Source organism: Mesorhizobium sp. M1027, from assembly GCF_040318745.1.
GTDB lineage: Bacteria > Pseudomonadota > Alphaproteobacteria > Rhizobiales > Rhizobiaceae > Mesorhizobium.
This window is the reverse complement of record NZ_JAMYMW010000017.1, coordinates 54,925-98,627: the sequence shown is the minus strand read 5'-3', so window position 1 is coordinate 98,627 and position 43,703 is coordinate 54,925. Positions and strand designations below refer to the sequence as shown.

Annotated in this window: 45 protein-coding genes and 3 tRNA genes (1 of these 48 running past the window's edge); 27 read left to right on the top strand and 21 right to left on the bottom strand. The window is 62.2% G+C overall.

Annotated elements, in window-relative coordinates; translation table 11 throughout:
- Positions 1 to 358: GTP-binding protein (locus NKH50_RS27195; RefSeq protein WP_236390070.1), on the bottom strand; the 358-nt coding region annotated here is incomplete at its 3' end.
- A 271-nt stretch (positions 359 to 629) separates the two neighbouring features.
- On the opposite strand from NKH50_RS27195, the gene NKH50_RS27190 reads away from it, so the two are divergent.
- From NKH50_RS27190 to NKH50_RS27180, 3 genes are all read left to right on the top strand, one after another.
- Entirely contained in the window at positions 630 to 1,517 is an 888-nt protein-coding gene (locus NKH50_RS27190) for a DMT family transporter (RefSeq protein WP_352882189.1), read from the top strand.
- A 43-nt stretch (positions 1,518 to 1,560) separates the two neighbouring features.
- Positions 1,561 to 2,016, top strand: a complete 456-nt coding sequence (locus NKH50_RS27185) for a GFA family protein (protein ID WP_352882187.1) — start codon at positions 1,561 to 1,563, stop codon at positions 2,014 to 2,016.
- Positions 2,017 to 2,157: 141 nt separating this feature from the next.
- Complete coding sequence (locus tag NKH50_RS27180) at positions 2,158 to 2,781, top strand: peptidoglycan recognition protein family protein (RefSeq protein ID WP_352882185.1); 624 nt, start codon at positions 2,158 to 2,160, stop codon at positions 2,779 to 2,781.
- Between the two features lie 45 nt (positions 2,782 to 2,826).
- On the opposite strand, the gene NKH50_RS27175 is transcribed toward NKH50_RS27180, so the two are convergent.
- Entirely contained in the window at positions 2,827 to 3,084 is a 258-nt protein-coding gene (locus NKH50_RS27175) for a GlsB/YeaQ/YmgE family stress response membrane protein (RefSeq protein WP_023680431.1), read from the bottom strand.
- Positions 3,085 to 3,243: 159 nt separating this feature from the next.
- Between NKH50_RS27175 and NKH50_RS27170 the strand changes: the two genes are divergently transcribed.
- Positions 3,244 to 3,711 carry a YidB family protein gene (locus tag NKH50_RS27170; protein ID WP_023680430.1) on the top strand — a complete coding sequence of 156 codons (468 nt, stop codon included), beginning with the start codon at positions 3,244 to 3,246 and terminating at the stop codon, positions 3,709 to 3,711.
- A 165-nt stretch (positions 3,712 to 3,876) separates the two neighbouring features.
- Here NKH50_RS27170 and NKH50_RS27165 read toward each other — a convergent pair.
- Together NKH50_RS27165 and NKH50_RS27160 are read right to left on the bottom strand one after the other, a co-directional pair.
- Positions 3,877 to 3,950: transfer RNA gene (locus tag NKH50_RS27165), tRNA-Gly, on the bottom strand.
- 67 nt (positions 3,951 to 4,017) lie between these two features.
- A tRNA-Tyr gene (locus tag NKH50_RS27160) sits at positions 4,018 to 4,102 on the bottom strand.
- A gap of 202 nt (positions 4,103 to 4,304) precedes the next feature.
- Between NKH50_RS27160 and NKH50_RS27155 the strand changes: the two genes are divergently transcribed.
- Positions 4,305 to 5,156, top strand: a complete 852-nt coding sequence (locus NKH50_RS27155) for a TrmH family RNA methyltransferase (protein ID WP_352882182.1) — start codon at positions 4,305 to 4,307, stop codon at positions 5,154 to 5,156.
- Positions 5,157 to 5,246: 90 nt separating this feature from the next.
- On the opposite strand, the gene NKH50_RS27150 is transcribed toward NKH50_RS27155, so the two are convergent.
- From NKH50_RS27150 to gcl, 3 genes are all read right to left on the bottom strand, one after another.
- The gene (locus NKH50_RS27150) at positions 5,247 to 6,134 is read right to left on the bottom strand and encodes a 2-hydroxy-3-oxopropionate reductase (RefSeq protein WP_352882180.1); all 888 of its coding nucleotides are present in this window, start codon (positions 6,132 to 6,134) and stop codon (positions 5,247 to 5,249) included.
- A gap of 249 nt (positions 6,135 to 6,383) precedes the next feature.
- Positions 6,384 to 7,181, bottom strand: coding sequence for a hydroxypyruvate isomerase (gene hyi / locus NKH50_RS27145; protein WP_352882178.1), 798 nt, complete (start codon positions 7,179 to 7,181; stop codon positions 6,384 to 6,386).
- 23 nt (positions 7,182 to 7,204) lie between these two features.
- The gene (gene gcl / locus NKH50_RS27140; RefSeq protein ID WP_352882176.1) at positions 7,205 to 8,986 is read right to left on the bottom strand and encodes a glyoxylate carboligase; all 1,782 of its coding nucleotides are present in this window, start codon (positions 8,984 to 8,986) and stop codon (positions 7,205 to 7,207) included.
- A gap of 202 nt (positions 8,987 to 9,188) precedes the next feature.
- On the opposite strand from gcl, the gene bhcR reads away from it, so the two are divergent.
- Positions 9,189 to 10,046 (top strand): HTH-type transcriptional regulator BhcR, encoded by an 858-nt coding sequence (gene bhcR, locus NKH50_RS27135; protein ID WP_352882174.1) that lies wholly within the window; start codon positions 9,189 to 9,191, stop codon positions 10,044 to 10,046.
- Positions 10,047 to 10,086: 40 nt separating this feature from the next.
- On the opposite strand, the gene NKH50_RS27130 is transcribed toward bhcR, so the two are convergent.
- Positions 10,087 to 10,443 carry a hypothetical protein gene (locus tag NKH50_RS27130; RefSeq protein ID WP_352882172.1) on the bottom strand — a complete coding sequence of 119 codons (357 nt, stop codon included), beginning with the start codon at positions 10,441 to 10,443 and terminating at the stop codon, positions 10,087 to 10,089.
- A gap of 437 nt (positions 10,444 to 10,880) precedes the next feature.
- The gene (locus tag NKH50_RS27125) at positions 10,881 to 11,048 is read right to left on the bottom strand and encodes a hypothetical protein (RefSeq protein ID WP_292661863.1); all 168 of its coding nucleotides are present in this window, start codon (positions 11,046 to 11,048) and stop codon (positions 10,881 to 10,883) included.
- 158 nt (positions 11,049 to 11,206) lie between these two features.
- Between NKH50_RS27125 and NKH50_RS27120 the strand changes: the two genes are divergently transcribed.
- The 6 genes from NKH50_RS27120 (at position 11,207) to NKH50_RS27095 (ending at position 13,629) form a co-directional block, all read left to right on the top strand.
- Positions 11,207 to 11,282 (top strand) — tRNA-Thr (locus NKH50_RS27120).
- 168 nt (positions 11,283 to 11,450) lie between these two features.
- Complete coding sequence (locus tag NKH50_RS27115; protein ID WP_352882171.1) at positions 11,451 to 11,690, top strand: hypothetical protein; 240 nt, start codon at positions 11,451 to 11,453, stop codon at positions 11,688 to 11,690.
- Positions 11,691 to 11,721: 31 nt separating this feature from the next.
- On the top strand, positions 11,722 to 11,847 hold the full coding sequence (locus tag NKH50_RS27110; RefSeq protein ID WP_352882170.1) for a hypothetical protein: 126 nt from the start codon (positions 11,722 to 11,724) through the stop codon (positions 11,845 to 11,847).
- Positions 11,848 to 11,902: 55 nt separating this feature from the next.
- Positions 11,903 to 12,394 (top strand): GFA family protein, encoded by a 492-nt coding sequence (locus NKH50_RS27105; protein WP_352882169.1) that lies wholly within the window; start codon positions 11,903 to 11,905, stop codon positions 12,392 to 12,394.
- Positions 12,395 to 12,659: 265 nt separating this feature from the next.
- A complete protein-coding gene (locus NKH50_RS27100; RefSeq protein WP_352649913.1) occupies positions 12,660 to 12,857 on the top strand; it encodes a hypothetical protein in 198 nt (65 codons plus the stop codon).
- Positions 12,858 to 12,990: 133 nt separating this feature from the next.
- On the top strand, positions 12,991 to 13,629 hold the full coding sequence (locus NKH50_RS27095) for a cupin domain-containing protein (RefSeq protein ID WP_352882166.1): 639 nt from the start codon (positions 12,991 to 12,993) through the stop codon (positions 13,627 to 13,629).
- Between the two features lie 64 nt (positions 13,630 to 13,693).
- On the opposite strand, the gene NKH50_RS27090 is transcribed toward NKH50_RS27095, so the two are convergent.
- Positions 13,694 to 14,260, bottom strand: a complete 567-nt coding sequence (locus tag NKH50_RS27090; RefSeq protein WP_352689930.1) for a DUF2569 family protein — start codon at positions 14,258 to 14,260, stop codon at positions 13,694 to 13,696.
- 135 nt (positions 14,261 to 14,395) lie between these two features.
- Between NKH50_RS27090 and NKH50_RS27085 the strand changes: the two genes are divergently transcribed.
- Complete coding sequence (locus NKH50_RS27085; protein ID WP_254817120.1) at positions 14,396 to 14,596, top strand: DUF2905 domain-containing protein; 201 nt, start codon at positions 14,396 to 14,398, stop codon at positions 14,594 to 14,596.
- A gap of 55 nt (positions 14,597 to 14,651) precedes the next feature.
- Here NKH50_RS27085 and NKH50_RS27080 read toward each other — a convergent pair whose 3' ends face one another.
- Positions 14,652 to 15,266, bottom strand: coding sequence for a TetR/AcrR family transcriptional regulator (locus tag NKH50_RS27080; RefSeq protein ID WP_352882162.1), 615 nt, complete (start codon positions 15,264 to 15,266; stop codon positions 14,652 to 14,654).
- A 91-nt stretch (positions 15,267 to 15,357) separates the two neighbouring features.
- Between NKH50_RS27080 and NKH50_RS27075 the strand changes: the two genes are divergently transcribed.
- The 7 genes from NKH50_RS27075 to NKH50_RS27045 all read left to right on the top strand — a co-directional run bounded on the left by NKH50_RS27075 (position 15,358) and on the right by NKH50_RS27045 (position 22,941).
- Entirely contained in the window at positions 15,358 to 16,458 is a 1,101-nt protein-coding gene (locus NKH50_RS27075; protein WP_352739753.1) for a polyamine ABC transporter substrate-binding protein, read from the top strand.
- Positions 16,459 to 16,471: 13 nt separating this feature from the next.
- Positions 16,472 to 17,314: an ABC transporter permease gene (locus tag NKH50_RS27070; protein ID WP_502896212.1), complete on the top strand. Its 843-nt coding sequence runs from the start codon at positions 16,472 to 16,474 to the stop codon at positions 17,312 to 17,314.
- A 2-nt stretch (positions 17,315 to 17,316) separates the two neighbouring features.
- The gene (locus tag NKH50_RS27065) at positions 17,317 to 18,099 is read left to right on the top strand and encodes an ABC transporter permease (protein ID WP_352882159.1); all 783 of its coding nucleotides are present in this window, start codon (positions 17,317 to 17,319) and stop codon (positions 18,097 to 18,099) included.
- Positions 18,096 to 19,160: an ABC transporter ATP-binding protein gene (locus NKH50_RS27060; RefSeq protein ID WP_352882156.1), complete on the top strand. Its 1,065-nt coding sequence runs from the start codon at positions 18,096 to 18,098 to the stop codon at positions 19,158 to 19,160. The genes NKH50_RS27065 and NKH50_RS27060 overlap by 4 nt, the downstream gene beginning before the upstream one ends.
- A 2-nt stretch (positions 19,161 to 19,162) precedes the next feature.
- Positions 19,163 to 19,921, top strand: coding sequence for an MBL fold metallo-hydrolase (locus tag NKH50_RS27055; RefSeq protein ID WP_352882153.1), 759 nt, complete (start codon positions 19,163 to 19,165; stop codon positions 19,919 to 19,921).
- Between the two features lie 460 nt (positions 19,922 to 20,381).
- Positions 20,382 to 21,155, top strand: a complete 774-nt coding sequence (locus NKH50_RS27050; RefSeq protein WP_254817113.1) for an NAD kinase — start codon at positions 20,382 to 20,384, stop codon at positions 21,153 to 21,155.
- Between the two features lie 190 nt (positions 21,156 to 21,345).
- Positions 21,346 to 22,941: a DEAD/DEAH box helicase gene (locus tag NKH50_RS27045; RefSeq protein WP_352477469.1), complete on the top strand. Its 1,596-nt coding sequence runs from the start codon at positions 21,346 to 21,348 to the stop codon at positions 22,939 to 22,941.
- A gap of 45 nt (positions 22,942 to 22,986) precedes the next feature.
- Here the strand turns inward: NKH50_RS27045 and NKH50_RS27040 are convergent, their stop codons facing one another.
- Entirely contained in the window at positions 22,987 to 24,999 is a 2,013-nt protein-coding gene (locus NKH50_RS27040) for a BTAD domain-containing putative transcriptional regulator (RefSeq protein ID WP_352882150.1), read from the bottom strand.
- Between the two features lie 175 nt (positions 25,000 to 25,174).
- Between NKH50_RS27040 and NKH50_RS27035 the strand changes: the two genes are divergently transcribed.
- On the top strand, positions 25,175 to 25,417 hold the full coding sequence (locus tag NKH50_RS27035; protein WP_352689927.1) for a YjiS-like domain-containing protein: 243 nt from the start codon (positions 25,175 to 25,177) through the stop codon (positions 25,415 to 25,417).
- Positions 25,418 to 25,442: 25 nt separating this feature from the next.
- Here the strand turns inward: NKH50_RS27035 and NKH50_RS27030 are convergent, their stop codons facing one another.
- Positions 25,443 to 26,336: a LysR family transcriptional regulator gene (locus NKH50_RS27030; RefSeq protein WP_352882147.1), complete on the bottom strand. Its 894-nt coding sequence runs from the start codon at positions 26,334 to 26,336 to the stop codon at positions 25,443 to 25,445.
- A gap of 120 nt (positions 26,337 to 26,456) precedes the next feature.
- On the opposite strand from NKH50_RS27030, the gene NKH50_RS27025 reads away from it, so the two are divergent.
- Entirely contained in the window at positions 26,457 to 27,341 is an 885-nt protein-coding gene (locus tag NKH50_RS27025) for an NmrA/HSCARG family protein (RefSeq protein WP_352508559.1), read from the top strand.
- A gap of 48 nt (positions 27,342 to 27,389) precedes the next feature.
- Positions 27,390 to 27,662, top strand: a complete 273-nt coding sequence (locus NKH50_RS27020) for a DUF2798 domain-containing protein (protein ID WP_352882144.1) — start codon at positions 27,390 to 27,392, stop codon at positions 27,660 to 27,662.
- Between the two features lie 90 nt (positions 27,663 to 27,752).
- Here the strand turns inward: NKH50_RS27020 and NKH50_RS27015 are convergent, their stop codons facing one another.
- The 6 genes from NKH50_RS27015 to NKH50_RS26990 all read right to left on the bottom strand — a co-directional run bounded on the left by NKH50_RS27015 (position 27,753) and on the right by NKH50_RS26990 (position 35,229).
- Positions 27,753 to 28,400 (bottom strand): YiaD family glycine zipper/OmpA-like lipoprotein, encoded by a 648-nt coding sequence (locus NKH50_RS27015; RefSeq protein WP_254817106.1) that lies wholly within the window; start codon positions 28,398 to 28,400, stop codon positions 27,753 to 27,755.
- A gap of 174 nt (positions 28,401 to 28,574) precedes the next feature.
- A complete protein-coding gene (locus NKH50_RS27010; RefSeq protein WP_254817105.1) occupies positions 28,575 to 28,943 on the bottom strand; it encodes a GFA family protein in 369 nt (122 codons plus the stop codon).
- Between the two features lie 195 nt (positions 28,944 to 29,138).
- A complete protein-coding gene (locus tag NKH50_RS27005) occupies positions 29,139 to 29,525 on the bottom strand; it encodes a hypothetical protein (RefSeq protein ID WP_352477462.1) in 387 nt (128 codons plus the stop codon).
- 471 nt (positions 29,526 to 29,996) lie between these two features.
- A protein-coding gene (prfB, locus tag NKH50_RS27000; RefSeq protein ID WP_352882141.1) for a peptide chain release factor 2 occupies positions 29,997 to 31,128 on the bottom strand; the annotation gives its coding sequence in 2 pieces (ribosomal slippage) (positions 29,997 to 31,061 and positions 31,063 to 31,128; 1,131 coding nt in all).
- A 167-nt stretch (positions 31,129 to 31,295) separates the two neighbouring features.
- Complete coding sequence (locus NKH50_RS26995; RefSeq protein ID WP_352508562.1) at positions 31,296 to 33,752, bottom strand: penicillin-binding protein 1A; 2,457 nt, start codon at positions 33,750 to 33,752, stop codon at positions 31,296 to 31,298.
- Positions 33,753 to 33,966: 214 nt separating this feature from the next.
- Complete coding sequence (locus NKH50_RS26990) at positions 33,967 to 35,229, bottom strand: N-acetylmuramoyl-L-alanine amidase (protein ID WP_352508563.1); 1,263 nt, start codon at positions 35,227 to 35,229, stop codon at positions 33,967 to 33,969.
- A gap of 668 nt (positions 35,230 to 35,897) precedes the next feature.
- Between NKH50_RS26990 and NKH50_RS26985 the strand changes: the two genes are divergently transcribed.
- Entirely contained in the window at positions 35,898 to 38,873 is a 2,976-nt protein-coding gene (locus tag NKH50_RS26985) for an Rne/Rng family ribonuclease (protein ID WP_352882139.1), read from the top strand.
- 97 nt (positions 38,874 to 38,970) lie between these two features.
- On the opposite strand, the gene NKH50_RS26980 is transcribed toward NKH50_RS26985, so the two are convergent.
- Positions 38,971 to 39,936 carry a glutaminase gene (locus NKH50_RS26980; protein WP_352882137.1) on the bottom strand — a complete coding sequence of 322 codons (966 nt, stop codon included), beginning with the start codon at positions 39,934 to 39,936 and terminating at the stop codon, positions 38,971 to 38,973.
- 11 nt (positions 39,937 to 39,947) lie between these two features.
- On the bottom strand, positions 39,948 to 41,096 hold the full coding sequence (locus NKH50_RS26975; protein WP_352882135.1) for a pyridoxal phosphate-dependent aminotransferase: 1,149 nt from the start codon (positions 41,094 to 41,096) through the stop codon (positions 39,948 to 39,950).
- Between the two features lie 144 nt (positions 41,097 to 41,240).
- On the opposite strand from NKH50_RS26975, the gene NKH50_RS26970 reads away from it, so the two are divergent.
- From NKH50_RS26970 to aroQ, 3 genes are all read left to right on the top strand, one after another.
- Complete coding sequence (locus NKH50_RS26970) at positions 41,241 to 42,635, top strand: M48 family metalloprotease (RefSeq protein WP_352882133.1); 1,395 nt, start codon at positions 41,241 to 41,243, stop codon at positions 42,633 to 42,635.
- A gap of 70 nt (positions 42,636 to 42,705) precedes the next feature.
- Positions 42,706 to 43,509 carry a DsbA family protein gene (locus NKH50_RS26965; RefSeq protein ID WP_023674825.1) on the top strand — a complete coding sequence of 268 codons (804 nt, stop codon included), beginning with the start codon at positions 42,706 to 42,708 and terminating at the stop codon, positions 43,507 to 43,509.
- Positions 43,510 to 43,673: 164 nt separating this feature from the next.
- Positions 43,674 to 43,703: the start of a type II 3-dehydroquinate dehydratase gene (aroQ, locus tag NKH50_RS26960; RefSeq protein WP_031211260.1), read on the top strand. 405 nt of this gene lie beyond the right edge of the window; the window shows 30 of its 435 coding nt (coding positions 1-30); it begins with the start codon at positions 43,674 to 43,676; its stop codon lies off the right edge, out of view.

The following is a 43,703-nucleotide window of genomic DNA, read 5'->3' as shown; positions in this document are numbered from 1 at the left end:
GGCGGGCCAAAAGGATGTGCTCGCGGGTCTGCGGCATCGGACCGTCGGCGGCCGACACCACCAGGATCGCGCCGTCCATCTGCGCCGCACCGGTGATCATGTTCTTCACATAGTCGGCGTGGCCGGGGCAGTCGACATGGGCATAGTGGCGGTTGGCGGTCTCGTATTCGACATGCGCCGTCGAAATGGTGATGCCGCGCGCCTTCTCTTCGGGCGCCGCATCGATCTGGTCGTAGCGCTTGTATTCGCCAAAATACTTGGTGATCGCCGCCGTCAGCGACGTCTTGCCATGGTCGACGTGACCAATCGTGCCAATGTTCACATGAGGCTTAGTGCGCTCGAATTTACCTTTTGCCATAGTCTCTTTCCTTGGACGGCCTGGGGACGGCCTGGACCTTCAGTTCAGTCGAATGCGGGGCGATTAGCGACTAAGGCCGAAAAACACAAGTGCCTTGTCGCCGAGCGCGCTCGCCCGCCCGAACGCGTGATCCGGTTTCGGAGAATGTGGCGCGGATATAGGAACGAACAGGGGCAAATGGAATGGCTACGGCGGCGGCTGACGGCTTTGACGGATTTACAGGCGGATCTGGCCCATTGCCGCTTTGGCGCCGGTCTGATTTCGTGGGCCGATGCATTTCATCCCGACTGCCATACGAGGCCCGCTGTTCATGGTCGTTTCGACCGGGTCCTACATCGTCAACGACACGATGATGAAGCTCGCAACCGCGGGACTGCCGCCCTATGAGGTGCTGTTCCTGCGCGGCGCTGCGGCAACATTGTGGGGCATTCCGCTGCTCTTCATGCTGGGCTATGGCAAGCACATCCCGCTGATCCTCGACGCCAAGGTTTTGCGCAGGAACCTGCTCGAACTGGGTGCGATCCTTTGCTACGTGGTTGCGCTCGCCAACATGCAGATCGCCGATTCGACCGCGCTCGGACAGATCACGCCCTTGCTGATGCTGGTCGGCTCCTCGATGCTGTTTGGCGAACGGATCGGCGGGGTACGCCTGGCGCTGATCGGGCTCGGCTTTGTCGGCGCGGTGATGGTGGCACAACCGACGATGCAGGGGATTTCGGTTTACGCCCTGCTGGCGCTCGGCAATGCAGCCCTGTCCGCGGCGCGCGATCTGGCCGGGCGCAAGGTCGCCGCCGACGTGCCGGGAATGGTCGTGGCTATTTCCGCGGTGATTGTGGTGCTCGCCGGCGCCGGCGTTGCGCATCTGGTTTCCGAGCAGTGGGTGGTGCCTGAAACCCGTCACCTGCTGCTGATGGGCGGCGCCGGACTGTTCCTGATCTTCGGCCACTTCTTCATTTTCATGGCCTATCGTGTCGGGCCGACCAGCGTGGTGGCGCCGTTCTACTATTGCTTTACCGTCTGGGCGGTGATTTCAGGCCTGGTGGTTTTCCGGCAGCTCCCGAATGCGCTGGCCATCTGCGGTATCCTGCTGGTGGTCGCCAGCGGGTTGACCATTGTCTCGCTCGACGAGCGCAAGCGCCGGTTAACCGTCGTCGCCTAGAGCTGGAGAGGGTGTAGGGACGATCGCCTGAGTGGAGAAGCGTATGGCAAGCCCGGAGAACGGAAACAACCAGAATGCAAGCAACCGCATGCTCGCCGGAAAGTGCCTGTGCGGCGCCGTTCAGTACGCGGTGGCGGACGCGTTCATCTATGCCGCGAACTGCCACTGCTCGAACTGTCGGCGCACCACCGGCTCGGCGTTCAAGCCATTCGCCGGCATCGAACGCGACAGGCTGAGCCTGACCAAGGGCGAGGACAATCTCATGATCTTCGGCGACGAAACCGGCCATGACGCGCACTGCCGGACTTGCGGCTCGTTGCTCTATTCCGTGGTCCGCGACGGTGCCTTCGTGCATGTCGCCATGGGAACCCTCGTCGACGAGCCGACCATCCGCCCGACGCAGCACATCTTCGTCGGCTCGAAGGCGAAGTGGTTCACGATCACCGACGATCTGCCGCAATACAGAGAACACGCGGTCGCCGGAGATGCCGGCGAATAGCTGACCGTTAGAAAACGCTCAACCAAATTATCGTTTCGTTTTCGCGTCGGCCGCCAACGAAACTATACTGTGCTCCGTCACTGAACTTATGTCGCGGGGATTTCTGTGGCGTTGCCGCCCGACTGATTGCCCAATGTTGCGATGAGGCGCGTCATTTGCCATTGGACGGCCGGCTCGCATTCGGCCGGCGATACCGACAGGGATGCGTATCACATACTGGTCGAGGGGAATGGCCGCCTGGTCAGGGGCCGGCCTTCGATCGCGCTCAATTCGAGCCGGGTAAAACCGGGATATGCCGCGCACACGCTCAACTGCAACGGCGGCTCGATCGGGGTTTCGCTCTGCTGCATGGCCGGGGCGGAGGAAAGGCCGTTCGATGCCGGCCGCTATCCGATGACCAGGGCGCAGTGGGACGCGATGACCACGGTTGTCGCCGAACTCTGCAAATATTACCGCATCAAGGCCACGCCCAAAACGGTGCTGTCGCACGCCGAGGTCGAAAGCAATCTCGGCATCGAGCAGCGCGGAAAATGGGATTTCACCCGGCTGCCCTTCGATCCGACGATCAGCGGCGCAAGCGCCTGCGGCGACCGGCTGCGCCGCGACGTGACGGCGGCAATGGGCGCGATGCCAAATCTGCCGGTGAGGAACGGGCGCGATGCCGCATGGCAGCGACTGCTCGAGGAATTATGGCCGATCATGGTGGGAGGGCTGGAAGCCGGCCTCAACACGCTGATCCGCGAAATCCTCAAAAGGATCAGATAGGCGGTCGGCATTCGGATGAATGCCGACGCAATTGCCGAGCGGCTTCTACAGAGCCCGCCTGCCGCTGAACTGGTGATAGGCCCACAGGACAACCACGGCACCGACCACGGCTACGATCAGGCTATAGATGTTGAGCCCGGTAACGCCCGACGCGCCAAAGGCGCTGAAGATGAGCCCGCCGACGATGGCACCGACAATCCCGAGCACGATGTCGAGCACAAGGCCTTGCCCGCTTTTATTGACGATCTTGCTGCCTATGAAGCCGGCGATGACGCCGAGAATAATCCAGCTTAATATTGACATTTTTCCTCTCCGTTCCCCGCACCCGATTACTTCCACATTATTAAGCAAAGCTCAAGCCAACTTGAAAATCATGATTACGGAAAGCTCAAACCGGCTTGAAATTCGCCATGGATGCGTCATTGTTGGAGACGGACGGGCAATTTGACATGGAGATCCACAATGGGACTGTTTGACAATGCCGTTCCCGGCGGCAACGTCGCCAAGCCGCTGATGATCGCGCTCGGCGCACTGTTGGTGGGAAAAATGCTGAGCGGTGGAAGTTCCGCCCAGCCGGAGGCAGCGCAGAGCCCTGCCCCCGTCCCGCCTGATACAACCGCATCCGCCGACGGCGGACTGCTTGGCGGTCTGGGCGGCCTGCTCGACAAACTGAAGGACGCCGGCCACGGCAACGTTGCCAATTCGTGGGTCGGTACCGGTCAGAACCAGCCGATCAACCCCAGCGATCTGGGCAGTGCTCTCGGGCCACAAATCATTCAGGAGATCGCGCAAAGGACGGGCCTGAACCAGCAGGATCTGCTCAAGCAATTGTCCGCGGCCTTGCCCGGGCTTGTCGACCAGCTGACGCCGAACGGGCAAGTGCCGCAGCAGAACCAGCTCGCGTCCATATTCAGCAAATTCGCGAGCTGACGCCTGTCGCCCAACGCCGCCTGCGGTTCGGGACAACGATAACACAGATTAAGATGCGCGTCCGTCTGGACGCGCAACGAATACTTTGAACTATCGGCAAAGCGCTTCGCTTGGGGCTGCCTGCTTCGGCATCGTGCGCGAGGTGCGCTGCGGCTGCGGGAAATCTGGAGCGGGTAGCGGGAATCGAACCCGCATATTCAGCTTGGAAGGCTGCTGCTCTACCACTGAGCTATACCCGCGCCTTTCAGTCAAGCATCGGATCCGCTCCGACGCTCGCTCTGCGTTTCAGGGCTTCCGGGCCGGCAGTGGTGGAGAGGGTTGGATTTGAACCAACGTAGGCATAGCCAACGGATTTACAGTCCGTCCCCTTTAACCACTCGGGCACCTCTCCAGTCTGCCGCCGGAGCCATGCAACGAGGCATCGACGCGTCGCGGCTGCCAAAGCAGCCCTTCCGCGAAGCGCCTTATGGCGGCAGCGCCCAAAACTGTCAACCGCAACAGCCCGGCAAAAAGCGCTGAATCTCACGCCTCGCCCGACAAGCAGCTTCTGCGGCTGTATCCATGACCGGACGACACGGCTATAGAAGCCGGCCATGAGCAACGATAACAAATCCAAGACCCCTAAAGACACCCACTACGCCAAGCTGCGCCGCGCGCATCGCGACGAGAAGAGCGGCGGCGCGCCAGCGTTCAGGCCGCGCCAGCCGGTGCCGCCCGGCGAGAACCCGGCGGATGGGCTGGTGCGGCTCTACGGGCTGCACACGGTGCGGGCCGCACTCGACAATCCGCGCCGCAAAATCAAGAAGATGCTGGTGACGCGCAACGCTGCCGAGCGACTGGCAATCGCCGATCTCGGCGCTTTGCCCTTCAAGGCGGAACTGGTCGAACCAAGGGACATCGACAAGGTCACCGGCTCCGATGCCGTGCACCAGGGCGTGCTGATCGAGGCCGAGCCGCTGAAACCGAAACGCCTCGATGCGCTCGGCGACACCAGGCTGGTGCTGGTGCTCGACCAGATCACCGATCCGCACAATGTCGGCGCGATCCTGCGCTCGGCGGTCGCCTTCGGCGCCGGCGCACTGATCACCACGGCGCGCCACAGCCCGCAGGAATCCGGCGTGCTGGCAAAGTCGGCTTCCGGCGCGCTCGAACACATCGATCAGATCGAGGTGAAGAACCTCGCCGATGCGCTGGAGCAGCTGCACGAGGCCGGATTCCAGACGATCGGCCTGGATTCAGACGGGCCGGCGGAGCTCGAAACGAGCTTTGCCGGAGAAAAGATCGCGTTGGTACTTGGCGCCGAGGGCAAAGGCCTGCGCCAGAAAACGCGCGAGACGGTGACGACGCTGGCCCGGCTCGACATGCCCGGCGCCATCCGCTCGCTCAACGTGTCGAACGCCGCGGCGGTGAGCCTTTATGCGGCAAGGAAATTTTTGAAAGAGTGAATGGTGAGACTGCACGTAGGTCGTGACCAACTCATTACCAACTCATTACCAACTACTCACTGCTATTTACTACTCACTATTCACTATTTACTATTCACCCACTTCACATCCCGCCATCCGCTCCAGCGCCCTGACCAGCGCCGAGTGATCTTCTTTGGCCCCGCCATTGGCCGTGCAGGAGTTGAACAATTGCTGCGTCGTTGAGGTGTTGGGCAGGGCGACGCCGAGCGCGTTGGCGCCTTCGAGAGCGAGATTCAGGTCCTTCTGGTGGAGTTCGATGCGGAAGCCGGGCGCGAAGCTGCGCTTGATCATGCGCTCGCCATGCACTTCCAGGATGCGCGAGTTTGCGAGCCCGCCCAGCAGCGCCTGCCTGACCTTGGCCGGGTCGGCGCCGGCTTTCGATGCAAAAACCAGCGCTTCGGCGACGGCCTCGATGGTCAGCGCGACGACGATCTGATTGGCGACCTTGGTGATCTGGCCGACGCCGTTGGGTCCGACCAAAGTGATGTTCTTGCCTATCTTCTCGAAGATAGGCCTGGCGCGTTCGAAGGCTGTTTCCTCGCCGCCGACCATGATGGTCAGCGACGCCGCCTTGGCGCCGACCTCGCCGCCCGACACCGGCGCATCGAGATAGTCGCAGCCGACATCGTTGATCTTTTTTGCGAATTCCTTGGTCTCGATCGGCGAGATCGAGCTCATGTCGATGATCAGCTTGCCTCTTGTCAGCCCGGACGCGACGCCGTTTTCGCCGAACAGCACGTCGGCGACCTGCGGCGTATCCGGAACCATGGTGATGACGATGTCGGCCGCGCGGGCAACGGCATCATGGCCGGTGACGGTCTTTAATCCCCTGGCGACGAGATCGGCCGGCGGCTTCGAGCGGTGGTCGCTGGCGACGACCTGATAACCGGCGTCTAGCAGATGCCCCGCCATCGGCGTGCCCATAATGCCGAGGCCGATGAAGCCGATGATTTCCATTTTAGTTCTCCGTCGTGTTTCCTTGTTAAGGCCGAGTTCTTTCGCGCCCCCCTCTGGCCTGCCGGCCATCTCCCCCACGGGTGGGGAGATCGGCAATTTCGGCGTCGGCTTGTAACTTTCTAAACCTCGAAAATTGGCGAAAGCGGCGGTGACATCCGATCTCCCTCCTTGTGGGGGAGATGCCAAGTTTTGGCAAAGAGGGCAGGCCAGAGGGGGGCGCGCAGGAACGCGACGTGCGATACGTAGCGTCTACGCCGCCGCGCTGCCCTGCCCGGCCAGGTCCCGAAACCACCCAAGCCCGGCTTCCGTTCCGCCCTTCGGCTTGTACTCCGCCCCGACCCAGCCGGAGTACCCGATGCGGTCGATGTGGTTGTACAGAAAAGGAAAATTGATCTCGCCCGTCCCCGGCTCATGACGGCCGGGATTGTCCGCAAGCTGGATATGCGCGATGCGGTTGAGGTTTGCCTCTATGGTACGGGCGAGATCCCCCTCCATGATCTGCATGTGATAGATGTCGTATTGCAGGAACAGGTTCTTCGATCCGACGCGGTCGATCAGGGCCAGAGCCTGGTCCGAGTAATTCAGGAAGAAGCCCGGAATGTCGCGGGTGTTGATCGGCTCGATCAGCAGCCTGATGCCGGCCTGCTCCAGCTTTTCGGCCGCGAAAGCCAGATTTTCGGCGAAGACGTCTTCCAGCACGGAGCGATCGACGCCTTGCGGCGCGATGCCGGCGAGGCAGTTGACCTGCTCGCAGCCGAGCGCATGGGCATAGGTGACGACCTTGGCAATGCCCTGCCGGAACTCCGGCACGCGGTCGGGCAGGATCGCGATGCCGCGCTCGCCCTTGGCCCAGTCGCCGGCAGGCAGGTTGAACAGGACCTGCGTCAGCCCGTTCTTCTTCAACCTGGCCGCGACGACATCCGGCGCATGGTCATAGGGGCCGATATACTCGACGCCCTTGAAGCCCGCGCGGGCGGCGGCATCGAAGCGGTCGAGGAAGTCACGCTCGCCAAAGAGCATCGAAAGATTGGCTGAAAACCGTGGCATGGCAGTAGTTCCTCATATGCGGCTTAGTCGAGCATGACGATCGCCGTGGGGGCATCTTCGTGATGTTCGGCAAGCTCCTCGAATTCGGTGATCTTGTCGATTTCGGTACCCATCGAAACGTTGGTGACGCGCTCGAGGATGAATTCGAGCACCACCGGAACCTGGTGCTCGTCCATCAGGCGCTTTGCCTCTTCGAAGGCACCGGCGAATTCCTCCGGCCGGCGCACCCGGACCGCCTTGCAGCCCATCGCCTCGGCAACGGCGACGTGGTCGACGCCGTAGCCCGCCTCAGGCTCGTCTTTCCGGTTGACGTTCTCGAAGGCCAGGCTGACTTCGAAATCCATCGAAAAGCCGCGCTGCGCCTGGCGAATCAGCCCGAGATAGGCATTGTTCACGACGACATGGATGTAGGGCAATTTGTGCTGTGCGCCGGCCGCCAGTTCCTCGATCATGAACTGGAAATCATAGTCGCCGGACAATGCCACAATTGTGCGGTCCGGATCGGCGGCGCGAACACCGAGGGCTGCCGGCAATGTCCAGCCGAGCGGGCCGGCCTGGCCGCAATTGATCCAGTTGCGTGGCTTGTAGACATGCAGGAACTGCGCCCCGGCGATCTGGGACAGGCCGATCGTGGTGACATAGGTGGTGTCGCGGCCGAACGCCTTGTTCATCTCCTCGTAGACGCGCTGCGGCTTCAGCGGCACCTGGTCGAAATGCGTCTTGCGCTTCATTGTCTTCTTGCGCTGCCGGCATTCGCCGGCCCAGCCCGACCAGTCGCGCAATTTCCCGGCCATCCTCCACTCGGTGGCGACGTCGAGCAGCATCTTAAGCGCCGCACCGGCATGCGAGACGACGCCGAGGTCCGGTGCGAAGACGCGGCCGATCTGCGTCGGCTCGATATCGACGTGGATGAATTTCTTACCCTTGGTGTAGACGTCGACCGAACCGGTGTGGCGGTTGGCCCAGCGGTTGCCGATGCCGAAAACGAAATCGGCTTCGAGCATCGTGGCATTGCCATAGCGGTGCGAGGTCTGCAGCCCGCACATGCCAGCCATCAGGCGGTGATCGTCGGGGATCGCGCCCCAGCCCATCAGCGTCGGAATGACAGGCACGCCGGTGACCTCGGCGAACTCGATCAGCAGATCGGACGCATCGGCGTTGATGATGCCGCCGCCGGCGACGATGACAGGCTTTTCCGCCGCGTTCAGCATCGTCAACGCCTTCTCGGCCTGGGCGCGCGACATTGCCGGCTTGAACGGCACCAGCGGCTCGTAGGCATCGATGTCGAACTCGATCTCGGTCAGTTGCACATCGACAGGCAAATCGATCAGCACCGGCCCCGGCCGCGACGAGCGCATCAGATGGAACGCTTTCTGCAGCGCCATCGGCACCAGATAGGGTTCCATGACGGTGACCGCCCATTTGGCGACGGGTGCGGCGATCGCCGCAATATCGACGGCCTGAAAATCCTCCTTGTTGAGACGCGCGCGCGGCGCCTGCCCGGTGATGCAGAGGATGGGAATTGAATCGGCAGCGGCCGAATAGAGGCCGGTGATCATGTCGGTGCCGGCGGGACCCGAAGTGCCGATGCACAGACCGATATTGCCCGATCTGGCGCGGGTAAACCCTTCGGCCATATGCGAGGCCGCCTCGACGTGACGCGCAAGGATGTGGCGGATACTGCCCCTCGCCTTCAGTGCCGAATAGAGCGGGTTGATCGCAGCACCCGGCACGCCGAAGGCACAGGAGATGCCTTCCTTTTCGAGAACGAGAACCGCTGCGTCGACTGCGCGCATCCTGGCCATGTCAGCCTCCACGGAATTGTTGATAGCCTATGATGCCAGCGCACCAATGATTTTTCAATTTTTTCAGAATATTTTTTCATTTCTAGAAAACGGCTCTTGTGAGTTGAATTGATTTGACTTTCTGTTTTCCACGAATTCGCTTGGCAAATCGGTGAAAAACTTTTTCATTGCTTGTTGGGCGAACAGAGCGAAGAATGGCCCGATGGAGACCACCGAAAAACGCCAGCGCGGCCGGCCGCGCGCCTTCAACGGGCCGGCCGAGGCCGCCTCGGTGCAGTCGCTGGACCGGGCGCTGCGCATCCTGGCAATCGTCGCCGATGGCAGTGGCCTGTCGCTGAGCGAGATCGCCGCCAGTTCCGGTCTGCCGGCATCCACCGCCTACCGCATGCTGACGACGCTGGAAAACCACGGCATGGTCGAGTTCGACGGCCCTGACCAGCTGTGGTCGATCGGCGTCGAGACCTATCGCATGGGCGCGGCGTTCCTGCGCCGCCGCAAGCTGGTCGACCGCGCCCGTATCGTCATGCAGGAACTGATGGAGAAGACCGGCGAGACCGCCAATCTCGGCGTCGCCGAGGACGATTGCGTCGTCTTCGTCAGTCAGGTCGAGACGCACCAGGCGATCCGCGCCTTTTTCCGGCCGGGCACGCGCAGCTCCTTCCATGCCTCGGGTATCGGCAAGGCGGTGCTGGCGCATCTCGAGCCGGAACGCGTCGCCACCATCCTGCGCCGGGCCGGGCTGGAGCGCTTCACCGAAAACACGCTGTCCGACATCTCGGCGCTCGCCCGCGACCTGGTGACGATCAAGCTGCGCGGCTGGTCGGTAGACGACGAGGAGCGGCATCCGGGCATGCGCTGCGTTGCCGCCGCCATCTTCAATGAATTCGGCGAGCCGATCGGCGGCGTCTCGGTCTCCGGGCCGACGGTACGGGTCACACCGGAGCGGCTGGCCGAAATCGGCCCGCTGGTGCGCGATGCAGCAGCGCAGGTGACTAGGATGATCGGCGGCCTGCCGACCCCTCCCGGCCTTGGCAGCGAACCGAGCGCATGGCAGCGCTGACCAGCGCCGAATGGTGCGACATCTGCCAGGATGGCCAGAGCTAGCCCCCGGGCACCGCGCTCTTGGTCGACAGGTCGTAGAAATCAAGCAGCATCGCCAGCCCAACTCCGCAGGCGGTGAAGATGAGGCCGGCAATGAAGATACGATTGGCGCGTTCATAAACGCGCCGTTGTAGAGACGTTATGTCGAGCAGCAACCGCAGCGCTCGTATCTGCAGGGCAATGCCGATCAAAATCGGCACGACGGCAGCCAGGTGATAGATTCCCCATGGTATCGGGTTGGCGGCCCAATGCGTGATGAAGCCCAGCGAGAACGCCAGCAGGATGCCGACGGTGGTGATTGTGCCGTTGCGGAAAACCGTCTCGATCGGCTCTTCGTTCGGATCGTGCTCGCCCAAGCGCCCTCTCTCCCTGTTTCGGCTCGGCAGTAGATTAGGCTGTCGGGAAATCCCTGTACATCGGCAAGAGTGTTGGTGAATGCTGAAGCGGCATCCGATCTCGCCTTAAGCGATGTTCGACAGGACAGAGAGGCTGACGGAGCGCGACTTTATTCCAGCTTGGGTTCCTCGCCCCACGGAGGTGGGGAGAGGTGGCGCGGCGAAGCCGCGACGAAGAGGGGACCGCGCCCTACGAAGGCCCCTTTCCGGCCGCTTCGCGGCCTCCCCCGCTTCGCGGCGGGCGAGGAACCCAGGTCCTAAGAGGTCGGAGGAACAACCCCTCTGCCCTGCCACTCAGACACGCAGAAAAAGGGGGCAGTGGGGTGCCAGTCTGATATTGTCAGCCGCGACCACGAACGGTCGCGCTGGTCGACAGTCACCGGAACAATCGGCAGGCCTCAGCCCATGCCGGTGATATGGCGAAGCCAGAACGCGAGCGCGATGAAGCCGATGATGGTGGTGACGCCGGTCCAGTCGATATTGGCGCGCTTCAGATCCTTGACGAGTTTCACCAGGAGAACCCAGGCCACGACGACGAGCGGGAGAATGATGACAAACCTGATCATGCGAATGCCTCGCTGATGCGATTGCACCTTGCATCAATATAGGGAGCGAATTGGCCGTTTTCAGGACGCCCTGGCGGCAGAACCGGCGCGGTCGCCGGGAACCGAAAAACGGAGTTTTGTCTTTACTGGCGCAGCAAATATGCTAACCGGAGCGCCGTGCCCTTGTAGCTCAGCTGGTAGAGCAGCGGTTTTGTAAACCGAAGGTCGGCGGTTCGATCCCGTCCGGGGGCACCAGCACGGGCTTCTTGAGACCTCCGGGGCGCTTGATATCTGCTCATCCCCGATATCCACAGGCCGGGGTCGTCAGGATCGGTGGCACATCAGCTTCAAAGCATATATTCCCTAGCGGAAACCATAGTTCCCTAGCGGAAAAACCCCAGGGGTAAGCCATAGGAGTCTTAGTTGGAGCAGAGACGCACGACCGCCCCCTTCATCAGCGGCATGTTTGGTGGCGTTGTCGTCTTCGCCTTGGCGTTCGGCTTCCGTTTCCTGGTAAGTCCCGATCCTGATCCTGCATCAAGAGCAACCACAAGCCTTTCGGTACTGGCATTCGCCATTTGCTTCGGCGCGGCATTCCTTCGCGAGCATCGACGCCAGATTGCCGCCGCCAGAGAATTCTTAAGCCGCCCAAGATCGTATTAGGCTGAGGACTCGTAAGCGAAGCGACGATCTGATGATCGCCAAGGCCATGCTCGACAAGAAGGCGCCGCCGGCACTTTCATCGGTATTGACGGGCTTTGGCGCCAGCGGCCTGGCGAAGAAACTCTACGAACATTTCAATATGTCGCAAAGGCGATAGTGAAGGCAGCTTGGAGGCAAAGCCTCGCGCAGGCGAGGAGAATCGCCAGCGCCGAATGTCGGAATTGGGCGCCAGCTCGGCGCATTTCGTGGCGCCTTTCCTCACGCCCAGGCATGAAGCTGTCCTTGTTGACTCTAGGAGTATTTGCATGCGTGGTCATTGCGTATGTGGCGCTATTGCTTTTGCAGTCGATGGTCCGGCACAGGCCTGCGTGGTCTGTCATTGTGAAAGTTGTCGGCGGCAATGTTCTGCGCCGATGACCACCTATATTGGCGTCTTGAACGGCCAATGGCGATGGCTGGGCAAGCTACCGAAGGTATTCAACTCTTCTCCCGGTGTGGAAAGAACATTTTGCGATCACTGTGGTACGCCGCTGTCCTTCCGCTCAAAGAACATGTCTGATGTCATGCATTTTTTTGCGGCGGCGATGGAGGAGCCAGAAAAATTTGCACCTACGCTGCATGTCGCTTTTGAGGAGAAGCTCCCTTGGTTGAAACTCGCCGACAACCTGCCGACCCGTTTTGGGCCTGACTATACGACAGATTAGGACGGTACGTACCGGAAGCGTCGGGATCGCCAGAAAGTTCCCGTGAAATTGCCGGCTTAGCCTGAACCAGATCGGGCTCAAGCATCTCCTACTAGGAGACGCCGAGCTCATTCCTGTCTTGCTTTTTGCTGGGCCATACGTTCGTCCCGCCTCCCGACGGCCACTTAACAGCATTCGATTAAATTGCTCCAGTGTATATTAGCACTCACTCAATTAAGCGCGCCGACAATGCCCGTGCGGCGGGCCAAAAACCAAAGGTGTTGTCATGCGTAGTGATTTCGCCGCGGCGCGCGAGCTTTTGGAGTGCGCACAAAACCGCCTCTGCGGCGTGGATGAAACGAGCCAACGCGTCAACGAGGCCCTCGACGCGCTGATTGAAGAAATAGCCATCGCGGAATTCCGCAAGGCGCCACTGACGGTCGTGCCGTTTCCACGAGCGCGCCCGCCTAAGCATGTCCGGTAGAGAGCACCGGTCGCGCCCGTGTCGACGAGCCGGCGCAGGAGTTTCACAACCGCTCGTTCGAGCGGCCGTTGAACCGCCAACCCTTTAACCGTAAGCTTGCCGGCAGCGGTGCTCTGAAACCCGGAGCTGATCCATGTCACGCTGTGGAGATGTCTACGAGAACAAGGTGACCGGCGAATATGCGGTCATCCTGCGTGGCACCGAAGACCGCGGCCAGGGACCTGGCATCGCTCATCTGACCGCCCGACCGGGAGCCGCAGTGGTGGGCGAGCACTACCACCCGAACCTGACGGAACGGTTTGCCGTCCTCGGCGGCCGGCTCGACGCTCGCATCGCCGGGGAGACTTTGTCCCTGGGGCCAGGCCAATCCGCCACGGTCGAAGCAGGCGTCGCACATGATTGGTGGAACAGCAGCAAAACCGAAGAAGCGCATGTGCTGGTCGAAGTCGACCGGGCGCCAGGTGCAGACAATGTCGACCCGAACCGTTTCGAACTGCTGATTGGCATGCTCTTCGGCCTGGCCAATGGCGGCAAGGTGGACAAAAAAGGCAGGCCTTCGCCGCTTCAGGCGGCAGTTATCGCCAGAGAATTTGCCGATGTAATCGTCTTCACGCACCCGCCACCTGCGATTCAGCGAGTGGCGCTGGGGATCCTGGCGCCACTCGGCCATCTGTTTGGCTATCGCGCGATCGACCCCGGCTACTGCAAGCCGCACGGACATGTCACGCCGGCGCCTGAAATCCTCGCTCGAGCAGGCCTACAGGCCGGGTGATCCGGGTCGATGCAGCGCGCCCGGCATTTTTTGTCGGCTGCCATACATAGGGCTCGCGGCAAGCTCAGGAAGCACTCGCGACCCGACCGGATATCGCGGCCCGGTCGAACGTGTTTCTCACCCTGACCGACTTGTAGACGTAGGCGACCCAGATCCCGGTCAGGACAAAAGAAACTGCGGGCATTACCAGCGCATCCCCTGCAAGCACCAAGCTCACAGGAGCGCTCATAACCGCTGAGATCCATGTCGTGTCCAGAATAAACACGATTGGTATTGCAAACCACTGATACAGGAACAGCTGCTTGAAACGGGAACTCCGCCGGAGCATTGCAACGAACACAACCAGCTGGAGCACCAGAAACGCCAGCAACAGGGCGACCTCGCCGTAGACCGCCAAGGCGCCGTTGGGGAGCGTCATTAGCTGTCGATAGCCCCCGCTCGAAGAGAACAGCTCAGCCAGCGTGCGGAAAGGTGCCAAGCACTGTCCAATCGCCAGCAGCATAAGCCAGCCTCCAAAACCGACGAGAGCCGAAGGATCCTGTAATGGCTTTGCGGCTGACCGAACGGCAAAGAAAACGGGCACGCCGATCAGCAGCAGCAGTATAGCCCAATGCCAGATAGAAATCCGCATCCAATCCCTCCCTTGATGCCCGTTAAGGTTGTAGCAGATTTCAATCTCAACTCAAGAGGCAATATCGAGTGGAAGCGCTGCTTGCAAGATCCGTCAACACTATATTTCTGGCACGACACTTTCCGGCAGGATGCCATGTCGCGAACTCTGATCGTCGTTGGTCTCAGCATAGTCGCCATAGGCCTGCTGTGGCCTTGGTTGGCCCGCTCCGGCCTTGGCAGGCTGCCCGGCGATATCGTGATCGAGCGTGAGAACTTCAGGCTTTATGTCCCTATCACCACGGCGATACTGGTCAGCATCGTGCTCTCGGCCATTCTATGGCTGATCAACCGTTAGGCGATACTCCGGCTGCGGCGATTTGTGTTGCTGGTCCTACTCGCCCTTGATCGTCTTACACCCCAATCGCCGCCACCAATATCCGGTTCTGCCTGCGTATCGCCGTGCGCAATTCTGCAATCCTCGCCTCCTCGCGCTTCACGAACTCGAGGAACATCATGTTCATGTTGTTGAAGATGAGTTCGCCGAGCGCGGGACCATCGATGTCGCGGCGCACCAGGCCGAGCGCCTGTAGCCTGGCGATCAGCGCGCGAATCTGCTCGGTCAGTGCCCGGTCGAGCGCCGTGTAGGCCTGGCCGAACGGGCTGTCCGGCAGTTGCGTCGAGATCGCCATCGCCTGCCGCCACATCTCCTTGCTGAGATAATGCAGCGAATGTTCGATATAGATGCCCAGCAGCGTATCGAGAGCGTCGCCGACATTGGCTGGCGGGTTGGCGACGACGCCGCGCCCGGCATTCAGCACCTCGTTGACCTCCATCGAAACGATCGCGCCGAGGATGTCGCCCTTGTTCTGGTAGTAGTTGTAGATCGTGCCGACCGAGACTTCGGCCTGCGCGGCGATAGTTTCGATCTTGGCGCCTTCATAGCCGGCATCGCGGAAAAGCGCCGCCGCCGCCTCGATGATGCGGCGGTGCCGATCCGCCTTCTGCCTTGCCCGCAATCCGCTCATAGCGGCTGTTTGCCACAAAAACAGAATTGACTCAATTTTAGAATTGGTTCAATTTTTTGCTACAAGCCAAAAAGGCAAGGGAGAACACTCGATGTCCGTCAATCCAAAGACCCCCAATCCAACCGTCAGGAATCCGCTTTCCGTTCTGAAGAGCCAGGGCGCGTGTGCCGCGGCAGCACTGCTACTGGCGGCGGGCAGCCTCGCTCAGGCGCAGGACCTCAACGCGCTGATCTGGTGCGATCACGCCGATCCGGCGCTGTTGCAGCCGTTCGAGGAGGCGAACGGCGTCAAGGTCAATGTCAAGGAGTTCGAAGGCACCGGCGCCGGCCTGGCGATCGTCGAACAGTCGCAGCCGGGCGACTGGGACGTGATGGTGATCGACAGCATCGACATACCGCGGGGCGTCGAAAAAGGCCTGTTCGAACCGCTACCGGAAGATAAGCTGCCGCTGGCCGATCTGTTTCCGCAGGTGAAGATGGATAGCTCCACCGTCGTCGACGGCAAGCGTTACGGCATCACCGAAAAGTTCGGCTACAACACGATCGGCTACAACAAGACCAAGGTCGACCCGGCCGACATGCAGTCGCTTGCCGCGCTGACCGGCGACAAATACAAGGGCAAGATCGCCATCTACGATTATTACCTGCCGGTCATCGGCATGGCCGCACTGGCGATCGGTAAGAAGACTGCGGAACTGACGGAAGCCGACCTTCCTGCCATCAAGGAAGAGCTGCTCAAAATGAAGGCCAACGCCAAGCTGGTCGGCGAAGTGACCGCCAGCCAGACGGCGCTGGCGACAGGCGAGGTCGACATACTGGTCGGCGGCGGCGAATGGGTGACGGCTGGGCTGGCCAAGGAAAACCCTGCCCTCGACTTCTCTATTCCGAAAGAAGGCGCGGTGCTGTGGTCGCAGTCGCTGGCAATGTTCAAGGATTCCAAGAACAAGGATCTGGCGCTTAAATTCATCCAGTACATTATGAGCCCCGAAGGGCAGGCGCGGCTCGCCACCTCGTCCTGCTATTGGGGCATGCCGGCCAACAGCAAGGCGGCCCTGAGCGACGAGCAGAAGAAGATCCTGCGCTTCGACGAGCAGCCGGAATTCCTCGCCCGCGCCCAGGCCTATCCGGCGCCGAATGCCGATCTCGACAAGAAGATGCAGGACGTCTGGACCGAAATGCTGCAGGCGCAATGACCGGCTGCCGGTCGTGAACGCCGCCAACAGCGGGCGCGCCCTGCCCTGGGCGCTGGTCACGCCGGCGCTCGGCTGGACGTTGCTGTTCTTCGTGCTGCCCTTCGTCGCCATGGCGGTATCTAGCCTGACGGCGCACGAAGGCGGCGGCTTCACGCTGTCCAACTACAGCCAATTCTTTGCCAATCAGTCCTACTGGCAGGCGATGGTGAACTCGCTACAGGTCACAGCGATCGTCACCATTATCTCGGTGCTGCTTGCCTATCCCTTTGCCTGGATTCTGGCCGAACAGGTGCCGGAGCGCTGGCAGCGGCTGGCGCTGATGCTGGCGGTGCTGCCCTTCTGGACCTCCTATGTCGTGCGCTCCTATTCGTGGCTGCTGGTGCTGGCACAGAACGGCGTCGTCAACCGCGCGTTGACCGGCTCCGGCCTGTTCGGCGAACCGCTGCAACTCGCCAATACGCGTTTGGCCACCATCACCGGCTTCGTGCATTTCTTCGTCATGCTGTTGACGCTAACGATCTTCGCCAATCTGAAGCAGCTCAGCCCCAGCTACCGCAAGGCCGCCGCCGACCTCGGCGCCGGGCCGCTGCGGACTTTCCTGCATGTCGTTCTGCCGCTGACCTTGCCTGGCATCATGGTCGGTGCCTTCCTCACCTTTGTGCTGTGCATCGGCGACTACATCACGCCGCAGATCCTCGGCGGCAACAACGAGCTTTTGATGCCGCAGCTCGTCATGATGCAGATCGGCCGGCGCGGCGACTTTCCGCTCGCCTCGGCGCTGTCGATCATCCTGATGGCGGTGGTCACCATCGCCTACCTCGCCTGCGCCCGCTGGCTGAAGATCGAGCGGGCCTGACCATGCGCGCTTTCATCCGCCTCGTCTCCGGCCTTTACGCCATCGCAATCTACGGCTTCATATTTCTGCCGGTCGTCGTTCTGGTGCTGTTTTCGCTGCAGGCAACCTCGTTTCCGATCCCGCCCTTCACCGGGCCGTCGCTGCGCTGGTACGAGGCCGTGCTCGCCGACACGCGGCTGACTTCGGCGCTGGTCAATTCGCTGCTGGTGGCGGTCGTCTCCTCGGCTGTCGCCGTCACGCTCGGCTTTCTCTCCGCCTGGGGTTTTGCGCGCTTCGCCTTGCCGGGCTCGGGCCTGATGCGCGGGCTGATCACCTTGCCCTTGACCGTCAGCTATCTCATCATCGGCATGGGGCTGCTGGTGCTGTTCAACTGGACCGGCATACCGAAATCGCTACTTGCCGCCGGCATCGGCCATGTCGTGATCAACCTGCCGCTCTGCTTTGCCATCATCTACAGCCAGATGGGCGACCACCAGATCAATATCGAGCGCGCCGCGCGCGATCTCGGCGCCGCCGAATGGAAGGTGCTGCTTTTGATTACCGTACCCGTTATGGCGCCGGCGATCTTCGCCGGCTTCTTCCTGTCGATGACCTTCTCCTGGGACGAATTCGTCATCTCGTTCCTGCTGACGCGCTTCGACACGACGCTGCCGGTCGAGATCTGGAACCTGCTGCGCTCCGGCCTCAATCCCAAGACCAACGCCGTCGGCTCGCTGGTCTTCGCCGTCTCCATCGTACTGGTGGTATTGTTCGAGCTGATGCTGTTGCGGAGGAAGCCGGGATGAGTGCGCCACTGGTCGATATAAGCTCGGTCTCGCATCGCTTCGGCCAGCTCACCGTGCTGAAGAACGTCTCGCTGACGATCGAGCCGGGCAGCTACACGATCCTGCTCGGGCCATCCGGCTCCGGCAAGACGACGCTTCTGTCCATCCTCGGAGGCTTCGTCACGCCGAGCGAAGGCAAGGTGCTGATCCGCGGCGAGGACTGCACCGCCGTCCCACCCGCGAAGCGGCCGACGACGACCGTGTTCCAGGATTATGCGCTGTTTCCGCATATGAGCGTCGGCAGCAATGTCGGCTTCGGGCTGCGCATGCGGGGTGTCGATGGCGCAACCCGGGCAGCAAGGGCGCGCGAGGCGCTGGCGCTGGTTGGGCTGGCCACTGCCTTCGACAAGAAGCCGCATCAGCTTTCGGGCGGTCAGCGGCAGCGCGTGGCGCTGGCGCGCGCCCTGGTGGTCGAGCCCGCGGTGCTGTTGCTCGACGAGCCGCTCGGCGCGCTCGACCTGAAATTGCGCCGGCAGATGCAGGATGAATTGAAGGCGATCCAGAAACGCGTCGGCACCGCCTTCATCCACGTCACCCACGACCAGGAAGAGGCGATGGCGCTGGCCGACCATTGCGTGGTGATGAATGACGGGCGCATCGAGGACGAAGGACCGCCCGAGCGTGTCTATGCACGGCCGGCGACGCGCTTTTCCGCGACCTTCATGGGCGAAAGCACGCTAATATCGGGAACGGTGACCGAGGCGAAGAGCGGCGAGATCACCGTCACCACGAAGCTTGGGTCGCTCTCCGTGCCCGGCACATTGCCGGCCGGCTCGACCGTTGCGCTGGCCGTCCGGCCGGAGCATCTTGTCCTCGGCGCTGCCGGCGGTGCTGTGGCGCTCGGTACGGCCAAGGTCAGCGACGTCGTCTTCCAGGGCAGCTTCAAGCGTGTGCTGGGGACCTCCACGACCGACCCGGCGCTGCATTTCATCGCCAAGGTTCCCTCGGCATCGGCAGTCCGGCCGGGCGACGTGGTCGCGGTATCGTGCGATGCTGGCGACATCATCCTGCTTGCGGACTGAACATGAGCACGCTTCCAACCATCGACGCCGGCCACTGGTACGAAACCATCCGCATGGGCGATGGCGTGACGCTGATCCACGAGCCGTGGATCAAGCCGTTCTTCCGCTGCAACATCTGGCATGTGCGCGGCCGCGACCGCGATCTTCTGTTCGACACCGGCCTTGGCCATTTCAGCCTGCGCCGCCACGTGCCGCTGGTCACGGAGCGCAAGCTCACCTGCGTGGCCAGCCACACGCATTTCGACCATATCGGCTGCCATCACGAATTCCCCGACCGCTGCGTGCACCCGGCCGAGGCCGGGATCCTCGCCGACCCGCGGAACGAATGGACGGTTGCCGACCGCTATGCCACCGACGAGATGTTCGACGGCATGCCGCACGGCTGGGACACGAAGCGCTACCGGATCCTGCCCGCACCAGCCGGCCGGTTGCTCGAGCAAGGCGATATCCTCGATCTCGGCGACCGTGCCTTCGAGGTCATCCACACGCCCGGCCATTCACCCGGCGGCATTGCGCTCTACGAAAACAGGACGGGCATCCTGTTTTCCGGCGACATCATCTATGACGGCCCGCTGATCGACGACGTCTATCACTCCGATATCGACGATTATGTCGAAACGCTGCTGCGCCTGCGCGATCTCGATGTCTCGGTCGTGCATGGCGGCCATTTCCCGAGCTTCGGGAGAGTCCGCTATCGCCAGCTTGTCGACGAGTATCTCGCGCAAAAGCGCCAGGCCGGCTGTCATCTGCTCGCCCGTTAAGGACCAGCGTAGTAACGTCAAAGCGCCCTTTGCGGACAGGGTGTCCCCGCCGCGTCGCCGCAGCGTGAGGCCGTCGGCTCGGGTCTGAAACTCTTTTCCTCCGACTGACGCACCAGTTCCGCGAAAGCCAGGGCAAAACTTGCCAGCATCAGGAAGACAATAATCAAGCGTGCCAGCGGCAATAGATCGGCCTCGACTGGTTAGCCCCCACGCCGCCCGTCCGCTGCCGGCTAACATGATCGATCCGGCTTTACGAGAGTTTAAGGCGGGTCTTAACCATCACATCATTTTGTCCTCCGACATGATGCGCGAGTGCGCCCTGTTCGGCGCCATATCAAGACACCTCCCTCCCTTTGCAGAAATGCCCACCCATGCTAACCCGGCGCTGGCGCGGCCCAGCAACCGGTCGCCGCCAATCGGTCGCCAAACGGTCGTCGCCAATCGGTTGTCGTTGAGAGCCATGAGCAAAACCGCCAGCCGTTTCGCCTTCGTCTCATCCGGTACAGCCGACGCCAATGCGGCGCTGGAAAGCCTTTCTGCGCGTTACGGCCAGGCATCCGTCGAAGAAGCTGGGATCGTCGTGGCGCTCGGCGGCGACGGCTTTCTGCTGCAGACCCTGCGTGAGACGATGAGCACGGGAAAGAAGGTCTACGGCATGAACCGTGGCACCATCGGTTTCCTGATGAACGAATACCGCGCCAGCGGCTTGACCGGGCGCATCGCGGCGGCCGTTGCCGAAACGATCCGTCCGCTGGAGATGCAGGCAGTTACGGCGGAGGGCGAGACGATTTCGGCGCTGGCGATCAACGAGGTCGCGCTTTGGCGCCAGTCCTACCAGACCGCCAAGATCCGCATCACCGTGGATGGGCAAGAGCGGCTGGAGGAATTGCACTGCGACGGCGTGATGATTGCGACGCCGGCCGGCTCGACCGCGTACAATCTGTCCGCGCACGGGCCGATCCTGCCGCTCGACGCTCCGCTGCTGGCGCTGACCCCGGTCAGCCCGTTTCGTCCGCGCCGCTGGCGCGGCGCGCTGCTCTCCAACAAGGCGAGCGTACGTTTCGACATTCTGGAGCCGGAAAAGCGGCCGGTGAACGCCGCCGCCGACCACACCGAGGTCAAGGCGGTGACGACGGTCACGGTAAGGGAATCGCCGACGGCAACGGCGACGCTGCTGTTCGATCCCAATCATTCGTGGAACGAGCGCATTCTCGCCGAACAGTTCAGGTATTGAGCGGGCGCGGCAGCCACTGCGTAAATTAAGCATCGCGATTAAGGTTACGACTTCACAATCGTGCCAATGCCGCCCGTTTGTGTTGACAAATCGTGGGCTTGCGCCTACCTGCAATACCAATCTTGCAGGCGCGCGGCGCTTGCCGCGACTGCTTACGTTGCGCCCCCGAACCAGCCAAAGACCGCCAAACTTGTCCTCAGACACCCAGATCGCTCAAGAAGCGTTGACCTTCGCAGACCTCGGCCTGTCGCCGAAGGTCCTTTCCGCAGTTACCGATGCCGGCTACACCGAGCCGACGCCGATCCAGGCTGGTGCTATCCCGCACGCCTTGCTCGGCAAGGATGTGCTGGGCATTGCCCAGACCGGCACCGGCAAGACGGCGTCCTTCGTCCTGCCGATGCTCACCCGGCTGGAAAAGGGCCGCGCCCGCGCCCGCATGCCGCGCACGCTGATCCTCGAGCCGACGCGCGAGCTCGCCGCGCAGGTCGAGGAAAACTTCGTCAAATACGGCAAGAACCACAAGCTCAACATCGCGCTGCTGATCGGCGGCGTGTCCTTCGACGAGCAGGACAAGAAGCTCGAGCGCGGCGCCGACGTGCTGATCGCGACGCCAGGCCGCCTGCTCGACCATCGCGAACGCGGCAAGCTCCTGCTCAACGGCGTCGAGATCCTCGTCATCGACGAGGCCGATCGCATGCTCGACATGGGCTTCATTCCCGATATCGAGCGCATCTGCGAAATGATCCCGTTCACCAGGCAGACGCTGTTCTTCTCGGCGACGATGCCACCGGAAATCACCAAGCTCACCGAGAAATTCCTGCACGCGCCGGTGCGCGTCGAAGTGTCGAAGGCAGCATCGGCCGCCACCAACATCACCCAGCGGCTGGTGAAATCCGGGCCAAAACCCTGGGACAAGCGCGAGACGCTGCGCAATCTGATGAAGGCCGAGGATGCCGAGCTGAAGAACGCCATCATCTTCTGCAACCGCAAGGTCGAGGTGTCGGAGCTGTTCCGTTCGCTGCTCAAATATGATTTCGACGCCGGCGCTCTGCACGGCGACATGGACCAGCGCGCGCGCATGCAGATGCTGGCCAATTTCCGTGACGGCAAGCTGCGGTACCTCGTCGCTTCGGACGTCGCGGCGCGCGGCCTCGACATTCCCGACGTCAGCCATGTCTTCAACTACGACGTGCCGATCCACGCCGAGGATTATGTCCACCGCATCGGCCGCACCGGCCGCGCCGGACGCTCCGGCAAATCCTTCACCATCGCGACCAAATCGGACACCAAATACATCGACGCCATCGAACGGCTGATCGGCACCAAGATCGAGTGGCATGACGGCGACCTGTCGACAGTCGTCGCCAGCGAGGGCGGCGAGGACGAGGCCCCGCGCCGTGGCCGTGGTGCGCCACGCCGCGCCGGGCGTAAGGACGACGCCAAGGACAGGGGCGAGCGCAAGCCGCGTGAACGCCACGCCAAGCGCAGCGAAGAAGCAGCGCCGGAAGCGGTTAGCGAGGAACAGCCGGTCGTGGCCGAAGCCGCCGTCGCCGATATTGGCGAGCGGCGTACCCGCAAGGAGGCGATCCGCTCGGAAAACAGCGAGCGCCAGGCTTCACCTGAACGGAAGGCTTCCCCCGATCGCAACGAACGGCGCGCGCCCGAACGCGGCGACACCAGGCCGCAGCGCGAGCGCCCTGCCCGCCAGCGCCAGGAAGACAATGACGCGACCGTCGGCTTCGGCGACGACATGCCGGCCTTCATGCGGATCGTCGCCAAGGTCTGATATCCAGCTTGCGCGTCCCACGGCCGCGCGAAGCGTTGCCGCGAGTCAGTCCGGCAGGCCAGCCTTGCGAAGACCTTCGATATATCTGCTGCGATCGTCCGGTCGATAAAACGGCGGCAGCACCTCGGCGAGATTCGAGAGCCGCAGCGAGGGATCGACCTCGCAGACCCGGGCCATAGTCTGCTGCGCTTCCGACAGGCGTCCCGCCAGGGCATGACTCGCCGCCACTACACGCATCGCGCTCACGTAGTTCGGTTGGTACCGTAGCGACTTTCCCGCCCAAGCGGCGGCGTCATCGTAGTGGCCGGCACAAAAATGAGCGAGCCCGGTGTTGAATTGCCAAGCGAACAGACGTGGATCCAATGGGCTTAGGCGCATGGCAAGCGCGGCGTGCTCGACGGCCTTGCCTGGCTCGCCAAAGCAAGCCTTGACCCAGCTGCTTAGGCCCCACGCGGCCGCTAGATTCGGGTTGAGAACGAGCGCGCGATCGATGCAAGCCGCACTGTCGTCAAGGTCGCCACCTACGTAGCCGAGGACGTATCCACCGAAGGAAAGCGCAATCGCATCGTCCCTTCCGAGTTCGACCGCTCTCCTGGCCAGTCGAGTAGCCTCGGCATTCTCTTTCGCGCGGTCTGTCATCCAGCCGTTGCTTTTTCGGGTGGCGTAGCACCGCGCCGCCCGCGCATAGGCTGCGGCAAACTCCGGGTCACGGTCGATCGCTTTCATGAAGAGGCGCAAGGCATCGTCGATGGCCGATCTACTAGTGATCGTCCGGTCAAAGGCCGCCAGCCCGCGGAGGTAGTAATCATAAGCGTCGAGGCTTTCTGTCGGCTTGCGTTTGGCACGCTCGATCTCAGCCTCCTCCATTTTCGGTGTGATTGCGCCGACAATACTCGAGGCGACCTGGTCCTGCAGATCGAAGACTTCGGCGAGCGTCCCGTCAAAACGGTCGGCCCAGAGATAGGCCTCCGTCGAGGTGTCGATGAGCTGCCCGGCGATGCGCAGGCGGTCGCCCGCCCGGCGAACACTTCCCTCGACCACATAGCGCACGCCCAGCTCACGCCCGACCTGCTTTATGTCTATGGACCGTCCCCTGTAGGTGAAGCTCGAATTCCGTGCGACTACGAACAGGTGCCGAAAGTGAGCCAAGGCGGTGACAATGTCTTCCACCATGCCGTCGGCAAAATATTCCTGCTCGATATCACCGCTTAGGTTCTGAAACGGCAGCACCGCAATCGATGGCTGGTCGTCGCGCCTCGTCGGGACTGCCAGAACCGGCGCCAGTGATGCGGCGCCAGAGCTTGGCTCCGGCCGCTGATGTTCAGGTCGTTCACGGGACTGCAGGGAAGCCGCCAGCGAGCTTGTCTGCTCTTCAGGCTCGGCGTTCAGATGTTTCCTTAAAGCTGCCCGACACAGCTCGAACTGACGCAAGGCCGCGTTTTCGTGGCCTCGATGAGCATGGATGCGGATCAGCGCCCGATGGGCTGCCTCCGCCGTCGGATCCGAGGCGAGCAATCGCTCCGCGAGCCCTTCGCAGGCCGTCTCTTCGGCTGAGCCGGGTGCGGGCAGCGCCAGGCTCAGCCGGTCGACCAATTGCAGCGCCTTGCGCTGATACTTGCTCAGATACGGTCCAAACCACTCGTCCAGTTCGTCAGGGATGGCTTGCCCGGCAAGCAGCTCACCGCGGTAGAGATCGGCGGCGAAGGCGAGATCGGCGGTTCGGCCCTGCTCCAATTTCCGGTCGAAGATCGAGATGTCCGCCTCATCCGGACCGGCAATAAGCGCAACGGTTTCCTGATCCCCATAGATGTAGACGGCTGCATCCGAGCTGGCGGGGAACGTGCGCCTGATGTCGACCAGCGCTTGCCGCAAACTATTGCGGGCCTGCCCGTTGCTTCCCCCCGGCCAAAAGGCTTCGGAAAGCTGCTCGCGACCATGGCCGCGGCGGCCCGCGAGAACCAGGGCAGCAAAAAGGAGCGAAGTCTTGCGTGTGGCGAACCGGACAGGCCGGTGCTCCGGGGAAGTAACCTCCAGGCCACCAAGCAACCGGATGCGCACAAATCGTCTCCAGACTTTGACCGCGGCGACAGAATAGCATCTCGGTGGATCGATTTAACACCGATTTAACGGCGGATCGCCGGACTTCTCCCAGTTGTTCACGCCCAGCCGAACAGGCCGAAAACGTCTGCGTGGCACGCTCCCATGCGCAAACTCGAAATGGGAGACCAAAACAATGGCTCACTCGGAAACTCGCGCCGCCCGCAGCATGTCCAAACGCTTGCTTGGGTCTAGCTTGAAAGGCGCAGCAATGATGATCGCTGCCTTCACGGGATGGCGGCGGACCGCCGCAAGACGGAGGGCACTGGCAGATTTGACGACCGATCAGTTGAAGGACATCGGTCATTCGGAGGTCCATCAACCCGCACTCGATGCCGCCACGGCTGTTCTAGTCACGAACTTGATGTCAATGAGGTAAGCTCGGCGTTGAGTTTGGTCTGCGCCTAAAGGTTCTTGAGTTCCAGGCGGGATGCCAACAGGTCCAGAAAAGCGCGGACTTTGGCCGAGGATGATCTGCCTTCCGGCCACACGGCGTGTATCGGCACCGGCACTGGCTCGAATTCGGTCAGAGCCAGTTCCAGGCGGCCGTCGTCCACCAGGTGTTTTACCTGCCAAAGCGGCGAGTAGCCCAAACCCAATCCGTGAACCGCGGCTGCATAGATCGATATCATCAAATTTGACCGGAAGGTGCCCGCGACCTTCACCGGCCGGGGCTTGCCTTCTATCTGAAACATCCATTCGCCTGGGCGGCCGTCATCGGTTCGTACGATGCATTCTTGCTCGCGCAATTCGAGCGGATGGGCCGGTCGGCCGTGTTGCTGGAAGTAGGCAGGTGCGCCGAACACCACGCGCCGCAGTGCGCCCAGGCGCTTCGCACGTAAATTGGAATCCGGCAAATTGCCGATCCTTACCGCCAGATCGAGACCCTCGGCATCGAGATCGACAAATTCATCGGAAAGCTGGAGGTCAACCTCGACCCGGGGATATGTCCGCATATAGTCGGCGATAACCGGCACGAGGAAGTCCGGGCCGAACAGAACCGGGGCGCTCATGCGCAGGATGCCGGACGGCTCGGATCGTCGGTTGGCCGCCTGAAGCCTGGCTTCGTTAATCTCCTCGACGGCGGGTTTGATGCGCTGGAAAAAGGCCGCTCCGGCTTCGCTCGGCGTCGAGCGGCGTGTGGTCCTGTGCAGAAGCTCGACCCCGATCGATTCCTCCAATGTCGCCAGGGACCGGCTGACCGACTGCAGCGAACGGTTCAGCCGGCGTGCGGCAGCCGTCAGGCTGCCATGCTCGACAATGGCAATGAAGGCTTCGAAATCGTCTATCCGGCTCATCGCCTATTTCTCCCGAAAATCGGGATAAACTATCGCAAAATCGATGAATTGTAACGCAGTCCGCTAGATTTTATCTTCCCTGCACAGGCCGAAAGGCAGACTCGAGGGAAGGAGATCGTCATGCGAACACCCAGTCCAACCGTCCTGGTCGTAGGCGCCGCAGGCCGCGTTGCCGGTTTGGTGGTGCCTGAACTCGTCCGCCGCAATGCCAGGATTCGGGCGCTTGTTCGTGACGCCGCGAGTGCCGAAAAAGCCCGGAAAGCCGGCGCATCCGAGATCGCGATCGGAGATCTGCGCAACCATCAGAGCCTTGAGCAGGCCGTGAAAGGTGTCGACGGTGTCTTTCACATCGGACCGGCCTTTGCTGCCGACGAAGCCGCCATGGGGGTTGCCATGGTTGAGGCAGCGGCGCGAGCGGGCGTTCGAAAGTTCGTCTTTTCGTCGGTGATCCAGCCGACCAATACGAGGCTGGAAAACCATGCAAGCAAGGTACCCGTCGAAGCTGCCCTCTATTCGACGAACATGGAATACACCATTCTGCACCCGGCCAATTTCATGCAAAATATCGCGGCGGCCTGGCCGTCCGTCGTCGAGCACGGCGTTTTCGCCGAGCCGTTTCCAAGGACGGCGAAGCTCGCCCGCGTCGACTATCGCGATGTGGCTGAAGTGGCGGCAATCGCATTGACCGAAGCGCGTTTGTCCTATGCGACCCTCGAGCTGTGCGCCGACGGTATGCACAGCCGCGAAGAGGTCGTCGCCATGATGAGCGAAGCGCTTGGCCGGCCGGTTTCGGCGGGCGAGCCGACATTTCAGGACTGGGCGGCGAAGGCCCGCCTTCCCTATACCGACAGGCAGTTGCAGATGCTGGCCAAAGTACACAGCCACTACGCCAAATACGGCCTCGGCGGGAACAGCCTGACGTTGCGTGCCGTGCTTGGCCGCGAGCCGCGTTCGCTGCGAAGCTTCATTCGGGAACTGGCGCTGCAGACGGCATATGCCGCCTGATCGTCCTCACAATAACGCCTACGCATATTTTCTGATTAGGAGACTTCGATGCAAGCATCACCGGACCAAGCCTTCAAGTTGAAAAAGCTGCCGCCCTCCTACGGCGCGGTGGTGATGCCGTTGGTTCTTTCGATTCTGATGTCGTCGATTGTCTCGGCGGTTTCGACGGCAATCGGCGCAGGCTGGACCAACGGGTTTATAGCGGCCTGGAGCTATGCATGGGGCGCTTCATGGCTTGTTGCGTTTCCCAGTCTGCTGATTGTGCTTCCGATCGTGCGCCGGATCGTTGCCTCGATTGTCGATCAACCGGCCCGGTCCTGACATCACGAATGAAGGGTGCCGGCGGCCATAGGGCCGGCCTAGCCATTAGAGCGGCCCCTTGCGAGGCCGCTGCCGGTTTGTGCGCTTGCCTCAGGTAAGCGGCGACAGCTGGATCTCGACGCGGCGGTTCTGAGCCCGGCCGGCAGCGGTCGCGTTGGAGGCGATCGGACGCGTCTTGCCGAAGCCGGTGACGGCGAAGCGGCGGGAATCGACGCCCTGTCCGGACAGATAGTTGGCGACCGCCAAAGCACGGCGCTGCGACAGGTCGAAATTGTGCTCGTCGCTGCCGGTCGAGTCGGTGTGGCCGAACACGTCGACCGTGGTCTGGCGGAACTTTTTCAGCACAAGGGCCACTGAATTCAGCACCGGATAGAAACCGGCCTTCACCGCGTCCTGGTCGACGTTGAAGGTAATGTCGGACGGCATATTGAGGATGATCTGGTCGCCGGTGCGGGTGACGCTGACGCCGGTGCCCTGAAGCTGTCGGCGCAGTTCGGCCTCGTTCTGGTCCATGGTGGCACCGATGGCACCGCCGGCAAGCGCGCCGATGCCCGCGCCGATCAGCGCGTTGCGGCGGTCGTTACCGCCGGCTAGCATGCCGAGCCCGGCACCCGCCAAAGCACCGAGACCGGCGCCGGCAGCGGTGTTGGAAACCTTCTGTTCCCCGGTGTAGGGATCGGTGGTGCATGCGCTCACGAGCACAGCCGTCGCCACGACGGCGAGCACAATCTTTTTCATATGGTGGTCCCTCTCCATTCCACGGCCGCGCAACGGCGCACCGCATCAGCCCTTCCAGCGACTTGTAACATGAAATGCGGCGAAAAGCGGAGCAGCAAAAGCCGTTGCCGCGGCTTTTCCCGGCCCAATTCCACACGCCTGCGGCGGCTCGTGCGACCACCGCAATTCGACCGGCTACCAGAGATTCTTGCCGTCGATGACCACCACTTCGACCGTGTCGAGATCGAAATCGTCGAACAGCCGCGAGTTCACGCTGATCTTCGGATTGTCGAAATTCGGCTCGCCTGTCGACCAGTCCGGCGTCTCGGTGAAGGTGCCACAGCCGCAGGTGGCGCAAAAACCGTGTTTTATGGTTTTCGATCCCCACAGGTAGAACGAAACATTCTCCGGCGGGCTGGTGAGTCTGAATTGCGATGGGGTGTAATAGGCCCACAACGAACCGCGTTTCGAACAGAAGGAACAGGTGCATCGCGTCACTGTCTGCGGCGCTTGCGAAACCTCGAATGTCGTCGCCTTGCAGTGGCAGCTTGCCTTGATGGTCATGAATTGGTCCCTCACAATGCCGCCGCCCCGTACGGCAAAGGCAGCATAAAGAAACGCTCCTGACAACTGCCGGTCAGCAGGCCTGTGAGCCTGCGATAGGCAGGTTAAAAGTGCTGGAGTGCCGATCGAAGGCTCATCGAGCCAAAGCCGGCGCACCTTCGGGTCAGCCCGTCGGCAAGCTTTGGGCGTCATGCGCTAATAGGACGATGGCGGCACGAACAGGCAGATGGTCTTTCCGTCATTGGCACCGGCAACGGAGCACCAATGATATTCGCCGTCGGGCGAATTCTTGATCCGCTTGTCGCTATAGGCCACGACCTCCCCGGTTCCTTTGATGACATAGCCCTCCGGACGTTCGCTGATCGATGTCTGAGAGACCTCGCGGCAATCATAGCCCGAGCAGCAGGAGAACGGATAGCTCCAGCCTTGCGGCATGGCCGCGGTCGGTTTGGCATCATGCGCCAGAGCAGGCGCCGCAAATGGAATGGCGGCAGCAATCAAAACCACTGCCGCGACAAGTGAATTCAGGAGTCGGCGCGCCGTGCGGGCGACTGGGGCCGGTCTGGTTGTGAGAGCAAGCATGAGCGCAGTTCCTATCAACGGTTGTCAAGCATCTCGCTTGCCCGTTCCCGGAACGTGTCTTCCCAGTGGCCGGATCGTCAGGTCGCAGATACGCCGCGTCCGGCCATAAATGCTTTTTTCCTCCCCAGCGCATGAATGCTGGGCTGATTCCTTGGTTGGCGCAAGCAATTGCTGTCGCAACCGAACGCCGACCTCTGCAGTCGGAACCAACCTGCCGCCCTGATTGACGAAACCTGGTCAAGCCCGGCAACGGGATCGCCAATAACGGGATTTGGCTCGCGCTGGTTCCAGGCTTGGCACCGGCGGCCCGAGACATCCGCGTCAAAAGCGGAAATCGATTTTGAAGAATCCGATGAAAAACAAAGTTGTAGAACGACAGGTAAGTGCGAATTGAGAGCTCGTCACTCTCGCGCGATGGCCGTAACGCTCGCGTGATGAACCCACATTCCTGCCGGATTGGTGCCCGGCGCCTCAGTCGATATCGGCCACCGTTTCGCCGGCGCCACCTTCGATCCGCTGCGACAGCGAGGCTTCCATGAAATCGTCGAGGTCGCCGTCGAGCACGCTCGACGGGCTGGTGCTCTCGACGCCGGTGCGCAGATCTTTCACCAGCTGATAGGGCTGCAGCACGTAGGACCGTATCTGGTGGCCCCAGCCAATATCGCTCTTCGACGCTTCGGTGGCGTTCGCCACCGCTTCGCGCCTCTTCAGCTCTTCCTCGTAAAGCCGCGAGCGCAGCATTTCCCAGGCCTTGGCCTTGTTCTTGTGCTGGGAGCGCTCGGCCTGGCAGGCAACCGCGATGCCGGTGGCGAGATGGGTTATGCGCACCGCCGAATCGGTGGTGTTGACGTGCTGGCCGCCCGATCCCGACGACCGATACGTGTCGATACGGACGTCGGATTCGGAAACGTCGATGTCGATCGTATCGTCGATGACGGGATAGACCCAGACGCTGGCGAAGGAGGTGTGGCGGCGCGCATTGCTGTCATAGGGCGAAATCCGCACGAGACGATGCACGCCCGATTCCGTCTTCAGCCAGCCATAGGCGTTGTGGCCCTTGATCAACAGCGTGGCGGACTTGATGCCAGCTTCTTCGCCGTCATGCACTTCAAGCACCTCGACCTTGAAGCGCCGGCGCTCGGCCCAGCGCGTATACATGCGCAGAAGCATCGAGGCCCAGTCCTGGCTTTCGGTGCCGCCGGCGCCGGCATGGACTTCCAGATAGCTATCGTTGGCGTCAGCCTCGCCCGACAGCAGCGTTTCGATCTGGCGCGCCTTGGCCTCGCCGCGCATCGAGCGGATCGCCGCTTCGGCCTCCGCGATGACGCCCTCGTCGCCCTCTTCCTCGCCAAGCTCGATGAGGCCGATATTGTCTTCCAGGGCCTGGGTGAGGCCTTTGACCGCGCCAATGCCTTCCTCGAGGCCCTGACGCTCGCGCATCAGCTTTTGCGCTTCCAGCGGCTCGTTCCAGAGGCTCGAATCCTCGGCACGGACGTTCAGGTACTCAAGCCGCTTTATGGCTTGGTCCCAGTCAAAGATGCCTCCTCAGCAGGGTGATTGCCTGCCTGATCTCGTCGACAATGTTTTGCGTTTCCGCGCGCATGGCTGGCTGTTCTGTCCTGTTGCTGGATGGCGGTTTGGTGGCGCGATACATAGGGACGGCACGGTCTCCTGTAAAGCGCCGGCCCCTGTAATGTACCGGCCCCTGTAAAGCGGAATGGACCGGCTCGACCATCATCGTCAAGCCGGCCAGACCCGATGCAGCGATTGTCAGTAGAGCCCGCCGCCGCCCGACTGGATGGCCTGGTTGGCCTGCGGCGACAGCGCCCCGCCGGTAGCGTTGGAGCCGTCCGCACCCATGCCGATCACCCAATAACTGTCGGCGGGACCGGTACCCGGCTTGAAGGCTTCGATGATGGTTCCGGCGTCGCCCGCGTTGGCTCGCATGCCGGTCTTGCGATTGATCGCAATCAGCTTCATGCCTTCCGGAACCTTGAAGTCGACATTGGGCGTGCCGTCCAGCGCCACGCGCATGAAATCCTTGAAGATCGGCGCGGCGAGGCCGCCGCCGGTCGCGCCCTTGCCAAGGCCTTTCGGCTGATCGTAGCCCATATAAAGGCCGACAACGAGGTTCGGCGTATAGCCGATGAACCAGGCATCCTTTTCGTCGTTGGTCGTTCCGGTCTTGCCGGCGATGTGACGGCCGAGCTCGTTGATGGTGGCGCCGGTGCCGCGTTGCACGACGCCCTCCATCATCGATGTGATCTGGTAGGCGGTCATCGGATCGAGCACCTGCTCGGAATTGTCGACCAGCTCCGGCTCTGGCTGGTTCTGCCACTCGGCGGCGTTGCAGTTCGAGCATCCGCGTTCGTCCTGCCTAAAGACGGTCTTGCCGTAGCGGTCCTGGATGCGGTCGATCAGCGACGGCTTGATCGACTTGCCGCCATTGGCCATGATCGAATAGGCCGACACCATGCGCATCACCGTCGTCTCGCCTGATCCCAGCGCCATCGGCAGATACGGCGCCAGGTGGTCGTAGACGCCGAAACGCTCGGCATACTCCACGACCAGCTTCATGCCCATGTCGTTGGCAAGCCGCACCGTCATCAGATTGCGCGATTTCTCGATACCGGAGCGCAAGGTCGCCGGGCCGGCAACCGTTCCGTCGTAATTCTTGGGCGTCCAGGTCGTGTTGCCGCTCTGGATGGTGATCGGCCCGTCCATGATCACGGAGGCGGGCGTATAGCCATTGTCGAGGGCGGCCGAATAGACGATCGGCTTGAACGACGATCCGGGCTGGCGCATGGCCTGCGTCGCCCGGTTGAACTCCGACTGCGCGTAGGAGAAACCGCCGACCATGGCCAGGACGCGTCCGGTATGCGGATCCATTGCGATCAGGCCGCCTTCCACTTCGGGAACCTGGCGCAAGCTGTAGCTGTTGTCCGAGCCCTCGTTCTTCTGCACGAAAATCACGTCGCCCGGCTTCAGCACGTCGGCCGGCGACTTCGCCTTGACGGTCCTGCCATCGACGACGTGGCGCATGGCGAAGCTCATGTCTTCCTTGCTGACGGTGCCTTCGACGCGGTCCTTGACGATTTCACCGGAGATCTGGCGCGTCGGCTGCAGGCCGATGGACAGGCCGGTGGCAGAGCTGTCGAGCACGACGGCGAGCGACCATTCCGGCACGTCTTCCAATCGCTTGACGTTGCCCAGCGGCACGCCCCAGTCGCCGGAAATGTCGATGCTCGTGACCGGCCCGCGGTAGCCGCGCAGCGTGTCAAACTTCATGAGACCGTTCTGCATGGCCTTGCGGGCAATCAGCTGCATCTTCGGATCGAGCGTCGTGCGGACGGAAAGGCCGCCTTCGTAGAGCGCATTCTCGCCATAGCGCGCGATGATCTGGCGACGCACTTCCTCGGTGAAATACTCCCCGGCGAAGAGATAGTTGCCGGTGCGGCGCGGCGTGACGCCGAGCGGCTCGGCCTTGGCCTTCTCGCCTTCTTCATGCGTGACGTAGCCGTTCTCGACCATCTGGTCGATGACCCAGTTGCGGCGCTCCAAGGCGCGATCGGCATGCTTGAAGGGATGGTAGTTGTTCGGCCCCTTTGGCAGGGAGGCGAGATAGGCGGCTTCGGCAACGGTGAGCTCGTTCACCGATTTGTCGAAATAGGTGAGTGCAGCACCGGCGACGCCATAGGCGCCGAAGCCGAAGAAAATCTCGTTGAGATAGAGCTCGAGAATGCGATCCTTCGAATAGGCCTGCTCGATGCGGAAGGCGAGGATCATCTCCTTGATCTTACGCTCGTAGGTCTGATCCGAAGACAACAGGAAGTTTTTTGCCACCTGCTGGGTAATCGTCGAGGCGCCGACCTGGCGCTTTCCCGAGCCAACATTCTGCAGGTTGACGACAATGGCGCGGCCAAGGCCGGTCACGTCGATGCCGGGGTGATTGTAAAAATTCTTGTCCTCGGCCGACAGGAAGGCCGCCTTGACACGATCCGGGATCGCCTGAATCGGCAGATAAAGCCGCCGCTCACGCGCATATTCGGCCATCAGCGCGCCATCCGACGCGTGGATGCGGGTCGTCACCGGCGGCTCGTATTTGGCCAGCACCTCATAATCGGGCAGGTCCTTCGACAAATGGCCGATATAGATCGCCACGCCCGCCGCGACCAAAAGGGCCAGCGTCGTGCCGATGCCGAAGAAATAGCCAATGAGACGAATCATACCCGCTCCAGTCCTTGGTTCGGGAATTTCCTAAACGAAGCCGCCCTTCACGCAAGCTTTCGGGACGATCCCAAACCGTAATCGCAAAATCCATGTCGCGACCATGTGGGCAAAATACGGCGGCGCGGGATTTCGGTTTCGAATGCCGGAAATAAAAGCACAGGGTGTTGTCGCCGTGCAACGCTGCTTCAGGTTGTGGGCGCCGGTGGGCATTTCAGCCTCCGGCCCCCGTTCCGCTTCTGGCCGAAGCAAACAGGGCAACGGCATTGGTTATGCTCTGGGTCGCCTTGTTGCGCCAATCGGCGCTGAGCAACTGCGCTTCGTCCTTGGCGTTCGACAGATAGCCGAGTTCGACCAGCACGGATGGAACGTCCGGCGCCTTCAGCACCTTGAAGCCGGCAGAACGCTGCGGGTTGTTGATCAGACCGACGCTGGTGGAAAGCTGGCCGACGAGAGTATGGGCGAAGCTCATCGAAAAATTATGCGTCTCGCGGCGGATCAGGTCGATCAGGATATCGGTCACTTCCTTGCTGTCGTCCTTGATCTCCATGCCGGCGAACTGGTCGGAAAGATTTTCACGGTCGGCAAGCGCCTGCGCCTCGGGATCGGAAGCCTTGTCGGACACGGTGTAGACGGTTGCACCGCGAATGCCCTTGAGGCTGATCGTGTCCGCATGGATCGAGATGAGCAGGTCGGCCTCATGCTGGCGGGCAATGCGCACGCGGTCGTCGAGCCGCAGGAACTCGTCCGTTTCGCGCGTCAGGAACACGTCGTATTTGCCGCTGGCGGCGAGCTTGTCGCGCAGTTCCATGGCAAAGGCGAGCGTCACGTTCTTTTCGACCGTACCGTTCAGGCCCTCGGCACCGCCGTCGATGCCGCCATGGCCGGGATCGACGACGACGGTGAAACGATGGCCCGGATTGGAGACCGGCCCGGTACCGACCCTGCCGGCCTTGTCGGCGGAGACCGTCGAGCCGGTCGTCAGCGCCTGATTGGCGAGCGCTGCGTCGAATTCTCGCTGCGACGCTGCCGACATGTCGATGGCGATGCGGTAGCCGTTGCCGTCACCGTTCTTGAGCACGTCGAGATTGTCGACGGCGAACGGTCCCTTGCCGGTGAGAATCAGCCGCGATTTCCCCTCGCCGAGCTCGCCGTAACGCACGGCGCGGACAAGCCCGCGCGGCTTTACGTCCTTGGCATTGAGGGCGAATCTCGTGGCCGGCAGATCGATGACCAGGCGATCGGGGCCGCGCAGCAGGAACCATTTGATGTCGGGCTCGCGGTCGAAATTGATGACGATGCGCATCTTGGTGGCATCGCCGGCCATCTTGTAGCTTGTGGCAGCAAGCGGTGCGTCGGCAGCACGCGAAAGCGGCGAAAAGACCAGGCAAGCCAGGATCAGCGACAGCAGGCAGGCGGTGCGGAAGAACCAGCCTCCATGATGACGGCCCTTGTCTGCGAAGCTTGCCAGTCCCATCTTTCTACCAGTCGCTCCCGTTTTGGCGTCATGCCCGACCGCTTGTCGAAGGGCCCTGTTGCTTGTCAAAGTGCCGGCAGGCCGCGAACTCGATTAACGATTGGTATCCAGAGAAGGTTAACCAAGCCTTTTCATGGAAGGCTTGGGACCTGTGCTTCCGCTGCGGAACGGCTTTTTGCCGGCATCGGGAATCGGGGTTGCCTTCCAACCCGCCAAATCATAAAAGCGATGGTGGATCACTGCAATCCTGGAACCGTCCTCCTCCGCAGCTTCCTGCTACAGGTCAGACGCAAGACGGCTCCTTTCGCTTCAGGCGAAGAAGGCATCGGTGATCGCGACGATTTTCGCAGGCGTGCTCCCGTGGCGGGGGAATCGCCTGCGTGAGCAAAACGGCCGGGATTGTCCCGTGCCGGCTCTGTATGAGCAAACAAGCTGGTCCGGTTTTTCCCGGGCTTTGGTTCAAAAGGTTCTGCTGGTGACGATGGCTTCAAGCGCAATCATGGAAAGGTCCGCAACAAACCGCGCCACTACGGCTGCGGGCGGCACCGCCATGGCGCTCAGGCAGCGGCCGGCGGACGTTCAATTGTCCGGCACTCATGTTCCAGGTCCACGGCAGCGGGCATTGCCCCGCAAGCTGCGGCCGACGGCTGCCGGGAGGAAACGAAATAATGCCCAACAAAATGCTGATAGACGCCTCCCACCCGGAGGAAACACGCGTTGTCGTCGTTCGCGGTAACCGAATTGAAGAATTCGACTTTGAATCCCAGGACAAGAAACAGCTCAAAGGAAATATCTATCTCGCCCGCGTAACGCGCGTCGAACCTTCCCTCCAGGCAGCCTTTGTCGAATATGGCGGCAACCGTCACGGTTTCCTCGCCTTCAGTGAAATACATCCCGACTACTACCAGATTCCGGTCGCCGACCGTCAGGCGCTGCTGCGTGCGGAAGCACAGGAAGCCCAGGACGAAGAGGACGAGGAAGCCGCCGAAGGCGAGGACCGCCAGAGCCGCGACCGTGGCAAGCGCGGACGCCGGCGCGGCGGCAAGAGCCGTGACCGCGGCGAGCACAGGCACGAGGCAGGCGCGTCCGACGGTGAGAGTGGCGAGAACGGCGAAGGTGCCGTCGCAGAAAAGCTGGATGCCGCTACCGACAATGGCGAAACCATGTCCGACGTTGCTGGACAGAGCGAGGGTGCCGCCGGACAGAGCGATGAAGTCGCCGATCGCGGCGAGACCGAGCCGTCCGAAGGCGGTTCCAGTTCCATCGCTGCCAGCGTCGATGCCGACGTAATCTCGGAAGCCGTCCCGCAAGTCGAGACAAGCGGGGCCGAGACCAGCGGCGAGGCAACCTCCGAAGACAATGATCGCGGCATGCTGGAAGAGGTGCAATCCTCGCATTCGGACGATCATGAGGTCGAATCGGTCGGCGCCGAAGACGCGCTGGAAGAAGTGCGCAACCGCCGCAAGCCGGTGCGCCGCCAGTACAAGATCCAGGAAGTGATCAAGCGCCGGCAGATCCTGCTGGTGCAGGTCGTCAAGGAAGAGCGCGGCAACAAGGGCGCAGCGCTGACCACCTATCTGTCGCTGGCCGGCCGCTATTCGGTGCTGATGCCGAACACGGCACGCGGCGGCGGCATTTCGCGCAAGATCACCAATGCGCAGGACCGCAAGCGGCTGAAGGAAGTGGTCGCCGATCTCGAAGTGCCGCAGGGCATGGGTGTCATCCTGCGGACGGCCGGCGAAAGCCGCACCAAGGCAGAGATCAAGCGCGACTACGAATACTTGATGCGGCTTTGGGAAAACGTCCGCAATCTGACGCTGCAATCCACGGCCCCTGCCCTGGTTTACGAGGAAGGCAGCCTGATCAAGCGCTCGGTGCGCGACCTTTACAACAAGGATATCGACGAGATCCTGGTTTCCGGCGAAGAAGGCTACCGCGAGGCCAAGGACTTCATGCGCATGCTGATGCCGAGCCACGCCAAGGTGGTTCAGCCGTTCCGCGACACGACGCCGATCTTTGTGCGCAACGGCATCGAAGCGCAGCTCGACCGCATGCTGCAGCCGCAGGTGACGCTGAAGAGCGGCGGCTACATCATCATCAACCAGACGGAAGCGCTGGTCGCCATCGACGTCAATTCGGGCCGTTCCACCAAGGAGCACTCGATCGAGGACACCGCACTTCACACCAATCTGGAAGCTGCCGAGGAAGTCGCCCGGCAATTGAGGCTGCGCGATCTCGCCGGCCTCATCGTCATCGACTTCATCGACATGGAGGAGAACCGCAACAACCGCTCCGTCGAGAAGCGGCTGAAGGATCACCTCAAGAACGATCGTGCCCGCATCCAGGTCGGCCGCATCTCGCATTTCGGCCTGATGGAAATGTCGCGCCAGCGCATCCGTGCCAGCGTGCTGGAATCGACGATGAAGCCTTGCCCGCATTGCGGCGGCACCGGCCATGTGCGCTCCGATTCGTCGGTCGCGCTGATGGTGGTGCGGGCAATCGAGGAATTCCTGCTCAAGGATTCGCGCAGCCACATCACGGTGCGGACGCCGGCAGCGACCGCACTCTATGTGCTCAATCACAAGCGCGGCACGCTGGTGGAATTCGAGCACCGCTTCGGTGTCACCATCACCATCGAAGCCGATGATACGGTCGGTGCACAACACTATGCCATCTTCCGCGGTGCGCTGGCCGAAAAGCCGGAAGGCTTCGTCGAGGCGCGCACCTTCCCGGCCTATGTCGAGCCGGAAGAACCCGAGGACGAGATCGTCATCGAGGAGGAAGACGAGGCACCGGTGCAGGCCGAGCAGCCACGCCTTGCGCAGCCGCCGCAGCAGCCAAGGTCCGGCGAGGACGGCGAAGGCCGCGATCGCAAGCGCCGCAAGCGCCGCAGACGGCGGGGCGGCAAGGATCGTGAACACGGGGATCGTGAACACGGGGATCGTGACCACCGGGACCGCGAACATGGCGCTGCTGTGGAAGGTGCTTCCGTTTCGGCGCCGACAGACGATGCGTTGGTAGCCGCCGGCGACCAAGGCGCCGAAGCGGGCCGTGAAGCGCCGGCCGGTGTTGCCGAAACGGCGGAAGCGGCGGACGACGGTCACGGCAAGAAGCGCCGGCGCGGCAAGCGCGGCGGCAAGCGCAATCGCCGTGAAGACGGCGAGGACAGCGTCGAAGCCAGCGCCGGCGAGCCAGCCGCCATGACGGAAGGTGCCGTGTCGGAAGCAGAGCCCGTGACCGGCGAACCGGAAGGTGCCCCGCCGGCCGAAGAGCTTGCGGTGCTTGCTCCGGCGAACGACGACATGCCGAGCGCCGAAAAGCCGAAGAAGCCGCGCCGCGCCGCCAAGCCGAAGAAGGTTGCGGCGGAAGCAGTTGCCGAGATTGCGGGCGCCGAGACATCGGCTGCCGAGGCCGCCTCAGTGGCTTCCGGCGAGACCCCCGCGCCGGTGTCGCCGGAGACCGAAGTGGCGGCTGCCGAGGAAACGCCGAAGGTCCGGCCGTCGCGGCGCAAGCCCGTACCGGTGGATGCTCCGGTCGTCCCGGTCGTCTCCTCGATCGTTCCCGACGAGGCAAAGACCGAGGAAGCAAAGGCCGAAGACAAGCCAAAGCGTGCCGGCTGGTGGCAGCGGAAGGGTTTTTTCTAAGCCTTTCCGTGCATTAGCCAGACTTTCTGATTAGAAAAGTCCCGCGTCGCCGATCGGCTGCGCGGGATTTTTTTTGCCCCAATTGCAGGCGACGACACTATGGTGCGAAGATCGACCAGTTCATTATCTTCGCCAGTTTTTCCAGCGCGATCGAGCCCAGCCTGGAATTGCCGTTGGCATTGAGGCCAGGCGACCAGACGGCAAGCGAGGCGACGCCCGGCACGATTCCCAATATACCGCCGCCAACGCCGCTCTTGCCGGGAATGCCGACGCGGAAAGCGAAGTCGCCGGAGCCGTCATAGTGGCCGCAGGTCAGCATCATCGCGCCGATGCGGCGCGCGCGCTCTGCCGAGACGACGGAATGCCCGGTCGCCGGGTTCTTGCCGCCATTGGCGAGGAAGCGGCCGGCCAGGGCCAGTTGCCGGCAGCTCATGGCGATAGCGCAATGGTGAAAGTAAACGCCCAGCGCCAGTTCCGGCGCATGGTGGAGATTGCCGAACGATTTCATGTAATTGGCAAGCGCGAAATTGCGAAAGCCAGTGGCGCGTTCGGACGCCGCGACCTCACGGTCGACGATGATCGTGTCGTCATCGGCCAGGAACTGGATAAAGCGCAGGATCTCGCCGATCGCCTCGCGCGGCTGATGGCCGGCAAGCAGAATGTCTGAGACCACGATGGCGCCGGCATTGATGAATGGATTGCGCGGAATGCCGTTCTCGTGCTCGAGCTGGACGATCGAGTTGAACGGATTGCCCGAAGGTTCGCGCCCAACCCGCTGCCACAGCGCGTCGCCGACATTGCCGAGCGCCAGCGTCAGCGTGAACACCTTTGAGATGCTCTGGGTTGAAAACGCCTCGTCGGCGTCACCCGCGGTCAGCACGCGGCCGTCATTGGTCACCGCGGCGATGCCGAATTTTTTCGGATCGATCTTGCCGAGCTGGGGAATATAGCTGGCGACGTCGCCGCGATCGGTACGCTCCGCCATTTCGGTGGCGACCTCGCGCAAGGCCTGTTCAAGCTGGGGCGCCTGTTCAAGTTGAGACGCCTGTTCAAGCTCCGGCATCGTCGCCCCCGCTACTTCAGCCAGCGTTCGATGCGCGCCATCGCCTCGACCATGTCGTCGTGGCTACCGGCGTAGGAAAAGCGCATCGTGCGATGGCCCTGCAGCGGATCGAAATCGCGGCCGGGCGTCGCTGCCACATGCGCCTCGGCCAGCATCCGGCGCGCAAACGCCATGCTGTCATTGGTGTGCCTGGTGACGTCGCAGAAGGCGTAGAACGCGCCGTCCATGGGCGCGGCCAAAGCAAAGCCGAGCTCCGGCAGGCGTTGCATCAGGAGCTCGCGGTTCCAGGCATAGCGCGCCTTCACCGCTTCCAGCTCTGGCGTCGCCTTGAACGCCTCGATCGCGGCAATCTGGGACAGCTCGGGCGGCGAGATATAGAGGCTCTGGGCGATGCGCTCGACCGGCCGCACCAGTTCCTGCGGCTGCACCATCCAGCCGATGCGCCAGCCGGTCATGCAATAATATTTCGAGAACGAATTGATCACCGTCACATCCGCGCCGAAAGAAAGCGCGGTCGTGTCGGGCGCCGCATAGGCCAGCCGGTGATAGATTTCGTCCGAGATTACGGCGATGCCGAGCTCTTGCGCCGTCTTGACCAGCGTCTCGAGATCGCCGGCGGGAATGACCGCGCCGGTCGGGTTGGCCGGGCTGGCGAACAGCACGCCCTTCAGAGGTTTTTCGCGATGCGCGGCTTGCAGGTGCTCGGCATGGAGATAGGCGGCGCCGTCGAGCTCGATCTCGGCGATGTCGATGCCGAGGGCGGCCATGATGTTGCGATAGGCAGGATAGCCGGGGGCGGCGATGGCGACGCGGTCGCCTGGATCGAACATTGCCAGGAAGGCGAGATTGAAGGCAGCCGACGATCCGGTGGTGACGGCTATCCGCTCGGGCGAAACGTCAAGCCCGTAATGCTCGCCATAATGCGCCGCGATCGCCTTGCGCAGACCGGCGAGGCCCAGCGCGTCGGTATAGCCGATGCGGCCTGCCTTCAAGGCATTGGCCGCCGCTTCGCGAACCCCGGCCGGCGCCGGATCGGAAGGCTGGCCGACGGCCATGGATACGACTGGCAGGCCCTTGGCTTTCAGCCGATTCGCCTCGGCCAGGATGTCCATGGCGTGGAACGGTTCGACCGCGCTGCGGCGCGAAAGCGAAACAACCATTTTTCAATCCACCACACTTGTCGCGCGTGCCGGCCATGCTGGCCGCGCCGCACAAATGCCCGATTGGTGTGGGGATCACAAGTTCGGTAAGTTTAGGCTGCCGACTTTTCATCCTTCGCCCACTCGTCTACCAGTGGACCTGCCATGTTGAGCCGACCCAAATCGACGATCGCCAGGACAGCGCGCGCTTTCGCGACGGTTGCGCTTGCCGCGGTGGTCGCCATGGCCGGCTCGGTCGATGCATTTGCGCAGAATGTGCCGGTTGTGCGCGATGCCGAGATCGAGGCGCTAGTACGCGACTACGCGCGGCCGATCTTCAAGGCGGCCGGCCTATCGGGCGACGCCATCAACATCGTGCTGGTCAACGATCAGAGCTTCAACGCCTTTGTTGCCGGGCGCCGCATGTTCATCAATACCGGCGCGCTGATGACGGCCGAAACGCCCAACGAGATCATCGGCGTCATCGCCCACGAGGCCGGCCATATCGCCGGCGGGCATCAGCAGAAATTGCGCGAACAGCTCGAGCGTGCCAAGACGATGGCGATCCTGGCGACGCTGCTTGGCGCCGGCGCCGTGGTTGCCGGCGCCACCAGCAACAGCCGCGGCCTCGCTGGGGCCGGCATGGGCGTGATGGCTGGCGGCGGCGAGATGGCGCAACGCAGCATCCTCGCTTATCAGCGCACCGAAGAGATGACCGCCGACCGCTCGGCGATAGCTTATCTCAATGCTACCGGCCAGTCCGGCATGGGCATGCTGAAGACGTTCGGCCGTTTCCAGAACGCATTGTCGCTCTCGGGCGCGCAAGTCGATCCCTATCGCATCAGCCATCCGATGCCGCAGGAGCGTATCGCCAATCTCGAAGTGCTGGTGAAGCAGAGCCCTTACGTCGACAAGGTCGACCCGCCGGCACTGCAGCAGCGCCACGATATGATGCGCATCAAGATCGCCGCCTACATGCAAGGCCAGGCGGCGGCGTCACGATTGATGCGCAAGAACCCCGGCAGCCTCGCCTCGCGCTATGGCGACGCGCAGATGACCTATCTTTTCGGCAATCTTGCTTCGGCGCTCACCAAGACCAACGCGTTGATCAAGGAACAGCCGAAAAACCCGTATTTCCAGGAATTGCGCGGCGACATCCTGATGAAGGCGAACCGGCCGAAGGATGCTGCCGACGCCTATGCCAAGGCGGTCAGCCTCGATCCGGCGCGATCCGGGCTGCTGCCGGTCTCTTACGGCCAGGCGCTGATGGCCATCGGCACGGAGGATTCGCTGAAGAAGGCAGTGGCGCAGATCAACACCGGCCTCGGACGGGATCGCGAAAACGCTGACGGATACCGCTATCTGGCACAGGCTTACGGGGAACTCGGCAACATCCCGGCCGCCGAGCTTGCAACCGCCGAAGGGCATTTCTATTCCGGCGACTACAAGAATGCGAAGATCTTCGCCATGCGGGCGCAGCAGAGCATGAAGCGGGGCGAGCCGGGCTGGCTTCGCGCGCAGGACATTATAAACTACGCACCATCAGGTAAGAAGAAGTGAACCTTTCGGACGCAGGCTGCGACACAGCCAAAGCGAGCGGACCGGAACACGGGCAAGAGGATCGAGGATCATGACCAAGGCAATTCTGCTGGGCACTACCGGAGTGGCAGCGGCTCTCGCCATGCTGGCGTTCGGCTTCGTCGCCGGCAATCCGCAGACGGCGAAGGCCGGCACGGCGCAGCTTGCCCAGACGGCGTCCTCGGGTACCAAGCTCGACCGCACCGAAGTCGAAGGCATCGTCCGCGACTATCTCCTGAAGAACCCGGAAGTGCTTCTGGAGGCACAGCAGGCACTTGAGGCCAAGCAGAAGGAAGAACAGCGCGTCGCCAGTCTCGGTGTCATCAAAGACGCCAAGGACCAGATCTTCAATTCCTCCTTTGACGGTGTTGTCGGCAATCCCAACGGCAAGGTCACCATCGTCGAATTCTATGATTATAATTGCGGCTACTGCAAACGCGCCATCGACGACATGCGCGCGCTGACCAAGGCCGATCCGGACCTGCGCTTCGTGCTCAAGGAGTTCCCGATCCTTGGCCCGGATTCGCAGAAGGCAAGCGTCGTCTCGATGGCCTTCCATTTGATGAAGCCGGAGAAATACGGCGAATTCCATAATGCGCTGCTCGGCGGCCAGGGGCGCGCCACCGAGGCGGCGGCAATCAAGGTGGCGCTGTCGCTCGGCGCCGACGAGGCGGCGCTGCGCGAAAAGATGAAGGACCCGAGCATCACCGAGGCCTTCTCCAAGACCTATGATCTCGCCACCAAGCTCGCCATCACCGGAACGCCGTCCTATGTGGTCGGCAACGAGGTTGTGTTCGGCGCGCTTGGCCAGGAAGTGCTGGCCGAAAAGATCGAGGCGGCGAAGGCGGCGCTCTGATTAGCGTTCGGGTTTCGATTGGGGCTGCGGGTTTCCGGCGCGGGCCGTTTTCCGGCTGTTGTGGACGGCGAAAGAACGCACTTGCGCTCTTTTCGCCAGCGTCTATGCCCATTATAGAGGGTCCGGCGCGCCGGCTTAGCCGCGCCGGGAAAGGTCGGCATTTTTTGAAAACGGTTTTCGTCCTGAACGGCCCC

Bases quoted from the DNA above. Each gene is read 5' to 3' on its own strand.
- NKH50_RS27020 (WP_352882144.1), top strand. From the start codon at position 27,390: ATGCAAGCATCACCGGACCAAGCCTTCAAGTTGAAAAAGCTGCCGCCC.
- NKH50_RS26985 (WP_352882139.1), top strand. From the start codon at position 35,898: ATGCCCAACAAAATGCTGATAGACGCCTCCCACCCGGAGGAAACACGC.
- bhcR (WP_352882174.1), top strand. From the start codon at position 9,189: ATGGAGACCACCGAAAAACGCCAGCGCGGCCGGCCGCGCGCCTTCAAC.
- NKH50_RS27060 (WP_352882156.1), top strand. From the start codon at position 18,096: ATGAGTGCGCCACTGGTCGATATAAGCTCGGTCTCGCATCGCTTCGGC.
- NKH50_RS27150 (WP_352882180.1), bottom strand. From the start codon at position 6,134: ATGGAAATCATCGGCTTCATCGGCCTCGGCATTATGGGCACGCCGATG.
- NKH50_RS27015 (WP_254817106.1), bottom strand. From the start codon at position 28,400: ATGAAAAAGATTGTGCTCGCCGTCGTGGCGACGGCTGTGCTCGTGAGC.
- NKH50_RS26980 (WP_352882137.1), bottom strand. From the start codon at position 39,936: ATGCCGGAGCTTGAACAGGCGTCTCAACTTGAACAGGCGCCCCAGCTT.
- gcl (WP_352882176.1), bottom strand. From the start codon at position 8,986: ATGGCCAGGATGCGCGCAGTCGACGCAGCGGTTCTCGTTCTCGAAAAG.
- NKH50_RS27030 (WP_352882147.1), bottom strand. From the start codon at position 26,336: ATGAGCCGGATAGACGATTTCGAAGCCTTCATTGCCATTGTCGAGCAT.
- NKH50_RS27100 (WP_352649913.1), top strand. From the start codon at position 12,660: ATGCGTAGTGATTTCGCCGCGGCGCGCGAGCTTTTGGAGTGCGCACAA.
- NKH50_RS27125 (WP_292661863.1), bottom strand. From the start codon at position 11,048: ATGATCAGGTTTGTCATCATTCTCCCGCTCGTCGTCGTGGCCTGGGTT.
- NKH50_RS27175 (WP_023680431.1), bottom strand. From the start codon at position 3,084: ATGTCAATATTAAGCTGGATTATTCTCGGCGTCATCGCCGGCTTCATA.
- NKH50_RS27065 (WP_352882159.1), top strand. From the start codon at position 17,317: ATGCGCGCTTTCATCCGCCTCGTCTCCGGCCTTTACGCCATCGCAATC.
- NKH50_RS26970 (WP_352882133.1), top strand. From the start codon at position 41,241: ATGTTGAGCCGACCCAAATCGACGATCGCCAGGACAGCGCGCGCTTTC.
- NKH50_RS27170 (WP_023680430.1), top strand. From the start codon at position 3,244: ATGGGACTGTTTGACAATGCCGTTCCCGGCGGCAACGTCGCCAAGCCG.
- NKH50_RS27010 (WP_254817105.1), bottom strand. From the start codon at position 28,943: ATGACCATCAAGGCAAGCTGCCACTGCAAGGCGACGACATTCGAGGTT.
- NKH50_RS26995 (WP_352508562.1), bottom strand. From the start codon at position 33,752: ATGATTCGTCTCATTGGCTATTTCTTCGGCATCGGCACGACGCTGGCC.
- NKH50_RS26975 (WP_352882135.1), bottom strand. From the start codon at position 41,096: ATGGTTGTTTCGCTTTCGCGCCGCAGCGCGGTCGAACCGTTCCACGCC.
- NKH50_RS27190 (WP_352882189.1), top strand. From the start codon at position 630: ATGCATTTCATCCCGACTGCCATACGAGGCCCGCTGTTCATGGTCGTT.
- NKH50_RS27105 (WP_352882169.1), top strand. From the start codon at position 11,903: ATGTCGGAATTGGGCGCCAGCTCGGCGCATTTCGTGGCGCCTTTCCTC.
- NKH50_RS27110 (WP_352882170.1), top strand. From the start codon at position 11,722: ATGATCGCCAAGGCCATGCTCGACAAGAAGGCGCCGCCGGCACTTTCA.
- NKH50_RS27075 (WP_352739753.1), top strand. From the start codon at position 15,358: ATGTCCGTCAATCCAAAGACCCCCAATCCAACCGTCAGGAATCCGCTT.
- NKH50_RS27055 (WP_352882153.1), top strand. From the start codon at position 19,163: ATGAGCACGCTTCCAACCATCGACGCCGGCCACTGGTACGAAACCATC.
- NKH50_RS27035 (WP_352689927.1), top strand. From the start codon at position 25,175: ATGGCTCACTCGGAAACTCGCGCCGCCCGCAGCATGTCCAAACGCTTG.
- hyi (WP_352882178.1), bottom strand. From the start codon at position 7,181: ATGCCACGGTTTTCAGCCAATCTTTCGATGCTCTTTGGCGAGCGTGAC.
- NKH50_RS27080 (WP_352882162.1), bottom strand. From the start codon at position 15,266: ATGAGCGGATTGCGGGCAAGGCAGAAGGCGGATCGGCACCGCCGCATC.
- NKH50_RS27095 (WP_352882166.1), top strand. From the start codon at position 12,991: ATGTCACGCTGTGGAGATGTCTACGAGAACAAGGTGACCGGCGAATAT.
- NKH50_RS27005 (WP_352477462.1), bottom strand. From the start codon at position 29,525: ATGCTTGCTCTCACAACCAGACCGGCCCCAGTCGCCCGCACGGCGCGC.
- NKH50_RS26965 (WP_023674825.1), top strand. From the start codon at position 42,706: ATGACCAAGGCAATTCTGCTGGGCACTACCGGAGTGGCAGCGGCTCTC.
- NKH50_RS27050 (WP_254817113.1), top strand. From the start codon at position 20,382: ATGAGCAAAACCGCCAGCCGTTTCGCCTTCGTCTCATCCGGTACAGCC.
- NKH50_RS27090 (WP_352689930.1), bottom strand. From the start codon at position 14,260: ATGCGGATTTCTATCTGGCATTGGGCTATACTGCTGCTGCTGATCGGC.
- NKH50_RS27025 (WP_352508559.1), top strand. From the start codon at position 26,457: ATGCGAACACCCAGTCCAACCGTCCTGGTCGTAGGCGCCGCAGGCCGC.
- NKH50_RS27155 (WP_352882182.1), top strand. From the start codon at position 4,305: ATGAGCAACGATAACAAATCCAAGACCCCTAAAGACACCCACTACGCC.
- NKH50_RS27180 (WP_352882185.1), top strand. From the start codon at position 2,158: ATGAGGCGCGTCATTTGCCATTGGACGGCCGGCTCGCATTCGGCCGGC.
- NKH50_RS26990 (WP_352508563.1), bottom strand. From the start codon at position 35,229: ATGGGACTGGCAAGCTTCGCAGACAAGGGCCGTCATCATGGAGGCTGG.
- NKH50_RS27085 (WP_254817120.1), top strand. From the start codon at position 14,396: ATGTCGCGAACTCTGATCGTCGTTGGTCTCAGCATAGTCGCCATAGGC.
- NKH50_RS27185 (WP_352882187.1), top strand. From the start codon at position 1,561: ATGGCAAGCCCGGAGAACGGAAACAACCAGAATGCAAGCAACCGCATG.